Origin of the sequence: Campylobacter showae (assembly GCF_963515975.1) — a bacterium.
GTDB classification, from domain to species: Bacteria; Campylobacterota; Campylobacteria; order Campylobacterales; family Campylobacteraceae; genus Campylobacter_A; species Campylobacter_A showae_F.
In genome coordinates, this window is record NZ_CAUPZM010000021.1 from 1 (window position 1) to 44365 (window position 44365).

The 44365-nt window shown below is 49.0% G+C and carries 40 protein-coding genes; 25 read left to right on the forward strand and 15 right to left on the reverse strand.

Features of this window, described 5'->3' with window-relative positions; translation table 11 throughout:
* Positions 1–297 precede the first annotated feature (297 nt).
* On the reverse strand, positions 298–1977 hold the full coding sequence (locus RWM02_RS07970; protein ID WP_314070925.1) for an anaerobic C4-dicarboxylate transporter: 1680 nt from the start codon (positions 1975–1977) through the stop codon (positions 298–300).
* A 214-nt stretch (positions 1978–2191) separates the two neighbouring features.
* Between RWM02_RS07970 and RWM02_RS07975 the strand changes: the two genes are divergently transcribed.
* The 7 genes from RWM02_RS07975 to ttdB are packed head-to-tail and all read left to right on the forward strand — an operon-like array spanning position 2192 to position 8196.
* Positions 2192–3442, forward strand: a complete 1251-nt coding sequence (locus RWM02_RS07975) for a lactate racemase domain-containing protein (protein WP_314070927.1) — start codon at positions 2192–2194, stop codon at positions 3440–3442.
* Between the two features lie 2 nt (positions 3443–3444).
* Complete coding sequence (larC, locus tag RWM02_RS07980) at positions 3445–4686, forward strand: nickel pincer cofactor biosynthesis protein LarC (RefSeq protein WP_314070929.1); 1242 nt, start codon at positions 3445–3447, stop codon at positions 4684–4686.
* A complete protein-coding gene (gene larE / locus RWM02_RS07985) occupies positions 4658–5440 on the forward strand; it encodes an ATP-dependent sacrificial sulfur transferase LarE (RefSeq protein WP_314070931.1) in 783 nt (260 codons plus the stop codon). Before larC ends, larE begins: the two co-directional genes overlap by 29 nt.
* The gene (gene larB / locus RWM02_RS07990; protein ID WP_314071021.1) at positions 5427–6173 is read left to right on the forward strand and encodes a nickel pincer cofactor biosynthesis protein LarB; all 747 of its coding nucleotides are present in this window, start codon (positions 5427–5429) and stop codon (positions 6171–6173) included. The genes larE and larB overlap by 14 nt, the downstream gene beginning before the upstream one ends.
* 52 nt (positions 6174–6225) lie before the next feature.
* Entirely contained in the window at positions 6226–6696 is a 471-nt protein-coding gene (locus RWM02_RS07995; RefSeq protein ID WP_314070933.1) for a ribosomal maturation YjgA family protein, read from the forward strand.
* Entirely contained in the window at positions 6689–7588 is a 900-nt protein-coding gene (gene ttdA, locus RWM02_RS08000) for a L(+)-tartrate dehydratase subunit alpha (RefSeq protein WP_314070935.1), read from the forward strand. Before RWM02_RS07995 ends, ttdA begins: the two co-directional genes overlap by 8 nt.
* Positions 7585–8196: a L(+)-tartrate dehydratase subunit beta gene (gene ttdB / locus RWM02_RS08005; RefSeq protein WP_314070938.1), complete on the forward strand. Its 612-nt coding sequence runs from the start codon at positions 7585–7587 to the stop codon at positions 8194–8196. The genes ttdA and ttdB overlap by 4 nt, the downstream gene beginning before the upstream one ends.
* Positions 8197–8324: 128 nt before the next feature.
* Here ttdB and RWM02_RS08010 read toward each other — a convergent pair whose 3' ends face one another.
* Positions 8325–8984, reverse strand: coding sequence for a GntR family transcriptional regulator (locus RWM02_RS08010; protein WP_314070941.1), 660 nt, complete (start codon positions 8982–8984; stop codon positions 8325–8327).
* Between the two features lie 69 nt (positions 8985–9053).
* A complete protein-coding gene (locus RWM02_RS08015) occupies positions 9054–10031 on the reverse strand; it encodes an asparaginase (protein WP_314070944.1) in 978 nt (325 codons plus the stop codon).
* A gap of 129 nt (positions 10032–10160) precedes the next feature.
* Here RWM02_RS08015 and RWM02_RS08020 point away from each other — a divergent pair, with 129 nt between their 5' ends.
* Together RWM02_RS08020 and RWM02_RS08025 are read left to right on the forward strand one after the other, a co-directional pair.
* Positions 10161–10952: a hypothetical protein gene (locus tag RWM02_RS08020; RefSeq protein ID WP_314070948.1), complete on the forward strand. Its 792-nt coding sequence runs from the start codon at positions 10161–10163 to the stop codon at positions 10950–10952.
* Positions 10953–10982: 30 nt separating this feature from the next.
* Complete coding sequence (locus tag RWM02_RS08025; RefSeq protein ID WP_314070951.1) at positions 10983–11441, forward strand: hypothetical protein; 459 nt, start codon at positions 10983–10985, stop codon at positions 11439–11441.
* 40 nt (positions 11442–11481) lie between these two features.
* Here RWM02_RS08025 and polA read toward each other — a convergent pair whose 3' ends face one another.
* Together polA and RWM02_RS08035 are read right to left on the reverse strand one after the other, a co-directional pair.
* Positions 11482–14136 carry a DNA polymerase I gene (polA, locus tag RWM02_RS08030; RefSeq protein ID WP_314070954.1) on the reverse strand — a complete coding sequence of 885 codons (2655 nt, stop codon included), beginning with the start codon at positions 14134–14136 and terminating at the stop codon, positions 11482–11484.
* Between the two features lie 203 nt (positions 14137–14339).
* Positions 14340–16793 (reverse strand): molybdopterin-dependent oxidoreductase, encoded by a 2454-nt coding sequence (locus RWM02_RS08035; protein ID WP_314070957.1) that lies wholly within the window; start codon positions 16791–16793, stop codon positions 14340–14342.
* A 224-nt stretch (positions 16794–17017) separates the two neighbouring features.
* Between RWM02_RS08035 and RWM02_RS08040 the strand changes: the two genes are divergently transcribed.
* The 3 genes from RWM02_RS08040 to RWM02_RS08050 are packed head-to-tail and all read left to right on the forward strand — an operon-like array spanning position 17018 to position 19889.
* Positions 17018–17587: a YcxB family protein gene (locus tag RWM02_RS08040; RefSeq protein ID WP_314070960.1), complete on the forward strand. Its 570-nt coding sequence runs from the start codon at positions 17018–17020 to the stop codon at positions 17585–17587.
* Positions 17588–17607: 20 nt separating this feature from the next.
* Positions 17608–19524 (forward strand): hypothetical protein, encoded by a 1917-nt coding sequence (locus RWM02_RS08045; protein WP_314070963.1) that lies wholly within the window; start codon positions 17608–17610, stop codon positions 19522–19524.
* 29 nt (positions 19525–19553) lie between these two features.
* The gene (locus tag RWM02_RS08050; protein ID WP_314070965.1) at positions 19554–19889 is read left to right on the forward strand and encodes a hypothetical protein; all 336 of its coding nucleotides are present in this window, start codon (positions 19554–19556) and stop codon (positions 19887–19889) included.
* A gap of 117 nt (positions 19890–20006) precedes the next feature.
* On the opposite strand, the gene RWM02_RS08055 is transcribed toward RWM02_RS08050, so the two are convergent.
* Entirely contained in the window at positions 20007–20417 is a 411-nt protein-coding gene (locus tag RWM02_RS08055; RefSeq protein WP_314070966.1) for a DJ-1/PfpI family protein, read from the reverse strand.
* Between the two features lie 319 nt (positions 20418–20736).
* Here RWM02_RS08055 and RWM02_RS08060 point away from each other — a divergent pair, with 319 nt between their 5' ends.
* Together RWM02_RS08060 and RWM02_RS08065 are read left to right on the forward strand one after the other, a co-directional pair.
* Positions 20737–22365 carry a formate--tetrahydrofolate ligase gene (locus RWM02_RS08060; protein WP_314070968.1) on the forward strand — a complete coding sequence of 543 codons (1629 nt, stop codon included), beginning with the start codon at positions 20737–20739 and terminating at the stop codon, positions 22363–22365.
* Between the two features lie 57 nt (positions 22366–22422).
* Entirely contained in the window at positions 22423–22551 is a 129-nt protein-coding gene (locus RWM02_RS08065) for a hypothetical protein (protein ID WP_314070971.1), read from the forward strand.
* A gap of 248 nt (positions 22552–22799) precedes the next feature.
* On the opposite strand, the gene RWM02_RS08070 is transcribed toward RWM02_RS08065, so the two are convergent.
* The 3 genes from RWM02_RS08070 to uvrA all read right to left on the reverse strand — a co-directional run bounded on the left by RWM02_RS08070 (position 22800) and on the right by uvrA (position 26597).
* A complete protein-coding gene (locus RWM02_RS08070; protein ID WP_314070974.1) occupies positions 22800–23240 on the reverse strand; it encodes a pyrimidine dimer DNA glycosylase/endonuclease V in 441 nt (146 codons plus the stop codon).
* A gap of 103 nt (positions 23241–23343) precedes the next feature.
* A complete protein-coding gene (locus RWM02_RS08075; RefSeq protein WP_314070977.1) occupies positions 23344–23655 on the reverse strand; it encodes a hypothetical protein in 312 nt (103 codons plus the stop codon).
* Positions 23656–23741: 86 nt separating this feature from the next.
* Positions 23742–26597, reverse strand: a complete 2856-nt coding sequence (uvrA, locus tag RWM02_RS08080) for an excinuclease ABC subunit UvrA (RefSeq protein WP_314070979.1) — start codon at positions 26595–26597, stop codon at positions 23742–23744.
* Positions 26598–26771: 174 nt separating this feature from the next.
* On the opposite strand from uvrA, the gene RWM02_RS08085 reads away from it, so the two are divergent.
* A complete protein-coding gene (locus tag RWM02_RS08085) occupies positions 26772–28430 on the forward strand; it encodes an SLC13 family permease (protein ID WP_314070982.1) in 1659 nt (552 codons plus the stop codon).
* Positions 28431–28523: 93 nt separating this feature from the next.
* The gene (locus tag RWM02_RS08090; protein ID WP_314070985.1) at positions 28524–30104 is read left to right on the forward strand and encodes a class I SAM-dependent methyltransferase; all 1581 of its coding nucleotides are present in this window, start codon (positions 28524–28526) and stop codon (positions 30102–30104) included.
* Between the two features lie 90 nt (positions 30105–30194).
* Here the strand turns inward: RWM02_RS08090 and RWM02_RS08095 are convergent, their stop codons facing one another.
* On the reverse strand, positions 30195–30947 hold the full coding sequence (locus RWM02_RS08095) for a sulfite exporter TauE/SafE family protein (protein ID WP_314070988.1): 753 nt from the start codon (positions 30945–30947) through the stop codon (positions 30195–30197).
* A gap of 77 nt (positions 30948–31024) precedes the next feature.
* Here RWM02_RS08095 and RWM02_RS08100 point away from each other — a divergent pair, with 77 nt between their 5' ends.
* The 9 genes from RWM02_RS08100 (at position 31025) to RWM02_RS08140 (ending at position 39308) form a co-directional block, all read left to right on the forward strand.
* Positions 31025–31453: a DUF302 domain-containing protein gene (locus RWM02_RS08100; RefSeq protein ID WP_314070991.1), complete on the forward strand. Its 429-nt coding sequence runs from the start codon at positions 31025–31027 to the stop codon at positions 31451–31453.
* A 48-nt stretch (positions 31454–31501) separates the two neighbouring features.
* Positions 31502–32869 carry an anthranilate synthase component I family protein gene (locus RWM02_RS08105; RefSeq protein WP_314070994.1) on the forward strand — a complete coding sequence of 456 codons (1368 nt, stop codon included), beginning with the start codon at positions 31502–31504 and terminating at the stop codon, positions 32867–32869.
* 363 nt (positions 32870–33232) lie between these two features.
* Complete coding sequence (gene trpD / locus RWM02_RS08110; protein ID WP_314070997.1) at positions 33233–34846, forward strand: anthranilate phosphoribosyltransferase; 1614 nt, start codon at positions 33233–33235, stop codon at positions 34844–34846.
* A complete protein-coding gene (locus RWM02_RS08115; RefSeq protein WP_314071000.1) occupies positions 34843–35442 on the forward strand; it encodes a phosphoribosylanthranilate isomerase in 600 nt (199 codons plus the stop codon). The genes trpD and RWM02_RS08115 overlap by 4 nt, the downstream gene beginning before the upstream one ends.
* A 175-nt stretch (positions 35443–35617) precedes the next feature.
* Positions 35618–36799: a tryptophan synthase subunit beta gene (gene trpB / locus RWM02_RS08120; RefSeq protein WP_314071003.1), complete on the forward strand. Its 1182-nt coding sequence runs from the start codon at positions 35618–35620 to the stop codon at positions 36797–36799.
* Positions 36792–37541, forward strand: coding sequence for a tryptophan synthase subunit alpha (gene trpA / locus RWM02_RS08125; protein ID WP_314071005.1), 750 nt, complete (start codon positions 36792–36794; stop codon positions 37539–37541). The genes trpB and trpA overlap by 8 nt, the downstream gene beginning before the upstream one ends.
* 65 nt (positions 37542–37606) lie before the next feature.
* Positions 37607–38020 carry a chemotaxis protein CheX gene (locus tag RWM02_RS08130; RefSeq protein ID WP_314071024.1) on the forward strand — a complete coding sequence of 138 codons (414 nt, stop codon included), beginning with the start codon at positions 37607–37609 and terminating at the stop codon, positions 38018–38020.
* A 56-nt stretch (positions 38021–38076) separates the two neighbouring features.
* Positions 38077–38373 (forward strand): flagellar motor switch protein FliN, encoded by a 297-nt coding sequence (fliN, locus tag RWM02_RS08135; RefSeq protein ID WP_034957998.1) that lies wholly within the window; start codon positions 38077–38079, stop codon positions 38371–38373.
* Positions 38370–39308, forward strand: coding sequence for an excinuclease ABC subunit A (locus RWM02_RS08140; protein WP_314071007.1), 939 nt, complete (start codon positions 38370–38372; stop codon positions 39306–39308). The genes fliN and RWM02_RS08140 overlap by 4 nt, the downstream gene beginning before the upstream one ends.
* 62 nt (positions 39309–39370) lie before the next feature.
* Here RWM02_RS08140 and RWM02_RS08145 read toward each other — a convergent pair whose 3' ends face one another.
* The 5 genes from RWM02_RS08145 to plsY form a co-directional block, all read right to left on the reverse strand.
* Positions 39371–40819: a Ppx/GppA phosphatase family protein gene (locus tag RWM02_RS08145; RefSeq protein ID WP_314071010.1), complete on the reverse strand. Its 1449-nt coding sequence runs from the start codon at positions 40817–40819 to the stop codon at positions 39371–39373.
* The gene (locus RWM02_RS08150) at positions 40820–42049 is read right to left on the reverse strand and encodes a sensor histidine kinase (protein WP_314071026.1); all 1230 of its coding nucleotides are present in this window, start codon (positions 42047–42049) and stop codon (positions 40820–40822) included.
* 38 nt (positions 42050–42087) lie between these two features.
* The gene (gene hsrA, locus RWM02_RS08155; RefSeq protein WP_002947350.1) at positions 42088–42759 is read right to left on the reverse strand and encodes a homeostatic response regulator transcription factor HsrA; all 672 of its coding nucleotides are present in this window, start codon (positions 42757–42759) and stop codon (positions 42088–42090) included.
* A 73-nt stretch (positions 42760–42832) separates the two neighbouring features.
* Positions 42833–43147 (reverse strand): dihydroneopterin aldolase, encoded by a 315-nt coding sequence (locus RWM02_RS08160; protein WP_122863174.1) that lies wholly within the window; start codon positions 43145–43147, stop codon positions 42833–42835.
* Positions 43144–43758: a glycerol-3-phosphate 1-O-acyltransferase PlsY gene (gene plsY / locus RWM02_RS08165; RefSeq protein ID WP_314071018.1), complete on the reverse strand. Its 615-nt coding sequence runs from the start codon at positions 43756–43758 to the stop codon at positions 43144–43146. The genes RWM02_RS08160 and plsY overlap by 4 nt, the downstream gene beginning before the upstream one ends.
* Between the last annotated feature and the right edge of the window lie 607 nt (positions 43759–44365).

Sequence of the window (44365 nt, forward strand, 5' to 3'; positions counted from 1 at the left end):
CCTTTAATCCCCCTCCCCCTACGACGCTTTTAAGGTAGCGACTTGGCTTTGCTGACGCAAAGCGTCGCAAATTTAAATTTACATTTTTAGGGCACAGGTCTCGGCGACTCAAATTTATAAATTTTACGTTCAAATTTGAACATAAAACGATAAGGCGAAGTATTTTTGCTCTAGGCGAGGCGGATTTAAATTTTACGACGGGAGCTACCCTGTCGGTAGTGACCGAGTAAAATTTAAATCCAACGAAGTATAGGGCAAAAAGACAAGCCGCTAAAAGCAGCTTGTCTAAAAGTAAGATTATTTAATAAATCCGTAAAGATTAGCCAACACCCAACCCACTGCGCACGAACTAAACACGCCGATAAGGCCGGGGATGATGAAGCTGTGGTTGATTACGTATTTGCCGATCTTAGTCGTACCTGAGCGGTCAAACTGGATCGCCGCAAGGTCGCTCGGATATGTAGGAAGGATAAAGTATCCGTAGCAAGCCGTAGCAAACGCGACGATGATGCCTGGATCCACGCCGATCTGAACGGCAAGCGGCACAAACGTCGCTGCGGCTGCTGCTTGAGAGTTTAGGAACTTAGAAATCAGCATACCTACGACGATATACATCCATGGATAGGCCCTCATCACCTCTCCTAGCGAGCCTTTTAGCATCTCGATGTGAGAGTGGAACATCGTATCTGCCATCCAGCTGATACCGTAGATCGCTACGAGCGCAACCATACCGCTGTGGAAAATCTCGTTTTGAGCGATCTTAGCAGCCTTGATGCCCGAGTAGATCATCATGATGGATGCAGCTAAAAGCATGAAAATTTGAATCGTATCGACCATACCTAAAGGAGCGGTCTTTTTCATAGTATCTTTTACTACGATGCTGGCGTTTGCGACGGTTTCGGTCTTGTCGCCTTTAGTAATAACTACGTTGCCGTCTTGAAGCATGATGGTTTGAGTTACTTTTTTGTCTTTATCTAGGACTTCTACGTTAGTAAATTTAGTAGCGTCTTTTACCTTACTATCTTTTACGTTTGAGACGACTTTGCTACTATCTACGGTAGAGACTACTTGTCCGTCTTTTACGGTAATGTTTTTAACTACTTTTTTATCCACTACGATTTCGATAGATTTACCCGGGACGTCGCTAGTCCAGCTAGGGCGGAGTTGTTTATAGTAGCCTAGAACCGCCACGATAGCGATGGTAGCTAGGAATATCCACATAACGTTCCACTGTTTAGCAGGGAGTTTTTCGCCGATTAGAGAGTGAGATTCGTCTGAGCCGTAGATATATTTTCTTTGCTCAGGATCTTTGATCCTCTCTTGGAAATCAGGGTCTTTATCTAGGTCTTTACCCCTAAAGATCGAGTAAGTACCGATGATAAGCATACCGATAAACGTAGACGGGATAGTGACTTTTAGTAGATCTACGTAGCTAGTAAATCCGTCGATATGAACTGTGCCGGTACCTAGCAAAACGGCGACCATAGATACGCCCGCAACCGAAACCGGGCTAGCGATGATGGCTAGCTGAGAAGAGATCGTAGTCGCAGCTAGCGGTCTTTCCGGACGGATGCCGCTTTTGATAGATACGTCGTAAATGATCGGTAGCAGCGTATAAACCGTGTGTCCGGTGCCGCATAGAACCGTTAGCGTCCAGCCGCAAAGAGGGGCTAGGATACAGACGAATTTAGGATTTTTTCTTAGCGCTTTTTCCGCTATCTGAAGCATAACGTCAAGACCGCCCGCGGCTTGTAGCGTGGAGCTTGCTACGACGACGGCTAGGATCGTGAGGATAACGTCTACTGCGGGTTTGCCCGGCTTCATACCGAATGCAAATACCAAGATAACAAGACCGATGCCGCCTAGTACGCCTAGCGCCATACCGCCTTTTTTAGCGCCATAGAATAAACATCCGAGCACTACGATTAGTTGGAGAGTGAACTGAGTGCTTTCACTCAAACTGGTTAGGAATTCCATTTTTTCTCCTTTTAGGAAATTACGGCGCGATTATATAAATATTAAAATTAAATACTAATAAAAAAATTAAAAATACATTTGTAAGCATTAATCATATATTTAACCAAATTTTATGCGGCCACTAGTCAAATTTGACCGATCTAAATGCGTTTAAAAGAAAATTTGATATATAATCCTAAGACGAAAAATTAATAAATCTGCTTAAGGAGTAAATATGCAAATCCCTATCGCATACGGCAAAGATGATCATCTAAATCTAGAGATAAACGAGAAAAATTTGCTCGGCGTTTTTGATCCAAACCCCGTGGCTAAATTTGACGAAACGGCGCTCATCGCAAAGGCTCTGGCAAATCCGATAAATCAAAAAAGCTTTGACGAGTTTATCGCGGGCGATGAAAAGATCGTCATCATCGTAAACGACGGCACGAGACCTACGCCGACGGCAAAAATTTTAAAGCAAATTTACCCGAAAATCCGCGAGAAAAATAAAATTTTCATCATCGCCACCGGCTGCCATAGAGAGGGCACGCAGGAAGAATACGAGATGATCTTCGGCAAAGAAATTTACGCGGAGATCAGAGCCAAAAACGAAGTTCACGATCACGACTCCAAGCACGACGAGATGGTCTTTTTAGGCGAGAGCAAAAACGGTACGCAGATGTATCTAAACAAAATCGTAGCAGAAGCCAAAAAAGTGATCGTCATAGGTTCGGTCGAGCCGCACTATTTCGCGGGCTACACGGGCGGCAGAAAGGCCTTTTTGCCTGGCACCGCGTCATATGAGAGTATCACGCAAAACCACAAGCTAGCTCTTAGCGCCGACGCGCAAGCTCTTCGCCTAGAGGGTAATCCCGTGCACGAGGATATGATCGACGCGATGAAAGTTCTTGCGCACATCGACGTTTTTTCGATCCAGACGGTGCTTGATAGCGAGCACGGCGTGTATTACGCAAGCGCGGGCGATTTGAACGATAGCTTTTACGACTGCGTGAAAAAGGCCGACGAGGTATTTTGCGTAAATATCCCGCGCAAGGCAGATATCGTGATCTCGGTCGCGCCCTATCCGATGGACGTCGATCTCTATCAGGCGCAAAAAGCCCTAGATAACGGCAAACTAGCGCTCGCGCAGGACGGAATTTTAATAATGGTCGCAAAGTGCCGCACCGGCATCGGACCAAAGCCGTTTTTTGATCTGATGGCATCCGCGGATACGCCTAAAAAGGTGTTAGAAAAGATCAGCGCAGGCTTTAAACTCGGCTATCACAAGGCCGCTAAGATGGCCGAAATCTCGCTCTGGGCGCAGACCTGGGCGGTAAGCGAGCTTAGCGACGATGAGATGCGAGCCGTACATCTAAAGCCCTATCACGACATCCAAAAGGCCGTGGACGACGCGCTCGCGCAAAAGGGCGCGGACGCTAAAATCATCATCCTGCCGTTTGGCTCGATGACGGTGCCTAAGGCGTAAGTTTGGCTAAAATTTTATATTACGACGCGAGCGCAGGCATCAGCGGCGATATGAATTTAGGTGCGCTGGTGGGACTCGGAGTGGATTTTGACTATCTTTGCGCCGAGCTAGAGAAGTTAAATTTAGCCGGCGAATTTCGTCTGGAGCGCAAAAACGTGCTAAAAAACGGCATCACCGCGACCAAAATCGACGTCGTACCGCTAAAATCGCAGCCTCACGCCAGAAGCTACGCGGGTATCAGACAAATTTTAGAAAGTTCAAATTTAAGCCGGAGCTGCAAACAAAGAGCGGGTGCGATATTTCGCACGATCGCGCAGGCCGAGGCCAAAGTTCACGGCACGGACATAGAGCGGGTGCATTTTCACGAGATCGGCGCGATCGATAGCATCGCGGACGTCGCGGGCGCGGCGATCTGCATCGAGTATCTTTTCGAAAAGCTCGGCGTCTCGCGCGTCGTAAGCTCCAAAATCGAGCTTGGCGGCGGCGTAGCGATCTGCGATCACGGCGCGCTTAGCGTGCCTGCACCCGCCGTTTGCGAAATTTTAAAAGGCGTACCAGTAAGCCTAGGGCGCACAAATTTTGAGATGACTACGCCAACGGGAGCGGCGATTTTAAAGGCCTGCGCGGACGAGTTTACGGACGGCGCGAGCTTTAGGATAGAAAAGATCGGCTACGGCGCGGGCGGCAAGGACGCCGCGGGCTTTGCAAACGTGCTTCGCGCGATGATCTGCGAAGCGGATTTAAGCGATGAAAGCGGCGAGCGAAATTTAGCCGCGCGCCCTGGCTACGGCGAGCTTTGCAAGCAAATTTTAATCTCCACTAACATCGACGATATGGACGCCGAGAGCTTTGCTTTTGCCTGCGAAATTCTGCGCGAAAACGGCGCGCTGGACGTGTTTAGCCGATCTATTTTTATGAAAAAAGGGCGCATGGGCTTTGAACTAAACGCGCTGTGCCGCAAGCAGGACGCGCAAAATTTAAAGGATCTGATATTTACGCACACGACGGCGATCGGCGTTCGCGAGATAGAGGTAGCTAAAACCGAGCTAAAGCGCGAATTTGCGCAGGTGCAGACGAAATTCGGCGAGATAGGGCTTAAAATTTCAGGCAGCAGCCAAACGCAAAAAGCAAAGCCCGAATTTGACGAGTGCAAGACCGCGGCGCTCGCGCACGGCACGACGATCGAGCGGGTGCGAAAAGAGGCGCTAAAAATCTATGACGAAACTAGAAAAACTAAAGGCTGATCTGCGCGGGCTTGGCGAACTCGCGGTCGCATTTAGCGGCGGCACGGACAGCTCGCTACTGCTACGCGCAGCACACGACGCGCTGGGTGCGCGAGCGATCGGCATAACGATAAGATCGCCCTACATGTCCTCGCGCGAGATCGCCGAAGCCGTGGAATTTACCCGCACTTACGGCATCCGCCACGAAATTTTAGAGCTAGGCGTCGGAGGCGAGATCAAAAACAATCCAGAAAACCGCTGCTATCTGTGTAAAAAAGCGGTCTTTTCGCGACTTATCGAGCGCGCTCGCGAGCTTGGCTTTAGCCGCGTCGCAGACGGCACGAACCGCGATGATCTGGGCGAATACCGCCCGGGGCTCAAAGCAAAAGAGGAGCTAGGCGTGCTCTCGCCGCTGATAAATTTAACCAAATCCGAGATCCGCGAGCTATCGCGCGAGCTGGGCTTACCCACCTCCGAAAAGCCCGGCTACGCGTGCTTGCTAACGCGCCTACCGCACGGACGCGAGATCGATGAGAGCGAGCTAAATTTGATCGAAGCGGCGGAAAATCTGCTCATCGCAAGCGGCTACGCAAACGTCCGCGCGCGGTGCGACCGCAAAAATATAAAGCTGCAAATGTCCTTTTCCAGCATGCGGGACTTCCTAAACGACGCAAAATTTAAAAGCGTCGTTAGGCAGCTCGTGACGCTTGGCGCGGCGGAGGTGACGCTCGATCTAAAGGGGCTTAGAGAGGATGTTTTGCATGAGAGAGGATGAAATTTTAGAACTTTTTGCTGGAATAAAAAGCGGCCGCGTGAGTGAGCAAGAGGCGCTAAAATACCTGAAAAACTACCCTTACGAGGACGTGGGCTGCGCCAAGATCGACACTCAGCGCACCCTGCGAAACGGCGCGGGCGAGGTGATCTACGGCGCGGGCAAGACGGATGATGAAATTTTGCGTATCGCGAGCGCGATCGGCGCGAGAGGGCAAAATATCCTGATCACGCGCACGAACGAGCGGGTTTTCGAGCTGGTGCGCGAGACGCTGCCGCAGGCGGAGTTTAACGCTCGCGGCCGCGTGATCAGCGTCAAATTTAAAGAGCCTGCGCTCACGCAAAGCTACATCGCGATAGTATCTGCCGGCACCGCCGACGGCGCGGTAGTGGAGGAGGCGTACGAGACCGCGCGATTTTTAGGCAACGAAGCGCGTAAATTTAGCGACGCGGGCGTGGCCGGGCTGCATAGGCTGATCGCAAATTTAGAGCAGATACGCGGCGCAAAGGTCGTGATCGCGGTGGCGGGCATGGAGGGCGCGCTAGCTAGCGTGCTCGCGGGTCTTGTTAGCGTGCCGGTGATCGCGGTGCCCACCAGCGTGGGATACGGCACGAGCTTTGGCGGGCTGGCGGCGCTGCTAGCGATGCTAAACAGCTGCGCAAACGGCGTGAGCGTCGTAAATATCGACAACGGCTTCGGCGCCGCGTATAACGCGAGCCTGATAAATCATCTCTAAATTTACGCCGCCGCGCGGGTCAAATTTAACGGCTAAATTTAAAAGGAAAGCGTTGCGAGAGGAAAATTTAAACGAGCAAAAGGCTAGGCCGAAGGGCGCAAAAAAGCTCGCGCAAAAGGCGCAAACAAGGCAAAGCGCGCGGACGAGGCTAGCGTTTTTAACCGCGGCGACTCTGATTTTAGCGGCTGAAATTTACATCGCGATCTGCGCAAAAGGCGGCTTCGTGCGGCACTACCTGGGCGACGTTTTGGCCGTCATCTTGCTTTATGCTTTGACGCGAGCTATTTTTAGCGCGCCGCCTTTAAATTTGTCGCTTAAAATTTTCGCGTTTGCGGCGGCTTTGGAGCTAGCGCAGTATTTTGGCGCGGTGCAAATTTTAGGCATAGAAAATAAAATTTTAAAAGTAATGATCGGCGGGACGTTTGATTTTGCCGACCTGCTCTGCTACGCTGCGGGCTGCGTCCTAGCGGGCGTGTATGAAAAATTTGAAAGTAAAAACCGACAAAGGAGAAGCGATGGATAAACAAAAAGCCGTGCAAAAGATGACCGAGATCATGGCGAAATTCGTCGGCTACACGGGCAAGGTGCTACCCGACGACGTGACGGCAAAGCTGCGGGAGCTTAGCGAACGCGAGACGCAGCCACTAGCGAGAGAAATCTATAAAACGATGTTTGAAAACCAGCGCCTAGCTAAGCAGCTAGACCGCCCGTCCTGTCAGGATACGGGCGTGATCCAGTTTTTCGTGCGCTGCGGAGCGAATTTCCCGCTCATCGGCGAGCTTGAGGAGCTGCTGCGAGAGGCCGTACTGCGAGTGACGCGCGAGGCTCCGCTGCGTCACAACAGCGTCGAGACATTTGACGAATATAACACCGGCAAAAACGTCGGCAAGGGCACGCCGAGCGTATTTTGGGAGATCGTGCCGGGTAGCAGCGAGTGCGAGATACACACCTATATGGCGGGCGGCGGCTGTAGTCTGCCCGGCAAGGCGACCGTGCTGATGCCCGGCATGGGCTACGAGGGGGTCGTGAAATTCGTCATGGACATCATGACCAGCTACGGCATAAACGCCTGTCCTCCGCTGTTAGTCGGCGTGGGCGTGGGTACCTCGATCGACGTGGCGTCGCTACTATCTAAAAAAGCGCTGATGAGGCCGCTAGGCTCGCGAAACCCAAACGACCGAGCCGCGCTAACCGAAAAGCTGCTCGAAGATGGCATCAATAAAATCGGCCTGGGCCCGCAAGGCATGAGCGGCGCAAGCTCGGTCATGGGCGTACATATAGAAAACTGCGCTCGCCACCCAAGCGTCATAGCTGTCGCCGTAAACGTGGGCTGCTGGTCGCACCGCAAAGGCCATATCGTCTGGGACGCGGAGCTAAATTTCGACGTAAAATCGCACAAGGAGTTCGCGCTATGAGTAAGAAAATTTTAACCACGCCGATCGGCGCAGAGGACCTAGCGGATATCAAGATCGGCGACGTCATATACCTCAGCGGGCACATCGTCACCTGCCGCGATGTACCGCATAGACGCGTCGTAGAGGAAGGCCGCGAGCTGCCACTAGATATCAGGGGCGGCGCGATCCTGCACGCGGGACCGATCATCAGAAAAACGGGCGATAAAAGCTTTGAGATGGTTTCGGTCGGGCCGACGACTAGCATGCGGATGGAGAAATTCGAGCGCGAGTTTATCGCTAAAACGGGCGTGCGCCTGATAGTGGGCAAAGGCGGCATGGGCGAGGGCACGATGAGCGGCTGCAAGGAGTTTGGCGCGATACACTGCGTATTTCCCGCGGGCTGCGCGGTGGTGGCTGCGACGCAGGTCGAGGAGATCGAGAGCGCGGACTGGACGGAGCTTGGGATGCCCGAGACGCTGTGGAAGTGCCGCGTGAAGGAGTTTGGCCCGCTCATCGTCTCCATAGACGCGCACGGAAACAATCTTTTCGAGCAGAATAAGGTCAAATTTAACGAGAAAAAGGACGCGGCGCTAGCTGAAATTTTACCGTGGGTAGGGTTTATAAAGTAGTTAAATTTACAGGAATAACATCAAATGCGCTTTAAATTTTACGTCAAAATTCACAAGGTTTAGAGTAAATTAAAGCGCTTTTAAATGAGTCTGTCTTTTTTGAGTTTTATTGTTCTTGTCTTTAAATTTTAAAGGACGCTGTTTATCGCATCTTCTAAAATTTCTCGCGTTTTGATAGTATGCTTAGTGCTAAGTTTAATTAGTTTTTCCAAGTCTTTATCTTTATAAGCTTCTAATATCGCTCTGTGTTCGCCATTAGATAGCTCGATGTGCGATTTTTTATACAGTAAAGATAGCGAGACATAAGGGATCGCAGCTGTTATTAAAGTTTCTACGATGTTAAACGTTCTGCCGCCGATTTCACTCTCCCAAAAACACTTATGAAAATCAGCGTTTAGCAGTGCCCACTCATTCACATCCTTACATTTTTCTATTTTTTGCTGAATACTTAAAGCCTTTTTAAAATATTCTTCACTGTAATTTTTAAATCCATCAGTGATCAACTTTGACTCCAACAAAATCCTTAAATCATAAATTTCATTTGCATCTTTATAACAAAGCCCTTTAACGACAGCGCCCTTATATGGATCAAAGCTTATTAATCCCTCGGTAGTAAGAATCTTTAAAGCTTCTCTTGCAGGCGTTTGACTGACGTTAAATTTTTTTGAAATTTCATTTTGCGTAAGTCTGGTTCCAGATTTTATTTTACCGTTTAGTATCTCTTGACTTAAATTATGAACTATAAATTCAGTAGTAGTCATAGGACGGTTTAAGCCATTATATATCATCTATGCAAATCTCCGTTTTTGGAAGTATTATACAAAAAAGTAATATTAAAATAGCTCAAACGCTTAAATTTAAAAATTTTCAAATTCGTTTTTAATCTCTTGTGGCGATACTTGATTTGCGATCAAAATCATAAGAAGCAATCTTGCTTTTATTGCAGATAGCCATCCAGACATCACGCATCCGCTATTCTGTAGATCAATTTCAGAGCCTTTGTAGCCGTAAGTTTTTGTGGCGCACATACCGCTACCGGTTCTTGAAGACACGATAACCGGAATTTTTAGTTTTTTTATCTCATCCATCATTTCAAACGACACGTGTCCAGCCCCAAAGCCATCTATAACAATGCCGTCGAATTTAGAGTTTCCGACAAGCTTAATAATCTCTCCGTCGTTATCCAAGTAACTCTGCACTACAGCTACCCTAGGAAAAACCTTAGAAGGTAAAGGATAAATTTTTCTACTTATAGGACAAGACAGATACCTAGCACTACCTTCAACCACTAGCCCCTGAATGCCTGCATTTACGGATACGAAGGTTTGTAATGAAAAGGTATTGCTCTTGTGAGCCCATTTGGCGCTATGGATAGTATCGTTTAATACCACCAAAACACCTCTGTTTCTACTTTTTGGTTCAAGCGCGACAATTGTCGCCGCATATATATTGCCTGCACCGTCGGCACTTATATTATCAGCATTTCGCATAGCGCCAGTTATTACTAGTGGAGAAGCTTCGTCCCATACTAAATTTAAAAAAAATGCGCTTTCCTCCAAAGTGTCAGTTCCTTGCGTTATTACGACACCATCAGCGCCGTTTTTAATCTGCTCCTTAGCCCATCGATAAACTGACACAAGATCATCTAGCTTCAAGCTGCCGCTTGGCAAGGCTAATATGGTTTCAGCTTTTATTTCAGCCATATCTTTTAATATAGGAACAGCGGCAATCAAATCGGCGGCGCTAAAACTAGGCTTTACTCCGCCTGCATTACCGCCCGCGCTCATGCAAATAGTTCCGCCCAACGCACCAATTGAAATTTTAGGTTTTGACATATTCTCTCCTTTTCTTATTGAAATTACGAAATTATACCACTTTTATTATATATCAAATATTATATATAATATATCAAAAAAGTGGTATAATGCTTTCTGACTAAATTTTTATCATGAAAGGAGCAAAAAATGTTAGTTGCAGCACAGTGCGTTATGGTGTTAACGTTATTGTTAATGATAAGTGGTAAAACGCCACTTTATACTACAGCTATAGTCGGATCCGCTATTAGCACATTGGTAGCTGGTTTTCCAATTACTGGGGGCAAAGAAGTAGTTTCTTTAATGTCTTTGGTTAACGGAGGATTAAATCCAGTAATAGCCGATATGACGGGAATTTTAATGTTTATAGGCGTCATGCAAGCGAGCGGTTTTTTGGATGTTATAATTCGCAACATAGTAAGGCTGGGCAACAAGCTAGGCGGGGGTGCAGGAGTTGCTACTGCAGGTGGTATAGCCGCCGGAGTTATCGGAATGCTTACCGGTTTTACACAGCCTGCGATTACCGCCGTCATCACAGGAACAGCATCCACTAAGCTAGGCGTAGATCCGGATAGATCAGCGGGTATTCACGGACACGCTGGTATTCTTGGTAACTACGGCGGATTTACACATCCTACGCAAGTCGCTGTCATAGCCGTTACAAATATCGGCTTTGGCCTTATCAATGTAATCGGCACACTGGTTTCTCTTTGCGTTTTTGCTTGCGCACTATTTAGACTAAAAAGAATACAGAAAAAAGAGGGAATTTCAATCTCTAAAGAAGAGATGGAGAAAATTTCAAAAGAATTTGAAATAAATGACAGCGGAATTCCTGCGTGGAAAGCCTTTTTACCTTTTGTAATGTTATTTGCAGGTTTTATCCTTGGATATCCAGTCTTTATCGTAGGTATAGCAAGCGCTATCTTTACCATACTTCTATAGGCTCTAAGTTTTCAAAAAGGCGAAAATGATATGCTTGAAGGAGTCAGTAAAATAGCAACCCCTTTGGTTGCAACTATAGGCTTTTTATTTATGAGCGGCGTCATTAAGCAAATAGGACTAGCTGCTGTTATCGGCGATATTTTTACTCCTATGCTTACCCATGCTCCGCTTCAAAGTATGCTTTTAGTCTCGGCTTTAGCAGGGCTGGTTACGCAAAGCAATGCAGCATCCGTAGCCATAACTATACCTTTCTTGCAAGCTGCCCTTTCGCTAGGTACAGCCAGTCCGCTATCGCTAGCCGTTATGGCCGCTGGCGGCAGTGCGATGCTACAATATTATCTAACTGGCGGTCCGGTCGCAGCTCTTGCAACCGTTATCCCAGTTATTCCAAATTCCGAACTTAAAGCAGCAAACAAATTTCAGCGCCCGAATATGCTATTTGGACTAGCAGTTTTGTTTGTGTTGTCTTTTGTTTTTTCTATTTTTTAAACTTCACAATGAGCTATCTCTTTTGGTAGCTCATTAATTTTTACTTCAACTCCCCCCAATCCTTCGCCACGTTTAGGCTCGTTTTTAGCGGTACGTTTAGTTTATAAATTTCTTGCATTATCTTTTGCGCCGCCGTGCCGAATTCCTGTGCATAACCGTCCTGCACCTCGAAAATCAGCTCGTCGTGTATCTGCAAAAGCATCCTAGCGCGCGGGCTTAAAAGCGGGTGGATTTTTACCATCGCCATTTTTATGATATCCGCAGCCGAGCCCTGAAATATCGTATTTACCGCCTCGCGCTCGTACATCGCAGTTTGCATCGGCGTCGCGGTTGTAAAGTCAAACAGCCGCTTCCTACCAAGCAGCGTACGCACGAAGCCCTCGTTTTTGGCCGCGGTTTTTATCCCTTCTAAAAAGCCCTTTATCGTAGGGAAAGCTTTAAAATAGCGCTCTATATACTCCTTTGCCTCGGCGCGCGTGATGCCGACTTGCCCAGCTAGTTTGCTCGAGCCCATGCCGTAGATGAGGCCGAAATTTATACTCTTAGCCACCGCGCGGTTTTGCCCATCGGCGCTGCCGAATATACTAATCGCCGTGCGCGCGTGAATGTCCTCGTCGTTCGCAAACGCCCCAAGTAGCGCGGCGTCGCGGCTAAAATGCGCGAGCAGTCGTAGCTCGATCTGACTGTAATCAAGCCCCACGAAGCTAAAGCCGCTTTTAGCCTCAAAGCAGCCTCGCACATCCTTAGCTAGGTTGCCGCGAGCGGGGATATTTTGCAGGTTCGGGTTTTTAGACGAGAGCCTGCCCGTGCTAGTTCCAGTCTGGATAAAGTTCGTATATATCCTGCTGTTAGCGTCCTTTTTGGCTAAATTTAACAGCGGTTCGCAGTAGGTGCTTTGTAGCTTATATAGCTCGCGGTACTCGAGCAGCTTAGAGATGACGGGATGCTCGTCGATGAGCTCGGCTAGTACGGCCTCGTCGGTGCTGTAGCCGGTTTTGGTCTTTTTCTTTACGGGTAGTTTTAGATGCTCAAACAGCACCGAGCCTAGTTGCTTAACGGAGTTTATATTAAAATTTTCGCCCGTTAGCTCGTAAATTTCGGCGGTCAAGGCCTTGATCTTGGCGTCGTTTTTTAGGATCAAATTTTGCATTTTTTCGCGGTTTATCGCGATGCCCTCACGCTCCATATCAAAAAGCGTGAGGATGAACGCAAACTCGTGCGTATCCGCGAGCGCGAGCAGCTCAGGGTCAAGCAAATTTAAAAAGCTTTTGTAAAATTTCAGCGTTATCCACGCGTCCTCGGCGGCGTATTTTGCGGCGTTTTCCAGCGCCACGGACGCGAAGGTCTCGCCGCGCTTTACCACGTCTTCAAATTTGATCGTATCGTAGTCGTAGAGCCGCTTGGCTAGCGCGTCCATACCCACGCTAGATCCCGGATCCATGAGCCACGCCAGTATCATCGTGTCTTTAAAATTTACGGGCGGCTCGAGTCCTAAATTTCGCTTTACAACCTTAAAATCGTACTTTAAATTTTGCCCGATCACGCAACCTTCGTAAATTTGCCCTATCGCCCAAGCAGCGAATTTTTCGCTCACCTGCTTTGGCGCGCCCAGATACTCGTGTGCCACAGGCACGTAGTAGGCCTCCTCGTCGTTAAAGCAAAAGCTAAAGCCGACCAGGCGGGCATTTTGCGTATCGACGTCCGTAGTCTCGGTATCAAAGGCCACGAGCGTGTCCGCGTCAACGTTTGCCAGCAGTCTCTCAATCTCGCCCTCGTCCGTTAAAAGCAGCGCGTTAAAGCCGAGCTTAAATTCCGCGTTTTCGCCCGCGTTTTCGCTATTTTGCAGCGCTTTTAAAAGGCGGTTTAGATCGTATTCGCGCAGAGTGTCGGCGACCTTTACGAGAGGATTTTGCGCCGGAAATTCCGCCCTTTTTAGATCGAGTACGTCAGGCACGTCGTCAAAGAGCGAGGTTAGGCGCTTGCTCAAAAACGCGCTCTCTCGGCCATCGGCAAGCATACCGCGGATGCGCTCGTTTCGCACTAGCGGCAGGTTTTCGTAGATGTTTTCTAGATTGCCGAATTCGTTTAGCAGCTTTTTTGCGCCGACCGCACCGATGCCTTTGACGCCCGGGATATTATCCGAGCTATCGCCCGCGATCGCGAGAAAATCGCGTATGCAGCTTGGCGGAACGCCGTATTTTTCTATGCAGCTAACGCTATCGTGGTCGATCTTGCTTTGGGGGCTGTAGATGCTCACTTTACCGTCCTCGATGAGCTGATAGAGGTCTTTATCGTGCGTTACGATACGTACAAATATATCCCTCTGCTTGCACTCCTTTACGACGCTAGCGATGATGTCGTCGGCCTCGTAGCCTTCGCGGCTCACGGCAGCTAGGCCCATTTTTTCTATCATTTCTATGCACACCGGCAACTGCTCTTTTAGCGCGGCGGGCGGCTCGGAGCGGTTGGCTTTATAATCGCCTAGGATCTCGTGGCGGAGCGTTTTGCCCTTGCTATCTAGCGCGAAGATGATATAGTCGCTGGCAAATTCCTGGCGTAAATTCATGATAAAGCTAGCAAAGCCGCTCACCATGCCGCTTGGCTTGCCTTCGCGGTTTTTTAATCCGCTCATCGCGTAGTAAAGTCTGAAAAAAAATCCGAAAGTGTCGATGATCGTTAGCGTTTTTTGGCTCATTTTTTATCCTTTTTTTGGGCTAATTTTACAAATTTTAGGCAAAAAAACGGCTGATTTGAAAGCAAATTTAAATTTAGCGTCTTGGAGTAAGCGCTGAAGCGATCAAATTTGAGTTAAATTTGACGCTAAATTTAAGCGGATAAATTTAAAAAGTCGTCAAATTTGAGCGGCTAGCTTACCGCTCAAATTTAAACCGTAAAAGCCTAAGCCTCTATCGTCGCAGGCCTATCAAACGCCGTTACGCTCGGCAGTTCGCCTTTAAATTTCTCGATCTGCACCATGCTCGTGTGCGCGGTGTTGCTTTGCGAGAGCTGCGAGCTCGGTACGTCCTTGGTTAGCACGTTTATGTTGCCGTGCTTGCATAGGCTGCGCTCGCCCCAGACGGCCGGATCGTACCATGCGCCCTCGCTCACGATCACGACGTTATCTTGCGCTCGCTCGCTTACCAGCGCGCCGCAGAGGATCTCGCCTCGGTCGTTATAGATCCTTACTACGTCGCCCGTTTTGATGCCGCGCGCCTTTGCCGTGGCGGGACTAATAAGTGCTGGTTCGCGGTTCGCGATCTCAGCGTAGTTGCGGATGAGTGAGCTGTTTAGCTGCGAGTGGAGCCTAAATTTAGAGTGCGCACCGCTGATGGCGATAGGATACTTGCTCACGTCGCCGCCCAGCCACTCAAAAGGCTCCATCCACGTCGCGTGCGGCGGGCAGTCGCCGTAACCTAGCTTTTCGACCGTTTCGGAGTAGAGCTCGATCTTGCCCGACGGGGTTTTTAACGCGTTTTTCTCGGGATCGGCGCGGAAGTCCGCGTAGTTTGTGAAGTACCGTTTTTTCTCGTCGATCTTATCAAATTTGACATAGCCCTTTTGCCAAAACTCCTCAAATTTCGGCATCGCTATACCCATGCCTTCGGCTTGCTTAGCGGCGTTTTCGTAGATCTCGCGCACCCACTCAAGCTCCGTTTTACCCTCGCTAAAGGCCTGCTCGTACCCCTCGCCCCACTGCGCGCAGATGAGCCGCGCGATCTCAAAGTCGCTCTTGCTCTCGCCCGCGGGCTTTACTAGCGGCTTAATCGCAAAAAGGTACTCGCTAGTCGAGTTTGCGAACTCTATATCCGTGCGCTCGCACTCAAGAGCAGACGGCAGCACGATGTCGCTGAGTCTTGCCGTACTCGTCCAAAAGGGCTCTGTGGTGATGATCGCTTCGATCTTGCGCATAGCCTCGACCGCGCGGTTGGTGTCGGGGTGGCGGGTAAAGGTCGAGCCGTTGGCGTTAAACATCACGCGGATGTGCGGCATGACGTATTTCTTGCCGTTGCGCTCGATCTGCTTGCCCGGCTCCATGATCGCGTCTATGAGCCTGCTGTTTGGTATCTCGTGGTATTTGGCCTTGGCTAGCTTGCCCTGCGGGGCGATGTATTTTTCGTTTACAGCGGGATTAAAGGCCTGAAGCTTTGGCGCGATGAAACTAATATCGGCGTTTTTATGCATCTGATCGTTCATCACGTAGCCGCGCCCCGTCTTGCCGATGTCGCCTAGCATCGCAGCTAGCGCGATGAGCGCCCAGTACGCCATCTCGCCGTGGTGCTGTCGCTGTATCGCGTAGCCCGTGACTATAAGCGTGTCTTTTTTGGCTAGCGTGTCGGCTAGGCTTTTTAGCTCCTTTTCGCTCACGCCGCAAATTTTACTCGCCCACGCAAGATCCTTTTTCACGCCGTCCTTCGCACCCGTAAAATACTCTTTAAATTTATCAAACCCGACCGTGTAATGCTCAATAAATTCTTTGTCGTAAAGCCCGTTTTCGTAAAGATATTCGCAAAGCCCGATCAGCATCGCCGTATCGGTGCATGGGCGCACGGCGAGATAGTGCGCGCCGAAATACTCCGCCGTTTCGTTGCGGTAAACGTCTATGCTGTAAATTTTCATCTCGCCTTTTTTAAATTTATCCTTCATAATCTCGTAGTAGGCGTAGGAGTTGTGCATCGGCACAGAGGTGGCGATCTTGTTTGAGACGACGGGATTCGTGCCCCAAAATACGATCGTTTTGGCCTCCTTTATCACGCCCTCCCAGCGCGTAGGATTATGCGTCGGGTCGATAGAGCCCGTCACATGAGGCAAAAACGCCGTCGCCGCGCCGTAAGAGTAGCCGCCAAGCTCGCTCACGTAGCCTCCTAGCGCGTTTAGCATGCGCTTTGCGGTGCGCTGCGAGTGGCCGAGCTTGCCTAGGCTACCCCACTGATAAAGCTGCCCGTAAATGGCCTCCGAGCCGTATTTGTCGAAGTTTTCTTTTAAAATTTTAGCGCTTAGCTTTATCGCCTCGTCCCAGCTAACGCGCACGAAGGGCTCCTTGCCGCGAAGCTCCGGCTTTGGATTTGAGGGATCAGCTAAGAAGCTTTTGCGCACGTATGGGTATTTCACGCGCGTTTCGTTTTGGATGTGATCGCTTAGAGCGTTATTTAGCACCGTCGGCATCGCGTCGCCCTCAAAGGGCTCGGTGCCAACGACCCTGCCGCCGATGGTTTGGACGTAAAACGCGCCGAATTTATTCGCGCAAAGCCCCATCTGCTCGTCAAATATCGCCTGTGCTAGCGCGTTAAATTGCTTCGCCTGCGCCGATGTCGCCGCGAGAGCGCCTAGTTTTAGAAAATCTCGTCTTTTCATGATTCTGCCTTAAATTTAAATTTGGTGGTTGATTTGGTTTAAATTTAGCGGAATTTACGCGGTTGAGTTTTGCATGATTTGCCTTTAAACGTATTACGCGACCTCGCGTCTTAGCGGTGATTTTACTAAATTTGGGCTTAATTATCGTTTTAGCGGCGGTTTTTAAAAATAGCGTAAATTTAGGCCAAATTTGATAATATCTCATCAAAATTTAAAGGAAGTAAATGTCAAATTTAAAAGCCGACTTTGAGCTAAAACCTAACGCCGAGTATAAAAAGACGGCGCGCGAGGTCGCTAAAATCGTTTATAAAGGCGATAAATTTATGCGCTATATCAGCCTTTGCGACTTTGCGGCGATTGTTATCGGGATGATTTTTATCACGCTTTTGTGCGTCAAATTTTACATCAACGACCTTGACTGCTTGCTTGAAGATTACGGCTATGAAAGCGCGGCGATCTTGCCCTATCTTGCGTGGATAGGCGCGTTTTTGACGGTGCTTTACGCTACTGGGCTGCGGCCTTGGCTACTGATTCGCGCGCTGATAAATAAAGCAAACTACGGCGAATTCGGGCAAAAAAGCGTAATCTTAGAGGATGAGTTTTTCATGCAAAAAAGCAAATTCGGCGAGGGCAGATATTTTTATAACATCATCAGCAACGCCCGCTACGTCGGTAATTTCCTCGTCGTTATCATCGCAAATTCCATGTTTTACGCCGTACCGCGCGAGGCTTTTGGCGACGGCGGAGCGGAGTTTTTAAGCGAGATAAAAAAGCGCGCGGGACTAGACGCGTAAAATCAAATTTAGGATTTAAAATGAGCGAATTTGACGAGTTAAATTTACACGAGCCGTTTTTAAAAGGACTGCGCAATCTAGTAAGTGGCAACCAAGCTAAGCCTGAGGATTTGGTAGAAATTTCGCACGAAATTTTTGATTTTGAAGCGACGGCGACCGTGACATGGGAGTTTTACGGCAAACGCGAAGAGAGCAAAATAGCAGGCGGCGCAAAGGAGCAGATACATTTCGGCGACGATACGCGCGGCTACGAAAATCACGCCAGAGAGTGCTTGCTGCAGGCTAGAGATAGCGCCGATTTGCACGAGATTTTACTCGCCGAGCTGCGCCAAGACGCAAACGAGGCCGTCGCAAAATCAGGCGGCGCGGTTAGGTATTACGACTTTAAGCCCTTTAGCATGAGCGAACGCTGCGACAACTGCGGCGGCGACGGGCAGACTCGCTGCGGCGAGTGCGGCGGACGCGGTAAAAAAACCTGCTCCAGCTGCGGCGGACGCGGACGACAAAGCTGCTCCACGTGCGGCGGCAGCGGCGGCGTAAATCGCCCTCACACGCAGTACAACTCAGACGGCAGCACCTACGTAACGTATCGCTACGAGAGCTGTTCGTCATGCGGCGGCAGCGGCTCAAGTACCTGCTACGGCTGCTCGGGATCTGGCACGGTTAGGTGCGGCGGATGCGGCGGGTCCGGCTACGTGCAGTGCGCCCAGTGTAGCGGACACGGATACTTTACCACGGTAGCAAACATCGGCGCCTACGCGAAACCCGGCGTAAATTTACGCATAAAATCGCGCGCATACGCCGACGAGCTCTTGGACTTTTTATGCGCTCGCAGTTGCAAATTTATCTCGCAAACGATACCGTTTTATCAAGACGAAGAGAGCGGCGACGAGAGCTCGCACCTGTTTTCTTACGTGGGTTCTAGCGCGATAACGAGGCTAAATTTTATCCTGCTAGGCAAGGAGTACGAGGCGGTGGGCTTTAGCAACCCGCCCTACGCCTTTATCCGCCCGCCCTTTTTCGACGATCTTTTCGTGGACGAGATATTGATGCTAGAAAAGATTGACGCCGACGGCAAGATAACTAGGCGAGAGGCGTTTAAATTTTTCACGCGCTACTGCTCGCAGCCCGCCCTAGACTCCGCGCTAAAGCGTATCGCTAAGACGGATGACGCGCAAAACGAGGCCGCAAACGCCGTGATAGAGGCCTGCGACGGCTACGTCTCAAGAGGCGCGGCGAGCAAACTGGGCGAAACGATGAAAAAATGCCTAAATAAAATCTCCCCCGTTTACTCGCCTGCGGTTTGGTTTGGGCTGGGCTCGGCGTTTTGGCTGATTGCGCTAGTTTTTACGGCTGGATTTTTAGGCGAAAATTTAGCCGACCGCTACATCATGACGCCTATTTATACGCTTATATTTTTGGCTATTTGCGCTGGCGTTGCTTGGTGCGTCTTAGCGCCGCTTAGCGCGCTGGTTACGTTGATTCGCCGTAGTGCCGTGCCTAAAGAGTACCGCCAAAGCATGCGAAACAAAGAGGCTTTTTCGCTGTTTTTTAAAATTTTAGCTGGATTTGGAGCCCTCGGCGCGATCTACGGCGCGATATCGAGTTTTGGCTACGCTCCGACTCTTATGCAGCTTGACGAGCGCTTTGAGGCATCGCGCGGCCTGGAGGCCAAATTTCGCGAGATAACGGCTAAATTTGACGGCTCAAACGAGACGGCGCGCGAAGCAAACTCCACCGACGCCGCCAAAACCGCGCCGCAGATGACGCAAAAAGATAAAATTTTATACGTGCAAAAGGCTATCGGCGTCAAGGCCGACGGCATCATGGGCGCGCGCACGCTCAAAAAGGCGCAGGAGTTTTTGGACGCAAATTTGACGAACGCGGATGAAATTTACGAAGCTATAAAGGCAAAAGAAGCAAGCCGCGGAAAATAATTACTTATATCTCGTTTTAGGAGGATGAAATGCCAAAAATCAACTGGGACGGAAGGTCTGCGGGCAACGGCGCTTTGGTATACGAGGGCAACGAACTAAAGCCAAAATACGGCGCAACCACGCACAATACCTTTGAATTTGACGGCGGCGTGCTAAAGCCCAAAACAGGAGCCAACTCCTCTAACACCTTTGAGTTTGACGGCAAAAAAATAAAACCCAAATACGGCGCAAACTCAAGCAACACTTGGGTGATACAAGGCAACGTAGTTAAGCCCGATTTTGGCTCGAACTCAAGCAACACTTACGACATAAACGGAGCTCCTATCGCCGTCATAATAGGGCAAGTCTGCCTAAAACTGTGGTAGCGCGAGTCAAGATACGAGCCGTTTGTTTTAAAAATTACGATTTTGGCGTGCGGCACGGTAAATTTGACTCGGCTTAAATTTAGCGGTCCAATTTTAGCAACCGCAGCAAACTAAAATTTAAAACAACTCCGCGTTTTTGTCGCTATTCCAGACGTATTCCATCGCCCAAGCGATACGCTGCGCCTCGTCCCGTCCGTGCATATCGGCGATAAAACCCAGAGCCGCGTCGATACCAGCGCTCACGCCCGAGCTAGTGTAAAATTTCTCGCTAACGCACCACCTGGCCGCGCGTATCCAGCGCACATTCAGGGCCTCCGAGGTCACCCACTGCCACGATAGCTTGTTACTCGTGGCCTCCATGCCGCCCAAAAACCCTGTTTTAGCTAGTAAAACCGAGCCCGTATACGCCGTGATCACGTACTCGTGTCTGCGCGCTAGCTCGCCCAAAATAGTGATAAACTCGCCCTCCAGCGCGAGCTGTCTCGCTGCCAAACCGCCCGGCACGAGCAACGGGTCAAATTTAGCCATCTCATCTAGCTTTTGCGTCCAAATTTTAGCGCTCGTACTACTGCCCGCGAGCCCGCCAGCAACCCAAATACTCTATCTCGCAATATTTTCGCTCGCCCTTCTAGCGCAGGGGACAGGCGCCTCGGCAGGCCCCAGCGCATCCATCGCGGTAAATCCGTCAAAAAGCAAAACGTTTACCGCCTTCATAGCGATCCTTTGTCAAATTTAGTTTCAAATTTAGCCCAAATTTGATTACCGGCGGCCAAAATTTAATGAGATTTTTCGCATTTGCGAGGTAAAATTACAAAATCATTTTAAATCAAATTTTTAAGGAAAGACGATGCTAAGCGACAGAGAAATAGAAGCAAGCGCAAAGCCGCAAAATATCGTAAAAATCGGCGCAAAACTGGGACTAGGCGAGGAGGCGCTGGATACCTTCGGCAAGCTAAAAGCCAAGATCGAGCCCCGACTAGGCAGCGCGACGGGCGCAAACCTCATCCTAGTTACCGCGACCAATCCGACGCCGTACGGCGAGGGCAAAACGACCGTGACCGTCGGGCTATCAGACGGCTTAGCGCGTATCGGCAAACGCGTGTGCGCCGCGCTTAGAGAGCCGAGCCTGGGGCCGGTTTTCGGTATAAAGGGCGGAGCGACGGGCGGCGGCTACTCGCAGGTGACGCCGAGCGAGGATATCAACCTGCACTTTAACGGCGACTTTCACGCTATTACCTCGGCAAATAACCTCATCGCTGCGATGCTAGATAACCACATCCACCACGGCAACGCCCTAAATATCGACCCTGCGCGCGTCGTTTTCAAACGCTGCATGGATATGAACGACCGCTCGCTAAGAGAGATCGAGATCGGCCTTGAAAAAAGCAATAAATTTACACGAAAAGACGGATTCGTCATCACTGCCGCTAGCGAAATTATGGCGATCCTGTGCCTCGCGACCGACCTAAAAAATCTAAAAGAGCGCGTCGAAAACATCGTCGTCGCCTACGATAAAGAGGGCGGCCTCGTGCGCGCAAAATCCCTAAACTGCGCGGATGCCGTCTGCGTACTGCTAAAAGAGGCGATAAAACCAAACCTCGTGCAGACGCTCGAGGGCACGCCAGTACTCATCCACGGCGGACCGTTTGCAAACATCGCGCACGGCTGCAACAGCGTGATCGCGACCAAAACGGCGCTAAATTTAGCGGGCTACGTCGTAACCGAGGCGGGTTTTGGCGCAGAGCTTGGAGCGCAAAAATTCCTAGATATCAAGTGCCGCACCGCAGGTCTCGCGCCAAAATGCGTCGTGCTAGTAAGCACCATCCGCTCGCTAAAATATAACGGCGGATGCGACAAAGACGGCATCTCGCAGCCAAATTTAGACGCGCTAAAGCTAGGCGGCGAAAACCTAAAAGCCCATATAGAAAATCTCAAAAACTTTAACCAAAACGTCATCGTCGCGCTAAATAAATTCGCCTCGGACACGGACGACGAGATCGCTCACGTGCGCGCTCTTTGCGAGGAGTCGGGGGCTGAGTTTAGCGTGTGCGAGGGCTTTTTAAAGGGAAGTGCGGGCACGGAGGATCTAGCCAAAAAAGTCGCGCAAATCTGCGAAAAACCGGCTCGCGAGATAAACTTTACCTACGACCCCGCCGACCCCGTCAAAACCAAGATCGAAAAGATCGCGACTAAAATTTACGGCGCCAAAGACGTCGTCTTTAGCCCGCGCGCGCAGGAGGATCTGGCCGAGATTTCGCGCCTAGGCTTTGAGAGTATGCCCGTTTGCGTCGCAAAGACGCAGTATAGCTTTAGCTCGGATGCTAAGCTACTAGGACGGCCGAAGGGCTTTAGCTTCGAGGTTAGCGCGCTTGAGATCAGGGGCGGAGCGGGCTTTATCGTGGCGGTTAGCGGATCGACTATGCTGATGCCAGGACTGCCTAAAGTGCCTGCCGCCGAGCATATGAGAGTGGAGTAAAACGAGCTATGATCCGTCAAATTTGAGCGCAAAATTTGATCGGTAGGCGAAGTTTTTTTGAAAAACAAAGGCGAATTTGGCGGAAATAACGCCGGGCTCGCCTTTTTAAATTTGGCTATTTCGTCCTTTAAATTTGCCGTCAAATTTAAAACGCTAAATTTAACAAACGCCCGCGCTAGCTCGTAAATTTTATAGCAACGCTATTCATGCGAGATTTTTATCTTACCGTCCATACATCGCCGAAACGCAAAATCAAATTTACTCGCCTAAAGCCGCGTACCGGCCTAGTGCCAAATTTGCGCTATTTTACGGCGTTTAAATACCCAAATTTAACGCTCGAAATTTGCCGTAATTTACGGCAAAATCGACGCAACGTATTTTGGCGTTTTAATCAAATTTGCGCAAGCAAGCCAAAATTTACGTGCGATACAGCACTAAATTTTCACCTTTTCCCACGGCTCTATCCCGCCCTCGACCTCTTTAAAAGTGCTGGCGATTTCTATATTTTTTACGCTCAAATTTCGCTCGTAAGCCTTGACGTCGCGCGATTTTAGCTTCTCTTGCAAAAAGGCGAATTCATACTCTATCTGCCCGCTAGTGACGGCTATCTTGGCTAAATTTCGCTCGTCAAATTCGCCAACTTTTGCCGCGTCAAATTTATATCCGCGAGCGCAGGCCTGCGCGTAAACCTCCGCCAGATACGCATTTATCGCTTCACACGCGTTTTCGTGCGCGTAAAAGCGGTCAAGCTGCGGGTGATTTTTGTAGCCTTTAGTAAGCCCGGCCAGCACGTTTTTAGCCAGCAGCGCCTCGCGCCAAAGCGCTACTAGCCCCTTTGCGTCAAGATATTTAAAGCTTATCGTCCAAAGCCTCATTTTTGCCTTTCATTAAATTTACAGCCGTTTTGCGGGCTAAATTTGGCGCGGCTAAGCCCGCAAACCGTAAAATTTATATCGCAAATTTGCCTGCTACGTCGCCTCACTTCGCTAAAAAGCCGAAGCGATCGATCATATCTAGGAGCAAATCGGCTTTGTAGATTTCATCGTTTAGTAAGTCGTCGTATTCCTCTTCTAGCTCGCTAGAGTTTTCGACTACGGCTTCGAGGTGCTGTCTGGCCTGCGTAAATTCGCCTTTCATCACGAAATATTCGCCTAAAATCACGCTAGCTTGCACCTTGCTCGCCTCGTCGCCCTCGCTTCCGAGCGCATCCTTTAGGCTCTGTACGCCGCCCTCCTCAAGTCCCCTTGATAGCTGCATAACGGCTTTGTTTAGATAGAGTTTTGCGTCCATTTTTGCTCCTTCAAATTTAACGCGGCAAGCCTCGCGTAAATTTACGCCGACATAGCTTTATAAATTTTACCGATCTGCTTCGCCGTTTATTTTTTCTTCGCCTTTTTTGCCGCGTTTTTCATATTTTCCAGCTCCTCGGCTAAAAATTTACCCGTGTAGCTGCCTGTTTTTGCGTGATTTTTAGCGACCTCTTTTACGCTGCCCTGCGCGATGATTTTACCACCCTTAGCGCCGCCTTCTGGCCCCATATCGACGATGTAGTCGCAGTTTTTGATGACGTCCATGTTGTGCTCGATGACAAAGACCGAGTTGCCAAGATCTACGAGATGGTGCAACACGCGCACGAGCCTATCGACGTCGGCAAAATGCAGCCCCGTAGTCGGCTCATCAAGGATATAGAGCGTATTTCCAGTATCCGAGCGACTGAGCTCCTTTGCCAGTTTTACGCGCTGCGCCTCGCCGCCGCTTAGCGTCACGGCGTTTTGTCCCAGCGTGATGTAGCCTAGGCCGACGTCTTGCAGCGTCGTTAGTTTGCTAGCGATTTTGGGCACGGATTTAAAAAACTCCACCGCCTCGTCGATGCTCATATTTAGCACGTCGGCGATACTTTTGCCTTTGTAGAGGATTTCTAGCGTCTGCGCGTTGTAACGAGTGCCGCCGCATGAGTCGCAAACGACGTTTACGTCGGGCAAAAAGTGCATCTCGATCGTTATCTCGCCCTCGCCTTGGCACTTTTCGCAGCGTCCGCCCTTGACGTTAAAGCTAAACCTGCCGATCTTGTAACCTCGCAGTTTGGCTTCTTTGGTCTGCGCAAAAAGCCCTCTGATCTCGTCCATCACGCCCGTGTAGGTGGCCGGATTTGAGCGCGGAGTGCGGCCGATAGGGCTTTGATCGAGGTAGATCACTTTGTCTAGATTTTCTAGTCCGCTCAAATTTACTCCCGCGACCTTTTTTACCTTTTTGGCGCGGTTTAGCTGCTCCTGGGCTTCAGGCAGCAGGGTTTGCAGAACGAGCGAGCTTTTACCCGAACCAGAAACCCCCGTGATACCGACTAAATTTCGCAGCGGAAAGCGCGCGCTTAAATTTGATATGTTGTTGATATTTACGTTTGAGATTTCAAGCCAAGTGTCGATTTTTCGGTCTTTTCGGTAGTCGATTTCCTTTTCGCCGTTTATGTAAAGCGCGGTTTGCGTACTTGAGTCAAGCAGGCTTTTCACGTCGCCGGCAAAAACTATCTGCCCGCCGAATTTCCCCGCTCCAGGCCCGATATCCACGATGTAGTCGGCCTCCTCGATCGTCTTTTTATCATGCTCGACTACGATCACGGAGTTGCCTTTGGCTTGCAAATTTCGCAGGGTTTTGATGAGCTTTAGCGTATCGCGCTCGTGCAGACCGATGCTAGGCTCGTCTAGCACGTACATCACGCCGCTAAGACCCGATCCGATCTGGCTAGCGATCCTGATACGCTGCGCTTCGCCGCCGCTAATCGTACGCGCGTCGCGTCCGAGCGAGAGATACCCCAGCCCCACGTCGTAGAGGAAAAACAGCCTCTCGTTTATCTCCTTAAATATCGGCTTTGCTATCGTTTTATCGTATTCGCTAAGGTAGCTAAAATTTGACTCGTCCGAAAAAAACGCGGTGCAGTTTTCGATACTCATGTCTAAAATTTCGCCGATACCGCGGCCTGCGACCTTGACGGCTAGGCTTTGAGGCTTTAGCCTGTGTCCGCCGCAGTCGTCGCAGATCTTCTCGCTCATGTATTCGTCGAAGTCCTTGTAGTCTTTTAGAAGCCCGTGAGTGATTTTTAGCGCGCCTTCAAATTTGCGCAGTAGCTTGTTTCGCTTCCAGAAAAACTCGACCTCTTTTACGTTTCCGTAGAGCACGAGGCGCTTTTCATCCTCGCTAAGCTCGCAGTAGGGGCGCTTTACGTCGATGCCGTTTTGCTCGCAAAAAGCTAGCAAAAATTTATAATAATAGCTCATATTGTAGCCGTAAAGCAGCTTTATCGCGCCGCCTTCGATGCTTTTTTCTTCGTCGATCACTTTGGTTAGATCTAGGCTATATCTGATGCCAAGACCATCACACCTCTCGCACGCGCCTTTTGGAGAGTTAAAGCTAAAGCTAAGCGGCTCGAGCGGCGTAAATGAAATTTTACAATCAAAGCACGCCGAGTGCTCGCTGTAGTGGATGAAGCTCTCTTTTAGCCCGAGTTCTTCGGCGTTTGCGATCTCGATCTCGACCTCGCCGTAGCTTTCATTCAGCGCTTTTTCTACGTCCTGGGCTAGGCGCTGCGCGTTATCCGCGTCTATCACGATACGGTCTACGATGAGCTTTATCGTGTGCTTTTTGGTTTTAGCTAGCTCGACCTCCTCGTCTAAGCGCACCTGCACGCCGTCTATCTGGGCGCGCACGTAGCCTTTGCCGCGTAAATTTTCGATCAAATCCGCCCACGTGCCCTTTTTTTCGCGCACGAGCGGAGCGTAGATGACGACTTTGGCGCCCTCGGGCAGCTTTTGGATCTCGTTTATGATGTCGCTAGCCGACATTTTAGAGATCGGTTTGCCGCATTTGTGGCAGTGCTGGATACCGACCCTTGCGTATAGAAGGCGCAGGTAGTCGTAAATTTCCGTTATCGTGCCCACGGTCGAGCGCGGATTTTTGGACGTGGTTTTTTGATCTATCGCGATAGCGGGCGTGAGACCCTCGATCTTATCGACGTCGGGCTTGCCTACGCGGTCTAAAAACTGCCTAGCGTAGCTGCTGAGGCTCTCCATATACCTGCGCTGCCCCTCGGCATAAAGCGTGTCAAAGGCTAGCGTGCTTTTGCCGCTGCCGCTAAGTCCGGTGAAAACTACGAGCTTGTTTTTCGGAATTTCAAGATTTAAATTTTTTAGGTTGTGCTCGCGCGCGCCCGTGATTTTTATGGTGTCGTTTGCGTTCATTTTCGCTTCCGTGATTTTAAATTTTTAACCCGTAATTATACCCAAAATCGCTTTAACTAAAATCCCTGTTACTTTTATCAACACTTTAGTAAAAATCAATTTTAAAGTAAAAGAATTTTTTAAGCTATAAGCTTTTTGGATGTATTATAAATTATCCCAAGCATAGGAGTTATCATGGCAAATCCAAACATTCCTATAGACAGAAGAACAAACCGAGTCGAACTCATCGGGCTGGTGCTAGGCGTTTTTCTAGCGATTTGGGTTTACAAAATCTTCCCCGCAAACGCAGGAGATATCGCTCTAGCTGCGGCCAAGGGCAAAAAGCTGCACGTAGAAGCCATGCCCGTCGTTGCCGCGGTAGCCGCGCTGATGGCGGCGTGGTGGATGACCGAGGCCATCGCCCTACCCGCAACCGCCCTGGTGCCGATGGTTGCCTTTCCGGTACTTGGCGTCGATGCGTTTAAGGTTGTCGCGGCGCCGTATGCTTCGGACACGATATATCTTTTTATGGGTGGCTTCGTGCTAGCCCTTGCTATGCAAAGGTGGAATCTACACACCAGAATCGCCCTTGGTATCGTGCTTTTAGTAGGTACGAGCCCGAGACGGCTGGTGGCGGGGTTTATGGTGGCGACGGGATTTTTATCCATGTGGGTGAGCAACACCGCAACCGCTATAATGATGCTGCCCGTGGGCCTAAGCGTGCTTCACCTAGTCGGACGCCTAACGACTCAAAAATGGACGTTTACGGCGATCGAGGACGTGGCAAATTTGGACGAAATTTCGCGAAAAGGCGTGCAAGGCGGCTTTATGAATACGGTATTTCACAAAGGTCGCGACATCGCAAAAGAGATAAAAGAAAAAACGAGCACTTTTAGCTCAAATTTCGGTATCTCGCTGATGCTAGGCATCGCCTACGCCGCCTCGATAGGCTCAGTGGGCACCATCATCGGTACTCCGCCAAACGCCCTTCTGGTCGCATACATGAAAAACGAATTTAGCATCGAGATCGGCTTTTTTGAGTGGATGCTAGTCGGCGTGCCGCTTAGCGTCGTTATGCTCGCGGCGTGTTGGTTTTTGCTCACTTACGTACTCTTTAAGCCTGAAATCGGCGAGATACCAAACGGCAAAAAAGTTATCCAAGACGAGCTAGATAAACTAGGACCCATAACCACCCCAGAAAAGCTAGTCGGAGTCATCTTCGTAGCAGCAGCTGCATGCTGGATATCGCTGGGTTTTATCCTAAAGTCCTTTGATATAAAAATCGCCAGCCTTGATGCGATAATCGCGATGAGTACGGCGATTTTGCTCTTTATCGTACCTGCAAACAAAAGCGGCGAACGCCTCATCGACTGGGATAGCGCCAAAAAGCTGCCGTGGGATATCCTCATACTCTTTGGTGGCGGACTATCGCTCTCAGCGCAGTTTAGCAGCAGCGGACTGTCGCTTTGGATCGGTCATCAGGTCTCTGCTCTCGGCGCGCTGCCTACCTCGGCGATCATCATGGCCGTCGTAACGCTCGTCATTTTCCTAACCGAGATCACGTCAAACACCGCCACCGCAGCGGCCTTTTTGCCAGTCATCGCAGGCGTTAGCGCGGGGCTTGGCTATACCGGCGCAAACGTGATGCTATTTACGATCCCGGTCGCTATGGCGGCTACGTTTGCATTTATGCTGCCCGTCGCCACGCCGCCAAACGCCATCGCATACGGCTCTGGCTACGTAAAAATCAGCTCTATGATAAAGGCCGGAATCTGGCTAAATATCATCGGCATTTTTCTCATCACGGCAACTGTCGTCTTTATCGCTTCGGCAGTTTTCGGACTTAAATTTTAAGTAAATTTAGGCGGCCTTAACTGCCTAAATTTACCCGCATTTAATAGGCGTTGCTGTATCATCGTAAAAATATTTTAACCCAAGGCTCTAAAAATGAACGACATCCAAAAATCCTACGACGAGCTTCCGTATATTTCAGCCGCTTTCGCGGAGACTTCTCCAGCGCGCCTTGAGGCTTTAGCTTCTTTTTTGTCGCTAACGCCGTCGCCGTCAAAAACGGCTAAAGTGCTGGAAATAGGTTGCAGCTACGGCGGAAATTTATTTCCTTTTGCTATCGCAAACCCGCAGGCAAAGGTGCTAGGCATAGATCTAAGCGAAGTGCAGATAAATAAAGCCAAAGAGCTAGCCAAGCAAATGCGCGTGGATAATATCGAATTTAGGGCAAAAGATATCTGCGATTTTACGGATGCGGACGTGAGAGATTACGGTAAATTCGACTATATCATCTGCCACGGCGTTTATAGCTGGGTGCCTGGCGTCGTAAAGGACGCGATCCTAAAAACCATCAAGCAATTTTTGAGCCCAAACGGCGTGGCGTACGTGAGCTACAACGTCTATCCGGGCTGGAAGATCAAGGATACGATCAGAGATTTTTTAATGTTTGGCACCAAGGGTATAAAAGGAGAAGCCGCAAAAGTAGCCAAAGCTAGAGAGCTTTTAAAGGTACTGGGAGAATACGCTAAATTTTGCCAAAAAGATGGCAACGTAAGCCAGATTTTCGTAAATTATGATAGCCTAAAATTCCACATCGACCATATACTCTCAACAAACGATTCTTATATCGCTCACGAATATTTAGAAGTTTTTAACTATCCGATTTATTTTAAAGATTTTGCGGAAAATTTAGAAAAAAACAACCTAACTTATCTCGCCGAAGTCGGGCTTGAGGACGTTTTTCAGTCAAATTTAGGAATAGAAGAATTTGACTCGTATATAGACGCAAATTTTAGCTCGCGCATAGAAAAAGAACAGACGCTCGACTTTTTAACAAACAAGGTTTTTAGACGCAGTATGATAGTACACAAAGAGCTTATTCCAAACGACCTTAACGTAAATATCGGCGCCGACGAACTTTGCAAGCTACATATCTCAGCAGGCTTTAACAAAGAAAAAGACCGCTACAAAAATATTAGCAACGTCTTAATGAAACCTGAATACGACTGGCTTTATCAAGTCTTTACCGACGTATATCCGGCAAGCGTAAATTTTGCCGATGTCGCAGCACTCTTAAAAGACGACGAAAACGCCGTAAAATCGGCATATTTCGGTTTTATGGAGATTTTAGCCGCAGACTGTGCGAAGCTAACGACTTACGAGCGTCCGAAAATTACTTATGAAGTTGGCAAGAGTCGCCTAAAAGAGCGAGTACGCGGATATTTTGAGTATTTTAGTGCCGCAGACGAACCTGTCATAAAATTTGCCGACGAGTTAAACGTGCCCGCGAATTTTTCGCCGTTTGATGCCTTTATCGCACTTAAATTTAACGGCGAAAACTCGTTTGAAAATATCGTAAAACAGACGGCAAATTTTGCAAGAGAGAGAAACCTTGAGTTTACCGGCAAAAACGGCGCAATAAAAACCGCCAGCAAAAACGAATACCAAAAAGCAGCCGAAGACTACGTAAAGGATCTCGAGCTAAAACTAAGCGACGGCGGATTTTTAGAAAATTTCTGATTTTTCTTGAAGACGGGCGGGGCAAATTTGCCCCACTCCCTTATTTATCGCAAATTTAATCGTATTGTTTTAAATCTATAAACTCAAATTTTAAGCAAAAAGCTTATTTATCATTATAATTAGCGTCGTAGAGATGAGCGCAAGCAAACATCTTTTTTGGACGGTGCGGTCGATCTTTTGCGCCAAAGCCACACCAAATCTCACGCTTATAAGTGAGCCGATACCGACCAAAACGCCGACCTCGTACTGCACGAGCCCCTGCGAGGCCAAGCTGATAAAGCCCGAAATCGACGAAAATATCACGAAAAATAGTCCAGTGCTGACGGCCTTTTTTATATCATAGTTGAGAAAATTTATCAAAACCGGCATGATGATGACAGAGCCGCCGATACCTACGCTGATAGCCACCGCGCCGACGAAAAGCCCGACGAAAAACAGCGGAACGAGAGATGGGTTTTGCGCGCCTTTTGGCTCCGGATTTTTAAAAAACAGTTTAATAACGTTAAAAATTTGAATGCAGATAAGCGTAAGCAGCAAAAATTTCGACGGAACGCTCGCCACGATAAAGCCGCTAGCACTAGCCCCGCAAAAGCCGCCGATACCTAGCACCAAAGCAGGCTTTAGATCGACGTTTTTGTTTTTTATATTTAAAAGCGAGCCGTAAACGGAGCTAAACACCATCTGCAGGACGCTCACGCCGATTGCGTATTTGACGTCAAAGCCCAAAAATACGAGTATCGGCACGGCCACCGCGCCGCCTCCTATGCCCAAAAATCCGGACAAAAAGCCGACAAATAGCCCCAAACACACGTATCCGATCGACGCAACCAATAAAATTTCCATAATCTCGCCTTAAAGTAAAATCCGATTTTAGCCGTTTTTGGGTAAAATTAATTTTAAATTTTAAAAAAGGAAAATTATTGAAAAGATTGTTTCTGATGATTTTTGCGGGATTAAATTTGGCCTTTGCCGGCGTCACGGCAGGCCAAAGCGAGCTAGAGCTAGAAGGCGCGGTTAAGAGATTTCAAAGACTGCTTGATATGAAGGATATTAGCGAATTTGCCGTAGTACCTCATCACGTTTTCGCCGCGCAAACGGGAGTAAATTTGACGCCGTCGGTCACGGTGATTTTCGGCGCTCCGGGCGTACTTGCGCCCTTAATAGAATGCGAACCGCGCCTAGCGCTAGAGCTTCCGTTTAAGTTTTTATTTCAAAAAAGAGAGGGCAAAACGGTCGTGAGCTTTGAGGATATAAAAAGCGTCGCGGCCAGATACGGCGCCTCGGACTGCCCCGCTCTAGACGCGGCGCAAAGGCTAGAGCGCGAGCTTTTTGACGCCGCCGTCAAATGAAAATTAAGCTTAATTTTTATATAATCTACGCTCATTAAAGGATATTTTATGCTACTTTTGAGCCCAGTTTTTTATTACGAAAAGATCCGCGAGAGATTTGCTAACTCCTACCTCGCCGAGGACACGACGCAGACCATAGTCGGCATCGACTGCGAGTATATAAGCAGCGAGCAAACCGATTTTGCGGGGCTTAAGAGCTATTTTAAAGCTCAAAAATTTGATGCGCCTTTTGCGGGACTGTTTGGAGTACTGGGCTACAGCGGGATAAAATATTTTGAAAAAATCCCCGAATTTAACACCTCGCAGTACGACTTCCCGGACTTTTTCTACGCCAACGCCCGCGCCTATCTGCACTTTGATAAAAATAGCAAAATTTACAGCTTTTACGGCGATAGCGAGCGGTATTACGATTTTCTCGTTAAATTTAGCGCAGACGACGAAGCGGCCGCCAAGGAACAGCGCGCAAAAAGACAGAGCAAATATCAAATTTTAACCGATTTAGAGGGCGAAAAAGCGCATTTTCTGAGTATCGCCGAGCGCGCCAAAGAGTACCTAAAAAGCGGCGACGTCTTTCAAGTCGTGCTAAGCGAGCAGCTAAAACTAGCCTCGGATATGGATAGCTTGGATTTCTACCGAGCCTTAAGCGAGGCAAATCCGAGCCCCTATATGTTTCACTTCCCGACCCCCTACGGCGACGTCGCGGGCTCTAGCCCAGAGCTAGTCTGCGAGATCAAAGAGGGCAAAATCTATGTCGCGCCCATAGCCGGCACGCGCGGACGCGGCAGGGACGCGATGGAGGACGCCGCGCTCGAGCGCGAACTACTAAGCGACGAAAAAGAGCTAGCCGAGCACAAAATGCTCATCGACCTTGCTCGCAACGACATCGGCCGCGTCAGCAAACCAAAAAGCGTCGCGGTCAAAAACGCCATGCGCATCGTGCGCTACGAAAGCGTGATGCATATCGTAAGCGACGTCTACGGCGCGAAGGCGGACGATCTAGACGCATTTGACGCGGTCGGCAGCATCTTTCCCGCAGGCACGCTCAGCGGTACGCCCAAAATCCGCGCCATGGAGATCATCGCCGAGCTTGAGTCGTATAGGCGCAACGCATACGGCGGCGGCATCGGATTTTTCCACTTTAACGGCGACGCACAAATGGCGATTTTGATTAGAAGCGCGATATTTGCGCGTAAATTTGGCGGCAAATTTGACGCTAGCGGGCATAACCCGCACCTTGACGGCGCAAACGAGTCAAATTTAAAAAGCGGAGAGCTCGGGGAAAATTTCGCCGAAATTTTCGTGCAGGCCGGAGCCGGAATCGTGATAGATAGCGTTCCCGAGTATGAATATAAAGAAATTTGTAAAAAACGCGCCTCAGTGCTAAACGTGTTTGCGAAAAACGCAAGGGAAATTTGAGAAATTTGACCTGCACGTAGTGCAGCAACCTCTCACGTGCAGTGGGGTTAGAGAGGCTTGGGAGAGGAAGGGGCGACGCTTCGTAAGTAGAACCCTCTTCCTCTCCCAAAAAATCAGTTTTACAGAAAGTAAGTTTTTCAAATTTTGATATTTTCAAGATGCGGGTCTCGGTAAGTAAAATTTGCAAATTTAACCAAATTTGACTTCAAATTTGAACGTAAAAAGTTAAGGCGAAGTATTTTTGTTCTAGGCGAGGCGGGTTTAAATTTTACGACGGGAGCTACCTTGTCGGTAGTGACCGAGTAAAATTTAAATCCAACGAAGTATAGGGCAAAAAGACAAGCCGCAAAAAAGGAGAAAATTTTGATTTTATTGATCGACAACTACGACAGTTTCGTATTCAACGTAGAGCAGTATCTACGCGAGCTAACTTCCGAAGAAGTGCGTTGCGTGCGCAACGACAAGATCACGCTAGATGAGATCCGCAGGCTAAATCCGAGCAAAATCGTACTAAGCCCGGGCCCGAAACACCCGCAAGATAGCGGCATTTGTTTAGAGATTTTGCGAAGCGACATCGCCGCGCCGATCCTTGGTATCTGCCTCGGGCATCAGGCGATCGGGCTCGTACACGGCGCAAAGATCAAACGCCTAGAAAAGCCATATCACGGCAAAACCTCGCTCATAAAAGTTAGCCGCAAAGAGCCGCTATTTACGGGGTTACCGGACGAATTTGAGGTCATGCGCTACCACTCGCTTTACGTGGACGAGCTACCGTCAAATTTAGAATGCACGGCCGTGAGCGAGGACGGCGTAGTGATGGCGCTTAGCGTGAGAGACAGGCCGATTTTTGGCATACAGTTTCACCCCGAGAGTTACTTCACGCAGTACGGCAAAAAAATCATCGAAAATTTTATCAATTACGAAGCCACGCCTGCAGCCGAAGTCGCCAAAGAGCCCAAAATCCGCCCGCTAAAGCCGTTTCTAATCAAGCTTCAAGAAAACGAGCGCTTGGACGACCGCGACTTTGAGCAAATTTGCGAAATCATCGCGAGCAAGGAGTACGAGATCACGCAGCTAGCAGCGCTTTTGGTGTTAATCAGCGAAAAAAGCCTCTATCCGCAAAGCCTAGCAGGCCTCGCCAAAAACATCCTAAAATACTCGCAGACCTACCGCGATCCCTCACCGATGATCGATCTTTGCGGCACGGGCGGCGACGGCTTTAAGACGATAAATATCTCAACGACCGTCGCGTTTATCTTAGCGAGCCTTGGCGTCAAAGTCGCAAAGCACGGAAACAAAGCCGTTTCTAGCAAATCGGGCAGCTCGGACGTGCTTGAGATTTTGGGCGTTAAGAGCTCAAATTCGCTCCTGCGACAGCGCGAGCTGCTAAACGACAAAAACTTAGCCTTTTTCCACGCTCCGTTTTTCCACCCGCTAGTGGGCGAGGTGCGCGAAGTACGTCAGCGCCTGGGTATCCGCACGGTTTTTAACGTGCTAGGCCCGCTGCTAAATCCAAATTTGGCGCTCAAAAATCAGCTCGTAGGCGTCTATCACAAGCCCGTTTTGCGCCTATATGCCGAGACGCTACAGCTGCTGGGACGCGAACGAGCGCTGGTGGTTCGCGGCGAGGACGGACTAGATGAGATCAGCCTGTGTGACGAGACGCGCGTCGTAGAGCTACGCGGCGGCCAGATCAGCGAGTACAGCATCACGCCCGAGCAGTTTGGCTTCAAACGGGCGTTTCACAGCGAGATCGAGGGCGGTACGCCTGAGCAAAACGCCGAAATTTTAAAGCAAATTTTAAAAGGCGAGATTAGCGGACCGAAATTTGACGTAGTCGTGCTAAACGCGATGTTTGCGCTCTATGCAGCAGGCGTCGCAGACAGTCCAGCGCAGGCCAAAGATGTCATCCTGGATGCTATAAAAAGCGGTAAAGTTTGTCGATATTTTGAGGACTACGTACGAGGCGAAGCGTGACGCTGGTTAAAATTTGCGGTATCAAAACGCCTGCGGAGGCGCGCGACGTGGCGAGTTTGGACGTTGATTTTTTGGGCGCGATATTTGCTAAAAGCAAACGGCAGGTGAGCGCACAAACGGCGCGCGAGATAGCGGGTATCGCGCATGCGGCGGGGAAAAAATGCGTCGGCGTTTTTGCCGGGCAAAGCGACTGCGAGATAATGGAAATCTGCGAATTTGTCCCGCTTGACGCGGCGCAGATCCACGGAGAGATTAGCTCAAATTTGTACGCAAATTTAAAGGCGATGGAGCTAGAGGTTTGGCGCGTTTACAGCGTACTAGACAAGCTGCCCGCCGTCGATACCGCACTTTGCAATATGCCGCTTTTTGACTGTAAGGGGCAAAACGCCGGCGGCAACGGCATTAGCTTTGATTGGGAGATTTTGCGGGAGGTCAAATTTGACTTCGGTATGGCGGGCGGTATCGGCGAGCACAACGTGCGCGAAGCGACCAAATTTAACCCGCGAGTGCTTGATCTAAACTCAAAAGTCGAGGATGAAAACGGTATAAAATCGGCCGACAAAATAAAGAAAATTTTGGAGCTGATAAAGGCTTAAATTTGCTTGCGGCGAAGGCAAATTTAAGCCTTTGCCACCTCGTCTAAATAAAATATCGCTTGTTTTAAATTTACTCATTTTGCCAGCTTGCCGGCTAACGCTGCCATACCGCACCCAAAATAAGCCGAATAAAAACTTAAAATGCTAAAATAGAACGAAAATTTAAAGGATACCGATGAACACCAAAGCATATTTCGGCAAATTCGGCGGCCAGTTCGTGCCAGAAACCGTGATGTTCGCGCTAGACGAGCTAGAGGCCGCTTACGAGCGCATCGCAAAAACGGCTAAATTTGAGGCCGAGCTAGACGACCTACTAAAAAACTACGTCGGACGCCCGAGCCCGCTATATCACGCAAAACGCCTTAGCTCGCACTACGGGCATGAAATTTACCTCAAGCGCGAGGATCTAAACCACACCGGCGCGCACAAGATAAACAACGCCCTAGCCCAGGCGCTTCTAGCCAAAAAAATGGGCAAAAAGAAGGTCTTAGCTGAGACGGGCGCCGGTCAGCACGGCGTGGCGACTGCGACTGCGGCGGCATTGCTCGGCCTTGAGTGCGACGTGTATATGGGCGCGACCGACGTAGAGCGCCAACAGCTAAACGCATTTCGCATGCAGCTTTTAGGTGCCAGAGTCGTGAGCGTAGAAGAGGGTCTAAAAACCCTAAAAGAGGCTACCACGGCAGCGATCCAAGCGTGGGTAAACGAGATAGAAAGCGCCTTTTACGTCATCGGCTCGGCAGTCGGCCCGCACCCCTATCCTAGGATCGTGCGCGACTTCCAGAGTATCATCGGCCGCGAGACCAAGGTCCAGCTAAAAGAATACGGCGTGCATCCGGATTACGTCATCGCCTGCGTCGGCGGCGGCAGCAACGCGATCGGTATCTTTAGCGCGTTTTTGGGCGACGCGGACGTAAATTTGATCGGAGTCGAGGCAGCAGGGCTTGGCGCACACACGCCCTATCACGCCGCGACGCTAACCAAGGGCCGCACAGGCATCATCCACGGCATGAAAACGATCGTTTTGCAAGACGAGTACGGCATGATCGAGCCGGTGCATAGCATCTCGGCGGGACTTGACTATCCAGGTGTAGGACCGGAGCACGCGCACCTGCACGAGAGCAAACGAGCCGCCTACTACGGCGTCACCGACGACGAGTGCATAAACGCGCTATACCTAACCAGCCGCCTAGAAGGCATCATCCCTGCGATCGAGAGCTCGCACGCGTTAGCGTATCTAGAAAAGCTCTGCCCAAATTTAACGAAAAAAAGCGTCATCGTCGTAAACGTCTCGGGGCGCGGCGACAAAGACATAAACACCGTGATGAGCTACGAGAAAGGAAAAATTTATGGCTAAGGTAAAAGACGCGTTCGCGGGCAAAAAAGCAAACATCGGCTACGTCGTTGCCGGATATCCTAGCGTCGAAGCGACGAAGGAGTTTTTATTAAATTTAGACGGCAGCCGCCTGGATCTACTAGAGCTTGGCATCCCATACTCCGATCCGCTCGCAGACGGTAAGCTCATCGCGCAGGCTAGCTTTGAAACCGCCGCAAAGGGCGTAAACACAGGCGCGATATTTGCCATGCTAGAAGAGTGCAAAGGCAAGATAAATAAACCCGTCGTTTTTCTCGTGTATTTTAACATCGTATTTGCTTACGGTGTAGAGAGATTTATCGCTCGCTCAAAAGAGGTCGGTATCGCGGGCTTTATCATCCCCGATCTGCCGTTTGAGGAGAGCGAGGAGGTAGCGGGGCTGTGCGCTAAATTTGACCTTGATCTCATCCCGCTAATCAGCGTCACGTCACAAAATCGCGCGGATAAAATTTTAAAATTCGGCTCGGGTTTTATCTATGCGCTCGGCGCTATCGGCGTGAGCGGGTCGCAGCGAGCTAGCGAGGAGAGGCTAAAAGCGCTCGTAGAGGGTCTAAAAAAAAGAAGCGAGCTGCCGGTCGCGGTAGGCTTTGGCGTGAAAAATAAAAACGACGCCGACGAGGTAAAAACCTACGCCGACGGCGCGATAATCGGCACCGAGATAGTAAAGCTCACGGCTAAATTTGAGGGCGAAGAGCTGATAAAGCAAATCAATAAACTTTTTTAAATTTAGCCGCGTTTGCGTTAAATTTAAGTATAATCAAAAAATTTCGTTTAAAGGACGGCGCGATGATGGACGTTGCGGAGCTTGGGATCAAGCATCTGTGCGAGGACACTCTGGGCTACAAGATAGAGAGCGCAAAGAGCGCGGAGGGCGAATTTTACGGCTCGAGCTTGCCGATTTTTAAGGGCAAAGAGGAGTTTCACTTTTATCTTTATTTTAAAAAAGATACGCTAAATCGCTTTGCTAGCGTGCTCCTTGGCGTCGATAAACTAGCCGAAGACGAGCTAAGCGATATCTGCAAAGAGGTGGCAAATCTCACGATCGGCTACGCTAAAAATCTACTCAACGAACGCGAAGCAAACGCCTATAAACTAGGCACTCCGGAGTATCTAGGCAGGACGAATTTCCACATCAAATTAGAAGACAAGCGCGTCTATAAAATCAAAAATAGAACATTTCAAGTAGGGTACAAAAAAGCATGAGCAAAGAACTACAAGAAGTAACTGCCGTAGAAACGGCGCCGCAAGGGGTTCAGGAGATGTTGCAAGAGCGCGGCGGGCTTTTTAAAAGCTACGACGAGTTGATGGATATCGGAGTGGATTTTATCTCAGAGCTAGGCACGACGACGATTAGCGTAAAGCAGCTTTTAAAGCTCGAAGTAGGCTCGGTTATCGACCTGGAAAAACCCGCCGGCGAGAGCGTGGAGCTTTTTATAAATAACCGAATTTTCGGCAAGGGCGAGGTAATGGTCTACGAAAAAAACCTCGCCATCAGGATAAATGAAATCCTAGACTCAAAATCCGTCATCCAGTACTTTAAACGAGAGCAACTATGAGGATTTTCGCCGCGCTTTTGTTGTTTTTCGTAGCGCTTTGGGGGTCAAATTTATCTACTTACAACATTTACGAGCGTAGCGACCGCGTCGATATCATGCTTAGTTTTGACGCGCCTTATAGCGGAGCGATCCTGCAAGAGCGCAAAGACGGCGCGATAACCCTACTTTTTAAAGGCCTGCAAAACGATCAAAATATCGAAAAAAGCGTAAATTCAAGCATACTGCAAGAGCTTTTGTTTGAGCCTAGGGGGCAAAATTTAGCCCTCGTGATAAAAAGCGACGCTCAGGTAGCCGTTAGCGCCTCAAAAACCACCGACGGCTTTGGCCTGCGCATACGCGTGACGCCTGAAAATGCAGCGAACTCAGCCGCCGCAACCGCGCTCTCGCCGCAAGAAACTAGAGAAAATATAACCGAAGCGACGAATTTATCCGGCGATCAAAACGCTTCAAATTTGACCCCGTACGCTCAAGGTGCTGGCTTAAATTTAGGCGCGCAAAGCGGCGACATAAATTTTATGACGCAGGGTATGAGCGACATGATCGATTATAGATATTACTCGGTTTTGGGCGTTTTGGCACTACTTTTAGTCGTGCTTTTGTTCGTCAAGGCAAAGCTAAAAAACAATCAAAAAACGATAAAAACAAAGCGCGAAAACGGTTGGTTTGAAAAGGTAAAAAGCGACGATGGCGTGGAGATAATCTACGAAAAACCGCTTGACGATACGAATAAAGTCGTGCTTTTTCAGCACCTTGATAGACGCTATCTCGTGCTAACGGGCACGTCAAACGTGCTTTTGGACAAATTCGGCGAAGAAAAGATGACGAGCGAGCAAGATTTTCAGAGTTTTTTTAAAGAAAATCAAAAAAAGTTAAACGCCTACATCGAAAACCGCCAAACGCTGGACGCATACAAGGATAAGGCAAGTATAGACTAAATTTGCCTTTTTAAAATTTGATGAAATTTACCGCAAATTTCATCAAATTACTCCATCAAATTTCACGCAAAACAGATCGCAAAGGTATCCGGTTTAGTCATCTTTTTGATATTTTCCTTCGCCATAAACAGCTCTTTAGCGCCGTAAATTTGCAAAGTGTGATTGATAAACTCAAACTCCAGCTTCTTATGCGCGCAGTTTGCATCTAGATTTTTAGCAAGCGCGAGGATAAAACTCAGCCAGCGCACGACGTCCTCGCCAGGAAGCAGGTTTTTAAATCGCTCAAATTCGCTTGAGCTTTTCTTGCCATTTTGAGCGATGATCGCGGCGACTAGGCATTTTTGCACATGCGAAAAGCCGTAGTTTAGGGCGTTTAACACAAAAAACGCCGAGCTAGCATGCTCGCCGTAAAATCCCAAACACTGCGCCACGCTATGTAGCCTCGCAGCCACGGCTAGCTCGCTCTCGTAGCGCCCATCAAGCCCGTGCAGCGGCTCTAGCGCGACAAAGAGGTCTTTTGCGTATTTTACGATAGTTTTATTATCGTCTAGCAAAAATCTATCCTGCAAGCTCCTCACGCTAGGGTTAAAATTTGGCGGAAATTTGCGCGTCGGGCGCAAGATATCGCTCAAAAATACGCCCTCTCTAAAGCCCGCGCCGCTAGTATAGATGTTTTGCGCGCCTACAGCATCCACCGCGCCTAAAAATATAAGCGCGCCCTCTCTAATCGTGTCGAATCGGTCCTTTTTGATGCCGAATTTCCCAAGCTCCAGCACGCTCGCTCGGGCTAAATTTTCGATAAAATTTTTATGGTTTTGAAATTTGTAGGCGAAGTTGTGCACAGTTTTTAGCGGATAGTCTTGCGCCGACATAATAGCAGAAGATATCGCGCGCAGGCTGCCTCCGATGGCGACTAGGTTTTTGCTTTTAAAATTTTTAGGCAAACTTTTAAACGCCTCTTTGATAAAAGGCGCTGCGGCGTTTAAATTTTTCTTATCGAAAAATAGCTCCTTTAGCCGCACCGTGCCCAAATTTAATGACACGGCGTCTATTATCTTGCCGCCGCTAACAAGCGCTAACTCCGCAGAGCCCCCGCCGATATCAAGCGTGACGAACTCCTCTAGCGGCTCGAGTAAATTTAAAGCCGCCACGCCGCCAAACGTCGCCTCGTCCTTGCCGCTAACGACTTTTAAATTTATCCCGAGCTCTTTGCGCGCCATGCTTATGAGCAGGCCGGCATTCGGAGCGTCGCGTAGAGCCGAGGTGCCCATGGCGAAAATCTTCGAGCATTTGTAGTTTTGTGCGATATTTTTAAACTCGCTAAGCGCCTCGCAGGCCTTTTGCATCGATCTTTGGGCGATCTCGCCGCCGTGCTCGTACGCGCCCTCGCCCAGGCGCACCTTCATCTTAAATTCACCGATGATGTGAAACGCGTAACGCGAAGTCTTCTCAAAAATTGCCATTCGCATCGAATTTGAGCCTAGATCTATGACGGCGGTTCGTTTTGCCATTTATTTGCCTTTATTATTTTTATTTATCGCTAAAGTGAGGGTCGAGACCGCACCGTTGCGCCCATCGGTGCGGTTTTTGATAGACACCGAGCCGCCCAGAGCCTGAGCCGCGCCCTTAGCTAGAAATAGCCCAAGCCCCGCTCCGCCCTTATCGCCGAAACGCTTAAACGGCGCAAAAAGGTCCTTGCTTTCGTCGATACCGTAGCCCTCGTCTATAACCTCGATGATAAATTCGTTTTTGCTAAGGCGAGAGCGCAGCGTGACCACGGCGCCGCGAGGAGAAAATTTGATCGCGTTTTGGACGAAATTTTGAATAACGTGCGTTAAAAGCGTCGTTTGTAGCGTCATTTCAAGTCTATTTGGCGCAAAATCAGTCGCGATATCCTTGCCCTCGCCGCGAGCTAAAATTTTAAAATTATTCGCAGATTGATTTAAAAACTCGATGATATCGATGCGCACAGCCTCCTCAAACTGCGCGCCCTCCTGCCGCCCGATCTCCAGGATAGAGCCGATCATTTTGTTCATCTGATTGATGGCTTCGTTGTTGTTTTTGAGCGCTTCGATATATTTTTCGCTCTCGCGCGGTTTTATTAGCGTGACTTCGTTTTTGGTTTTCATCACTGCTAGCGGCGTTTTTAGTTCGTGCGCGACGCCGACGAAAAGTTCTTTTTGATAGAGTACGAACGTCTGAATACGCTCGATCAGGCGGTTTAGACTTCTGCCCAGCGGCTTAAACTCGGGCGGTAGCTCGTCAAGGCTCACCGTCTGTAAAAATCGCTCGTTTAAATTCGTCATTTTTCTGCTTAAAATTTTAATCGGCACAAGCAGCATCCGCGACAAAAACAGCACGTAAAAAATAATCAGAAGTATCGACGTAGCGTTTACCATGATGATGTCGATTAAAATTTGATCTATGAGTTTGCTTTGATGGGTGGTGTCTTTGGTTAGCGCGATGCTAGTATCGTCCATATACGGGTAAAATAACGTCAAATAGGTCTTTTGCCCGAGCTTTTCCGTGACAAAATAAGGCGATACGGTCTTGCCCTCGACGAGCTTTGCCCTCGTGGGACTATCGTTTAGCGTGAAGTATTCAAACGGTTTTTGTACTTTAGATAAATTTGCGCTCGTGGATAAAATTTTAGCTTCGTATGCGAGCGATTGCGAGATACCCTCGTATATCGTAACCTTGATATACTGATATAAAAGAACGGAGATGATGAGAATTAGCATCGTAGAAGCCGATGCTAATTGCACTATAAACCTAAATCTTAGGCTTTTTTGGGAAAGCAAAACCTATACCCGCGTCTTCTGACCGTCTCGATAGTCGAGATGTTTAACGGTTTATCCATTTTTTGGCGGATTTGATTGATTGCTACTTCGATTACGTTTGGAGTTACGAGCTCAGGCTCCTCCCAGATCGCGTCTAGTAGTTGCTCTTTGCTGACGATTTGATCGCTGTGGCGCGCAAGGTGAGTTAGCACCTCAAACGGTTTGCCTTTTAGCTCGATATCTTGACCTAGATAGGTGATTTTCTCCTCGTCCGGATCGATGATAAGGTCGTCTATTTTGATAACGTTCGTACCGCCGAAGCGCAGTCTTGCTTCTATTCTAGCTACCAAAACGTCGAAATCAAACGGCTTTTTGATATAGTCGTCCGCACCAGCTCTAAATGCCTTAACTTCGCTATCTTTATCGTCTTTAGCAGATAGCACGACTACTGCGGTGCGCGGAGATTTGTGTTTGATGATGTTGATCAGATCCACGCCGTCGCCGTCCGGAAGCATCCAGTCAGTCAAAACCAAGTCGTAATTTCTAATACCGATGTAGTATTCGGCATCCTTGAAATTCTCCGAGCTGTCGGTCTGATAGCCGAACTCTTGCAAGCCCTCGGCGATGGTTTTGTTTAGAGTTACCTCATCTTCAACTATTAAAATTCTCATTTTTTCCCTTCAGTGAAATTTGATGGGATTGTAGCATAAATTAAGCAAGATTTCAAGATACTTTAAAAAAAATTTAATATTTAAACTCAGCTCTTGCGCCAACCGTCGCATTTTTGACGATCTCGATTTTTAAAATTTCCATTTTTAAAAAGCTAAGCGAGCTAAATTTTTCCTTCAACTTTTTCGCGCAAATTTCAAGCGAGCTCTCCACGGTGCCAAATTTCTCCAGCGCGTAAATTTCCTCGATCAAATTTATCATTTCCACGTAGTCTATAAACTCGCCGCTTTCAAATTCCGCGCTCACTCTTACCTTCTGCGGAGTCACGCGCTCGAAATCAAGCAGCCCGATGATCGTGCTAAATTCGTAATCTCTGATAATCGTCGTCAAATGACGCGCTTTTCTTGCCCGGTTATCAGGCGCTTGATGTTTGGCAGGTGCTTGTAAACGACCAAAAACGCGATCAAAAATATCGGCGCATAGGAGTCGATGTCGGGGATCTGCGGCTGCAACGCAAAAGTCGCCACTATAAACGCCGCAAGCGCGGCTAGCGAGGCGAGCGATGAGATTTTAAGCAGCTTGCCCACGACGAACCAAACTCCAAGCGCGATAGCGATCTCAAGCGGCAAAAAGACCACTAAAACGCCAGCTCCCGTGGCAATGCCCTTGCCGCCTTCAAATTTTAAAAACGGCGAATAGCAGTGACCGAGCACCGAAAGTACCGCCATCGCCCAAAGCGTCGCCGGAGCAAGGCCTAAAAATTTCGCGATCAGTATCGGTAAAACACCCTTCAAAACGTCGCAAACTACGGTCAAAATCGCGATTTTTTTAGCGAGTTTGGGGTCTTTTTGCTTTAGCACGCGCAAGACGTTCGTCGCACCGATACTGCCGCTACCTTCGCTTCTGATGTTCACCCCGCCGAAGATATAAGCCAAAATAACGCCCGAGGGGATACCGCCTAGCAGGTACGCCGCGGCATAAGCTATCAAATTTTCGTTCATCTTTTATCCTGATTCTTGTTTCGATTTCGCAATATTAATTAAATTCGGCTGATTTTTTGATAAATCGGTCGTTTTAAAGGGCGGCAAATTTGCAAATTTCACTTGCGCAAACCCGCAACTTTAAGATGCTAAATTTGATTTAGTCAAAATTTGGTGTTTCGAGCCAAGCTTCTTTGCGCAAAAAACAACCGTTTGAGGTTGTTTTTTGCTTTGTTGTAAAAAAAAGGGGGGGGGTGGGGGCTTGAATTACGCTCTGCTCTGCTTCACGCTTTGCGTTCGCAGCTTTTGGGGAAGCAGTTGCGAGCGTAGCGGTCTCTTCTTGCTTGCAAACTGCTTTGGCAGAGCAAAGCGACGATAGCGAACAGCGAAGCTAAACAAAAAACTCCTTTTGTATCCACCTTTCTCTTTTTCTTGGGAGAGGAAAGGGTTTTACTTCGCCTGTGGCTCGCAGCGATACAAAAGAGCTTCCTTTCATATTAAACTTTTGTTTTTTCTTGGGTGGCGGAAGGGGTTTCTACTTACGAAGCGTCGCCCCTTCCGCCCCCAAACCCCCACCCAACCCACAGCACCAGAGATGTTGCTGCGCGAGGCGCCGTTTTATACCGCG

Coding starts and splice junctions, on each gene's coding strand:
- RWM02_RS08085 (WP_314070982.1), top strand. CDS start 26,772: ATGGCAAATCCAAACATTCCTATAGACAGAAGAACAAACCGAGTCGAA.
- ttdA (WP_314070935.1), top strand. CDS start 6,689: ATGGATAAACAAAAAGCCGTGCAAAAGATGACCGAGATCATGGCGAAA.
- RWM02_RS08040 (WP_314070960.1), top strand. CDS start 17,018: ATGTCAAATTTAAAAGCCGACTTTGAGCTAAAACCTAACGCCGAGTAT.
- RWM02_RS08130 (WP_314071024.1), top strand. CDS start 37,607: ATGGACGTTGCGGAGCTTGGGATCAAGCATCTGTGCGAGGACACTCTG.
- ttdB (WP_314070938.1), top strand. CDS start 7,585: ATGAGTAAGAAAATTTTAACCACGCCGATCGGCGCAGAGGACCTAGCG.
- RWM02_RS08105 (WP_314070994.1), top strand. CDS start 31,502: ATGCTACTTTTGAGCCCAGTTTTTTATTACGAAAAGATCCGCGAGAGA.
- RWM02_RS08045 (WP_314070963.1), top strand. CDS start 17,608: ATGAGCGAATTTGACGAGTTAAATTTACACGAGCCGTTTTTAAAAGGA.
- RWM02_RS08095 (WP_314070988.1), bottom strand. CDS start 30,947: ATGGAAATTTTATTGGTTGCGTCGATCGGATACGTGTGTTTGGGGCTA.
- RWM02_RS07975 (WP_314070927.1), top strand. CDS start 2,192: ATGCAAATCCCTATCGCATACGGCAAAGATGATCATCTAAATCTAGAG.
- polA (WP_314070954.1), bottom strand. CDS start 14,136: ATGAGCCAAAAAACGCTAACGATCATCGACACTTTCGGATTTTTTTTC.
- RWM02_RS08025 (WP_314070951.1), top strand. CDS start 10,983: ATGCTTGAAGGAGTCAGTAAAATAGCAACCCCTTTGGTTGCAACTATA.
- uvrA (WP_314070979.1), bottom strand. CDS start 26,597: ATGAACGCAAACGACACCATAAAAATCACGGGCGCGCGCGAGCACAAC.
- hsrA (WP_002947350.1), bottom strand. CDS start 42,759: ATGAGAATTTTAATAGTTGAAGATGAGGTAACTCTAAACAAAACCATC.
- plsY (WP_314071018.1), bottom strand. CDS start 43,758: ATGAACGAAAATTTGATAGCTTATGCCGCGGCGTACCTGCTAGGCGGT.
- trpB (WP_314071003.1), top strand. CDS start 35,618: ATGAACACCAAAGCATATTTCGGCAAATTCGGCGGCCAGTTCGTGCCA.
- fliN (WP_034957998.1), top strand. CDS start 38,077: ATGTTGCAAGAGCGCGGCGGGCTTTTTAAAAGCTACGACGAGTTGATG.
- RWM02_RS08070 (WP_314070974.1), bottom strand. CDS start 23,240: ATGAGGCTTTGGACGATAAGCTTTAAATATCTTGACGCAAAGGGGCTA.
- RWM02_RS08010 (WP_314070941.1), bottom strand. CDS start 8,984: ATGATATATAATGGCTTAAACCGTCCTATGACTACTACTGAATTTATA.
- larB (WP_314071021.1), top strand. CDS start 5,427: ATGAGAGAGGATGAAATTTTAGAACTTTTTGCTGGAATAAAAAGCGGC.
- RWM02_RS08055 (WP_314070966.1), bottom strand. CDS start 20,417: ATGGCTAAATTTGACCCGTTGCTCGTGCCGGGCGGTTTGGCAGCGAGA.
- RWM02_RS08060 (WP_314070968.1), top strand. CDS start 20,737: ATGCTAAGCGACAGAGAAATAGAAGCAAGCGCAAAGCCGCAAAATATC.
- RWM02_RS08090 (WP_314070985.1), top strand. CDS start 28,524: ATGAACGACATCCAAAAATCCTACGACGAGCTTCCGTATATTTCAGCC.
- RWM02_RS08015 (WP_314070944.1), bottom strand. CDS start 10,031: ATGTCAAAACCTAAAATTTCAATTGGTGCGTTGGGCGGAACTATTTGC.
- trpA (WP_314071005.1), top strand. CDS start 36,792: ATGGCTAAGGTAAAAGACGCGTTCGCGGGCAAAAAAGCAAACATCGGC.
- RWM02_RS08145 (WP_314071010.1), bottom strand. CDS start 40,819: ATGGCAAAACGAACCGCCGTCATAGATCTAGGCTCAAATTCGATGCGA.
- RWM02_RS08020 (WP_314070948.1), top strand. CDS start 10,161: ATGTTAGTTGCAGCACAGTGCGTTATGGTGTTAACGTTATTGTTAATG.
- RWM02_RS07970 (WP_314070925.1), bottom strand. CDS start 1,977: ATGGAATTCCTAACCAGTTTGAGTGAAAGCACTCAGTTCACTCTCCAA.
- larE (WP_314070931.1), top strand. CDS start 4,658: ATGACGAAACTAGAAAAACTAAAGGCTGATCTGCGCGGGCTTGGCGAA.
- RWM02_RS08150 (WP_314071026.1), bottom strand. CDS start 42,049: ATGCTAATTCTCATCATCTCCGTTCTTTTATATCAGTATATCAAGGTT.
- RWM02_RS08050 (WP_314070965.1), top strand. CDS start 19,554: ATGCCAAAAATCAACTGGGACGGAAGGTCTGCGGGCAACGGCGCTTTG.
- RWM02_RS08140 (WP_314071007.1), top strand. CDS start 38,370: ATGAGGATTTTCGCCGCGCTTTTGTTGTTTTTCGTAGCGCTTTGGGGG.
- RWM02_RS08075 (WP_314070977.1), bottom strand. CDS start 23,655: ATGGACGCAAAACTCTATCTAAACAAAGCCGTTATGCAGCTATCAAGG.
- RWM02_RS08035 (WP_314070957.1), bottom strand. CDS start 16,793: ATGAAAAGACGAGATTTTCTAAAACTAGGCGCTCTCGCGGCGACATCG.